Origin of the sequence: Flavobacterium marginilacus, assembly GCF_026870155.1 — a bacterium.
In the GTDB taxonomy this organism is placed as follows: domain Bacteria; phylum Bacteroidota; class Bacteroidia; order Flavobacteriales; family Flavobacteriaceae; genus Flavobacterium; species Flavobacterium marginilacus.
Genome location: NZ_CP113975.1, coordinates 865,072 through 922,742, shown reverse-complemented (window position 1 = coordinate 922,742; position 57,671 = coordinate 865,072). Strand labels below are relative to the sequence as shown.

Here is a 57,671-nt window from a genome sequence, read left to right as displayed (position 1 = left end):
TATTACCTCTTCTACTTTTGGCAAACCTATAGAATCTCCATATGTTGAAGAACTTGCTGCATAAACAAATCGTTTAACATTTGCATCTCTTGCGGCAACTAACATATTCAAAAAACCAGAAACATTAACATCATTTGTTGTTATCGGATCATTTATTGATCTTGGAACGGAGCCTAAAGCCGCCTGATGCAATACATAATCAGCCCCTTGCACTGCTTTATGGCATGTATCTAAATTCCGTATATCTCCTTCTATTAAAGAGAAGTTTTCATTATTAAGAAAAGCTGTCAAATTATATTGATGACCTGTAGCAAAATTATCTAAACAGACTACATTATATTTTTTGTCCAAAAAATATTCGCATAGATTAGACCCAATAAATCCTGCTCCTCCAGTAATTAGAATTGTTTTTCTACTATTTCCAGTCATCACATAATATTTTAATTGTAGGCTATTTCTTTTTCTTAATTACAATTTTCTCCATTAAACTTTTTTTCTTCTCAACTTCATGATATCCACTTGAATAGCTACTATTGCCGTAGCCGTAGCCATAGCCGTAACCATACCCTCCTCCATACTTAGCTTTATTTTCAAATCCATTCAAAATGATGCTCGTATTATGGAGTTCTCCACGGCTTATTCTATTATTCAGTAATGTTATCATCTCTTTTTTTGTGAAATTCTGCCTTACAATATACAAGGTAACATCACAATACTGTGTCAGCTCAAGTGAATCGGCCACCAAACCAATTGGAGGTGTATCAAGAATAATGTAATCATACTTGCTTTTAAGCTCGTCCATTAATTCTTTCATCCCATCATTCAAAATTAACTCAGACGGATTAGGAGGAATTGGCCCAGACAATATCACATCTAGAAATGGAACTGAAGTTGGATATATAATTTCACTCAAAGTTTTATCTTTAATTAAATAATTCACAACACCCACAGAATTATCTAAACTAAATTCATCAAACAGCTTTGGTTTTCTCAAATCCATCCCAACAATTACAGTCTTTTTTTCACTTAAAGCAAATACTGTTGCAATATTTATAGAACAAAAAGTTTTTCCTTCACCACTAATTGATGATGTAATCATGAGAGTTTTTGCTCCTTCTACATTATTTTTTTTGTACAAAAACTGAAGAGATGACCGAATGGCCCTAAAGGATTCCGATAATGGTGATTTTGGTTTGTCAAAAACAGCTAAATTATTTTTATCCGGATCAACCCCAACAATACCAATTAACGGAATAGATGTCAATTTACTTACATCCTCAGGATTATAAATAGTATTATTGACAAAAAAAAGAATTGTAATTACCAGTAACGGCAACAGTAATCCCATAAATAATGCCAAAATGTAATTCACTCCTGTTTTTGGACCTATTAGTCCTCCTCCAACATCTTTTGCAGGATCGATAAAATGAATGTCTGATAAATTCGCAGCTTTAACAATATCTGCTTCACTTCTTTTTTGTAAAAAAGTACTATAGATATTATCATTCAAATCATATTTTCTTTTTATCTTAATTAATTCCTGCTGATCATCCGGAAGACTCTTGATTTTACTTTCTGTCTCATTAATTTTACTTTCAACAATTGCCAGATCATACTGCAAAGAAGCTTTGGCTGTATTAATATTTTCTAATAAAACATTCTTAACAGCTTCCATTTGATTATCAAAATCCCTGAAAATTTTTTCACTTTTTACGGCATAAGCCATTTCCGATCTTTGAGTCGAAAGTGCTATCAATTTGGACACATTCACAGCAATATTAGGATCTTCAATTCCCGCCACCGAAGGAGCAGGAAGTTTTGAATAATCAACACTGTTTTTTAAATATGCTTTTAAAGAATTATAATATGTTATTTTTCTGTTTACAGCATCTTTCTCAACATCAAAATCAAGAATTTTATCAGAAAACTTAGCTCCGCCTCCACCTTCGATCTCAAAAATATTTTTATCTTTTCTAAAAGATTTTAGTTCATCACCAGTTTTTCTTAGCTGTGACTCCATTGCCACAAGCGTGCTGTCAATAAAATTAATAGTATTAGTTGCAAACAGATTTTTATTATCCAGCTGTCTTTTCATAAGCATCTTAACAGTAGAATTAAGATACTCAACCATTCTGGCTTTATTGGTTCCCTGCATTCCCAAGGTGATTATTGAACTACCCTTGTCATCTGCTCTAACATTCAGATTTCTGTAATTCGCAACAGTTCCATCAAAATCATTAAATCGAACAAAATATTCATTTCCTTTATACAGCCCTGGATTTTCATTTATCTGCAGTTTCCAATTTAAAAATGGCAAGGATACTTGTTCGCCAACTTTGTACTTTTTAATAAACTCTCCTTCAGCAACAGAAGTATTAGCATAACTATTATCCGAATAATGAATTATTGAAACTGAAGGTCCTTCAAAAAGTATTTTTATTTGATATTCATTTTCACTAATAAACTTTATTCCGATTAGAGTTCCTGCTAATTGCCCTTGCTTTTTATCAATATCTACATGAAATGGAACTGCACCATAAGCATCAAGAAGATTATACTTCCCTTGTACCAAATAGTCAATATAAAACTGTAATTTATCCACAACTAGCTCATTATGAGAACGAGACTGTAACGTGGTTAAAATAGTTTGAATCTGATCAGAAGCACCTCCCCAATTAAAAACTAAATTTGTGCTTGAGGTAAAAAGAGGATTGGTTTCTTCTTTTGCAGAGATTAAAGTTTCAATACTATAAATTTTTTCTTTACGTATATTAATCTGATAAGCAACCATTAAGGCTAAAACAACGGATACTAAAAACCATTTCCAATAACTTAGTATTTTAAGTAAAAAACCCTTAAAATCAAAACTTGGAACATTTTCAAAAACTGCAAAATCTTTAATATCTAACATATTTGGGGAATTGTTTTTATTTTTTAAGCAATAAATAAGTGGTAGAAACTAAAGACAAGAGCGTAATAATCGTTGTCAAAGATTGAATTCCCGTACTACCTGTTCCCCATGTTTTTTGCTTGAGCGGTTTTACATAAATATAGTCATTTGGCTGTAAAAAATAATAGGGCGAATTCATTACATTGATATTAGTCAAATCAAGGTCTTTCATTTCGGTACCATTGGGAGTCTGCCTAATAATCGTTACAGCTTTCCTGTCACCAGTTGTACTAATATCTCCAGCATTGGCGATAGCTTCCATTATATTTACTTTTTCCTGAAACAAAGTTTTAGTCCCTGTACTTCCTACCTCGCCATTTATTGTATAACGAAAACCTGCTAATTTTACTACCACAAAAATACTGGCATTATCTTTAAAATATTCGGCTAATAATTGTTTTTCAATACTAATACGCACTTCTTCCAAAGTAAATCCCATCACATTCATCTCTCCCAAAACAGGAATTCTAATATTACCATGATCATCTACTGTAAAACCGTCAAAATACAACCCTGACTCTGACTGATCTAACGCTGAACCATCTGCAGTTGGATTAAAAATAGTTACTAATTTAGGATCCGAAGCTTTGATACTAATCCTCAGCACATCATGAGTCTGCAGACGATATGGCTTAGACTCCACCATTGCAATCGCATTTTCATTTGAAGAATTGTCCTTTTTTTGAAGGTAGACCAAATCTTTTACTGGTATACATGATGTAAAAAATACACTGATAAATAAAAAAATATAGACTAAGTGCTTGTTCATTCGTATTTATTTAATAACAAATATAGTTTTTAGATTACTATTTAAAAAGGGACGATACTTAATAAACAGTTTAATTGATTTTCAATGATTTTTCAAATGGCACTCTTTGCAGTATACTTCTGCCAAGGGTAACTTCATCGGCGTATTCTAATTCGTCTCCAACAGCAATTCCTCTTGCAATTGTAGAAACTATTATCTCTAAATCAGCTATTTGTTTATAGATATAAAAATTGGTTGTATCCCCTTCCATTGTAGAACTTAGAGCAAAAATAATCTCTTTAATTTGCCCTAATTTAGCCTTTTCTACCAATGAACTGATAGTAAGCTGACTAGGTCCGACTCCATCTATTGGTGAAATTTTACCTCCTAAAACATGATAAATCCCTCTAAACTGTCCTGTGTTTTCGATGGCCATTACATCACGAATATCTTCTACCACACATATAATATGATGATTACGGCTTGAATTAGTACAAATTTCACAAACTTCTTTATCCGATATATTATGACAGCTTTTGCAATATTTAATTTCCTCACGCATTGTAACCAGCGCTTGAGCTAAAAAAACTGTTTGTTCTTTTGGCTGCTTTAAAATATGCAAAACCAATCGCAAAGCAGTTCTTTTACCAATTCCAGGCAATTGAGCCATTTCATTAACCGCTTTTTCTATTAATTTTGAAGAAAATTCCATGGGTACAAAAGTAAGCAATTTGACAAACCATCATTTAAAAATTAAACCTATTTTAAAGACAATAGCCAACTTTAAAACAAATAAATTTTTATTTTTTCGAAAAAAGCAGATCGTTTCAAAATATCACATCACTATAATTTATGCCATTTGATTTCTACTTTCAGATAGAAACAAATCCAATTAATATTTATTTAATGTCAGTAAAACTAATGTACAGGCTGCTTCAAATTTAATATTGTTTAATTCCAAAAGCTGATAAAACTCTGGGTTTTCAGTCCCTGGGTTAAACAACACGCGTTTAGGACTAGCCTCTACAATATAATTATAATAATCTTTTTGTCGTGAAGGATTTATATAAAGTGAAATAGTATCAATATTTTTGACCGGAATTGCTTTCGTATTTATTTTTACACCAGCAACTTCCCCTGCATTCTGCCCTACTGCAAGAACAGAATGTCCTTTAGCAACAAGCATATTAACTGCTTTAAAAGCGGCCCTTTCAGGCTTTGTAGTTGCTCCAATAATTAATGTTTTTTTATTTTTTATCATTGTAAATCTTTATGAAGTGCAAAAGTAAGCAAAAACAAGTAAGCACTAACTAAATAGTTGTTTTAAACCCGTATTCAGCATTAGAATTTTGAAGCTCTAAGGAACTGCAGCTAAAAACACTATCGATTTGAAATTTCATAATTAGCACCCCCTTTTACTGAAATAAACAATAATCTAACCCTTATTTAAACTTAATTATAGAGAAAATTGTAATTTTACAATCAAAAATCAATACTGAATGGATTTATTTATTTACCTATTTGTTGCTTTATTTTCTGTATTAAACCCTATTGGAACCGTTCCAATTTTTGTCGGCCTTACTCAAGACGATTCTAAACAGGAATGCTCAAGAATTTCACTATGGACTTCAATAAATGTATTTTTAATTCTTATAATTTCATTTTTTATAGGAAAATATGTTTTAAGCTTTTTTGGAATTAGTATTGATTCTCTAAGGATTGCAGGAGGATTAATTATCGTAAGCTCTGGATTTTCTTTGCTTTCGGGTAAATTCAATAAAAAGCGCGGTATCAATAAAAAGATAGAAACCGATGCTCAAAAAAGAAATGATATTGCATTGACACCGCTAGCAATTCCAATGCTTGCTGGTCCTGGGTCAATATCTCTATTAATTGCTTTTTATCAGGAACATCACAAAACGAACGAACTTATAATTGCCTCTCTAGCTATATTAGCAATCGCAATTGCTATTTTTATTATTTTAAGAAGCGCTCACTATTTAGCTCAAATACTTGGAGCTTCCGGAATTGTTGCCATTTCAAGAATTGTTGGTTTTATTGTTGTAGCTATCGGTATTCAATACATAGTCAGTGCACTAATCAATATCATTAAAAGTAATTTGATGTGATGGCACAAAAAATCCCAAATTCTAAAGTGCTGGAATTTGGGATTTAATTTTTTGAATTGTATTTATTATTCTCTCGGCAAAAAAATCTCAGCCATCATACAGCGTGCGCTTCCTCCGCCACAAGCTTCAATTGTATCTAAATTTGAACTCAAAATTGTAACATGCTCTTCTAACTGGACAACTTGTTTTTTGGTCAGACTCTGATGAGCCGAAGCGCTCATTACTAAATATCTTCTGTCATCAGCTCCTTTTACTTCGAGCATATTGCCTGCAAAATTATTCACTTGCTCTTCAGTAATCAGAATTATTTCTTTTTCATCCCCTTTCAAACTGTCAAGAACCATTTTTCGTTCTTTTTTATCATCAATAGAATCAGCGCAGATAACAGCAAATGTATCTCCTATGCACATCATGACATTAGTATGGTAAATCAGTTTTCGCTCGTTATTAACCGTTTGAAAAGCTTCAAAAATTACAGGTGTAAATTCAAAATCTTCACAAAATTCAATAAATAACTCTTCATCTGCTCTTGGAGAAAGAGCACAATATGCTTTGCCGTTTTCTCTATCTAATAATAAACTTCCTGTTCCTTCCAGAAAAAAACCATCTTCTTCTGCAGAAGTATAATCCATAATATTATTAATTATAAATCCTTTTTCTTCTAGAATATCCAGAATATCTTCACGGCGTTCCTGACGGCGGTTCTCAGCAAACATCGGATAAAGTGCTACGTCTCCATTCTCATGAAAAGAAATCCAATTATTTGGAAAAATACTGTCCGGAGTATCTGCATTTTCTACATCATCTACCACTGTTACGTCTACCCCAACTGAGCGAAGCTTGTCAACAAAAACATCAAATTCCTGTTGCGCTTTTGCATTTACTGTTGCCGGCAAAAGACCATCTAAAACTTTTTGATAATAATTATTCACTGCCGTTTGCTCGTTCATACGAAAAGCAACTGGCCGAATCATCAAAATGGAGTTTGTTGTTTGTGTCATATTCTTATTTTTTATAGTTTGAAAATGTATTGTCTAAAGTTAAACAATATAAGCTCAAAACACACTATTAATCTCTTATTAATGGCAGAGTAGAACACCTTAATAGTCCCTCTTGCTTTGCAATTTCAGCATATGGGATTTCTTCTACAATAAATCCATTTGCTCTTAGCCAATTATTTAATCTTGTAAAATTTTTCTCAGAAACAACCACATTCGTATCTATTGAAAACACATTAGAATTCATATTATACATCTCATCCCTCGTAATATGAAATAGATTTTCTTTACCAAAAAGATCAACCAAAAACATATAATCGGCCTCTTCTCTAAACCCCCTCTTATAAATAATGCCTTTGTCTTTCCCAACGGGCTGAAAACAGCAATCCAAATGCAGTGCATTATCTCTTGCTTCGATCTTTGATTTTACCAAATCAAATTCTTTTACAATTTTATTTGGAAACAATTCTTTTATAAAATCAACACCATGCATATTTGTCCTTGCAGTAATATAATTTGCATAATCACTTCCTTTATATGTTCCAACAAAAACATATTGGTTCCAAAGCATTACATCACCTCCTTCAATATGGACTTCTTCGGGCGGCCGAATTATTTTTTCTGGATTTATTTGATCAATCACATATTGAATAGCATCTAATTCTCTTTCGCGGTCAGGCAGAATATTGGATTTAACAAATATATCATCAATTACAAAACCAATATCTCTAGCAAATATTTGATTGTAGTTTTCAATCATTTTGGGACGTAAAACTGTAACCCCATATTTTTGAAAGACCGAATTAAAGGCTTCCGTTTCAATAATCATATCACTTTCGACTGGATAAGTATTAGCCAAAATATGTTCTAAAGATTTTGGATCATAGGCTTCATCTGCTTTTGGTGTTGGCCCATTGCTAATTGCAGATCCTAACACTACTGCCCTTAATCTCGAAGTTTCATTCTTAACATTTAATTTAAGCATTGTTATAAATTTTGCCAAAGATAAAAAAAAAGCTTCACTAGTAAAGTGAAGCTTTGATAATCTGTCTGAGAATTATTATTTCTTATATTCTCTTAAAGGATAACCCGTATAAACTTGTCTAGGTCTTCCGATTGGTTCTTTATTTTCTCTCATTTCTTTCCATTGAGCAATCCACCCTGGCAATCTACCAATTGCAAACAAAACAGTAAACATATCAGTTGGAATTCCTAAAGCTCTATAAATAATTCCAGAATAAAAATCAACATTCGGATATAAATTTCTTGATTTGAAATATTCATCTTCCAATGCCGCTGCTTCCAATTTTTTAGCGATTTCAAGAATAGGATCATTAACTCCTAAAGTTGAAAGTACTTCATCTGCAGCTTTCTTGATAATTTTTGCTCTTGGATCAAAGTTTTTATAAACTCTATGACCAAAACCCATCAATCTGAAAGAATCATTTTTATCTTTTGCTTTTGCTAAATACTTATCTGCATCGCCGCCATGTGCATGTATTTCTTCTAACATTTCAAGAACAGCTTGATTTGCTCCACCATGCAAAGGCCCCCATAATGCAGATACTCCCGCAGAAATTGAAGCAAAAAGACCAGCGTGAGAAGAACCAACCATTCTAACTGTAGAAGTTGAACAGTTTTGTTCATGATCAGCATGAAGAATAAATAATTTATCTAATGCATCAATAACAATTGGATTAGCAGTATATGGAGCAGTAGGAAGTTTAAACATCAAACTCATAAAATTCTCAACATATCCAATAGTATTATCATAATAATTTAAAGGATACCCCATACTTTTTCTATAAGTCCAAGTAGCAATAACTAAGAATTTAGCAATAGTTTTACAAACAGCATCATACATGTCTTTTTCATTGCTTGCATCAACAGATTTAGGATTAAAAGCTGTTAAAGCACTAGTCAAAGCAGACAATACTCCCATTGGGTGAGCAGTTCTTGGAAAACCATCAAGGATAATTTTCATTTCCTCACTTACCAGAGTGTGCTTTCTAATATCATTTTCAAATTGTTCTAATCTTTCTGCAGATGGTAAATCACCAAAAATTATTAAATAAGAAACTTCTAGAAAATGAGATTTTTCAGCCAACTCCTCGATTGAATATCCTCTGTAACGTAAAATACCAAGCTCTCCGTCCAAAAAAGTGATTTCACTTTTGCACGCTCCAGAATTTTTATATCCTGGATCAAGCGTAATCACACCAGACATATCACGTAATTTACTAATATCAACAGCTGCCTCATTTTCGCTCCCTATTATAACTGGAAGCTCAAACTTGTTACCATCGATTTCTAATATTGCTATTTTTGACATATTGTTTATGAAATAAAATTTAAATTATAATTTACCAAATCTAAGTAATTTCTAAGTAATTTAAAAACTTATTAAGTATTGAATTTGTTAAATATTCAATAAAAAAGCCATTCATCATAGACGAATGGCTCATTTATTACAAATTCATTACAATTACTTTATTTTAAAAGCTTTTTTCCCAGGAAAATATGCAGAAGTCCCTAATTCTTCTTCAATTCTTAATAATTGATTGTATTTAGCCATACGATCAGAACGTGAAGCAGATCCGGTTTTAATTTGACCACAATTTAATGCAACTGCTAAATCAGCAATTGTATTATCTTCAGTTTCACCTGAACGGTGAGACATAACTGAAGTATACCCAGCATTTTTAGCCATATTCACAGCAGCAATAGTCTCTGATAATGTTCCGATTTGGTTTACTTTAATCAAAATCGAATTAGCAATTCCTTTTTCAATTCCAGTAGATAAACGCTCAACATTAGTTACGAATAAATCATCACCAACTAATTGAGTTTTAGTCCCAATTTTTTCAGTTAATAATTTCCATCCGTCCCAGTCATTTTCATCCATACCGTCTTCGATAGAGATAATTGGATATTTAGCAACTAATTCAGCTAAATATTCCACCTGCTCGGCAGAAGTTCTAATTTTTCCAGTTGGCCCTTCAAATTTAGAATAATCATATTTTCCGTCCGAATAAAACTCAGATGAAGCGCAGTCCAAAGCCACCATTATTTCATCACCGAAAGAATATCCAGCCTTTTCAACAGCCAATTTAATAGTATCTAATGCATCTTCAGTTCCTCCTGCTAAATTTGGAGCAAATCCTCCTTCATCACCAACAGCAGTACTTAGACCTCTATCATGCAATACTTTTTTCAAATTATGAAAAATTTCAGTTCCCATTTGCATAGCATGAGTAAAAGAAGTTGCTTTTACCGGGAAAATCATAAATTCCTGAAATGCAATAGGCGCATCAGAGTGAGAGCCACCATTGATAATATTCATCATAGGAACAGGCAATGTGTTTGCAGAAACACCACCCACATATCTATATAAAGGCAAACCTAATTCATTAGCAGCAGCTTTTGCAACAGCAAGAGAAACTCCTAGAATAGCATTTGCACCTAAATTAGCTTTGTTTGGCGTACCATCCAAATCAATCATTGCTTGATCTATAAGGTTTTGCTCAAAAACTGAAATTCCAATTAACTCTTCAGCAATTTTAGTATTTACATTTTCAACGGCTTTTAAAACTCCTCTCCCAAGAAAAGATTTTCCTCCATCGCGCAATTCAACAGCTTCGAATTTTCCAGTTGATGCTCCTGAAGGAACAGCAGCTCTTCCTAAAACTCCGTTTTCTGTTACTACGTCTACTTCTACTGTAGGATTACCTCTTGAATCGAAAATTTGTCTTGCGTGAATTTTAACAATAATACTCATTATTCTTATTTTTTATGTTATTAATTTGTATTTTACTCAAAATTAAGTAAAAAAATTCATTAGTCTTCATTATTTAATCGTTAATATAATTTTATTTATTAACGATAACGTTTTAGATCTTATGCTGATTTGATATTTTCTATAAACTGGTCAAAAAGATAAGAAGAATCGTGCGGACCTGGGCTTGCTTCTGGGTGATACTGCACAGAGAAACAATTTTTATTTTTCATTCTCATACCTGCCACAGTCCCGTCATTTAAATGCAAATGTGTTATTTCTAAATCTGGATGCTGATCTAATTCTTCTTTATTCACAGCGAAACCATGATTTTGCGAAGTAATCTCCCCACGATCACTAATTATATTTTTTACAGGATGATTAATTCCTCTATGCCCATTGAACATTTTATAAGTAGAAACACCGTTTGCCAAAGCAATAACCTGATGCCCTAGACAAATACCAAACAGAGGTTTATTATTTTCAAGTATTTCCTTCGCTACTTGTATAGCGCTTTCCAAAGGATCTGGATCTCCAGGGCCATTAGACAAGAAAAAACCGTCTGGGTTAAAAGATGCCAATTCAGTGTAAGAAGCGTTATATGGGAAAACTTTAATATAACAGTCTCTTTTAGCTAAATTTCTAAGAATGTTTTCTTTTATTCCTAAATCTAAAGCTGCAATTTTATAGGTAGCATTCTCATCACCATAAAAATAAGGTTCTAATGTAGAAACTTTCGAAGCTAATTCTAAACCTTTCATGTCTGGAACTTCAGCTAGCATCGCTTTCAATTCTTCAATTGGAGTTTCATCTGTACAGATGACAGCGTTCATAGCCCCGTTTTCACGTATGTAACTCACTAACGCACGTGTATCAACATCTGAAATACAAATTAAATTCTGTTTAGCAAAATAATCTTCTAGACTTCCTGATGAGTCAATTCTAGAATAATTAAAACTAAAGTTTTTACAAACCAATCCAGCAATTTTTATACTGTTGGATTCAACTTCTTTATCATTTACTCCATAATTCCCAATGTGAGCATTTGTAGCAACCATCAATTGACCAAAATATGAAGGATCTGTAAAAATCTCTTGATATCCGGTCATACCAGTATTAAAACAAACTTCACCAAATGTTTTTCCAGGGATTCCAATCGATTTACCATGGAAGATAGTTCCGTCACTTAATAAAAGAATAGCGCTTTTTCGTGTTGTATATTTCATATCTAATTTAATATTGTGCAAATTTAAATTTTTAAAACAGTGGACGCAATGTTTTTTAGGAATAATTATATCTATTTGAAACCGTAAACATCAGAGTAACAAAAAGGCATTAAAATGTTTTAAAAAAGATCTCCAAATCAACTGTATTCTCTACTTCCTTTAACCTTTGATACAGAATGCTTATTTATTTTTCAAAAAAAAAGGATAAACTATAAATAGTTTATCCCTCTTTATTATTGAATTATTATTCTCATAATTATTCAGCTGCATCAGTTGTTGGTTCAGCTTCAGCAACTGGAGCTTCAGTAGCTTCCTCTGCTTTTTTAGCTTTCCCGCCACGACGGCTTTTTGCTTTTTTAACTTCTTTTTTACCTCCGTTGTAAAGTTCATTGAAATCAACTAATTCGATCATTGCCATATCAGCATTATCTCCTAAACGATTTCCAACTTTAATGATACGAGTGTATCCTCCTGGACGGTCACCTACTTTAGCTGCAACATCTCTGAATAAATCAGTTACTGCATATTTACTACGTAAGTAAGCAAAAACGATACGACGATTATGAGTAGTATCAGATTTTGATTTTGTTATAAGCGGCTCAACAAATTGTTTAAGCGCTTTAGCTTTAGCAACAGTAGTATTAATACGTTTGTGCTCAATAAGAGAACAAGCCATATTAGCCAACATAGAACTTCTATGTGCAGTCTGTCTGCTTAAGTGATTGAATTTTTTTCCGTGTCTCATGACCAATTTATTTTAACTTCATCTTGCTGCAATCCACTATGGAGAGCAAAATATGAAGTAAATTATTCTTTATCTAATTTGTATTTTGCCAAATCCATTCCGAAAGTTAAATTCTTAATTGCAACTAGTTCATCTAGCTCAGTTAAAGATTTTTTACCAAAATTACGGAACTTCATTAGGTCATTTTTATTGAACGATACTAAATCACCAAGTGTATCAACTTCAGCCGCTTTCAAACAATTTAATGCTCTAACAGAAAGATCCATGTCAACAAGCTTAGTTTTAAGCAATTGTCTCATGTGTAATGACTCTTCATCATAAGATTCTGTTTGTGCAATTTCGTCAGCCTCAAGTGTAATTCTTTCATCAGAAAACAACATGAAATGGTGAATTAAAACTTTTGCAGCTTCAGTAAGAGCATCTTTAGGATTAATTGAACCATCAGTTTTAATTTCAAAAACTAATTTTTCATAATCTGTTTTCTGCTCTACACGGAAGTTTTCAATAGCATACTTAACATTTTTTACCGGAGTAAAAATTGAGTCAGTAAATATAGTTCCTATTGCAGCATTCTGTTTTTTGTTTTCTTCAGCAGGAACATATCCTCTACCTTTTTCGATAGTTAAATCGAAATTCAGTTTAATTTTACTATCTAAATTACAGATAACAAGATCTGGATTCAAAACTTGGAAACCTGAAATAAATTTTTGAAAATCACCTGCTGTTAATTGATCTTTACCCGAAACAGATATAGTAACTGATTCATTATCGATATCTTCAATTTGACGTTTGAAACGCACTTGCTTAAGATTAAGGATAATTTCGGTAACGTCTTCAACAACTCCTGAAATAGTAGAAAACTCATGATCTACACCTTCAATGCGAACAGATGTAATTGCATAACCTTCTAATGCTGAAAGCAAAACTCTTCTAAGTGCATTACCAACAGTCAATCCATATCCAGGTTCTAAAGGTCTAAATTCAAATTTACCTTCAAAATCGGTTGAATCGATCATGATAACTTTATCGGGCTTCTGAAAATTAAATATTGCCATAAATTTCGACTAAGTCAATTATTATTTGTTGTACAACTCTACGATTAATTGTTCTTTAATGTTTTCTGGAATTTGAAGTCTTGCAGGTACAGAAACAAATGTTCCTTCTTTAAGATCTTGATTCCAAGTAATCCATTCATAAACATGACTTGAATTTGATAAAGAACGTTCGATAGCCTCTAATGATTTAGATTTTTCACGAACAGCAACTTTATCACCAGGCTTAAGGTGGTAAGAAGGAATATTAACAACTTCACCGTTAACTGTAATGTGTCTGTGAGAAACGATTTGACGAGCACCTCTTCTAGAAGGAGCAATACCCATTCTGAAAACTACGTTATCAAGTCTTGCTTCACATAATTGTAATAAAACCTCACCAGTAACCCCTTTAGTAGCTGATGCTTTTTCGAATAAATTTCTGAATTGTTTTTCTAAAATTCCATAAGAATATTTAGCTTTTTGCTTTTCCATTAACTGAACAGCATACTCAGATTTTTTTCCTCTTTTTTTAGCCATCCCGTGTTGCCCAGGAGGATAATTTCTTTTTTCGAAAGCTTTATCATCTCCGAAAATTGCTTCGCCGAATTTACGTGCGATTCTTGTGCTTGGACCAGTATATCTTGCCATTTTAAAAAAATTTAAGGTAGAGATTATGAATTCAGGTCTTATCCTTCGATAATCGTTATTCTACCTTTATTATACTATAAATTTATTTGAGTATTATACTCTACGTCTTTTTGGAGGACGACATCCGTTGTGAGGCATTGGAGTAACATCGATAATCTCTGTAACTTCAATTCCACCATTATGCAAAGAACGGATAGCAGACTCACGTCCATTTCCTGGTCCTTTTACATAAACTTTAACTTTTTTAAGTCCAGCCTCAAGAGCTACTTTACTACAATCTTCTGCCGCCATTTGAGCTGCGTATGGAGTATTCTTTTTAGAACCTCTAAAACCCATTTTACCAGCTGATGACCAAGAAATAACTTCACCTTTTTTGTTAGTCAAAGAAATGATGATGTTATTGAAGGTAGCAGAAATATGAGCCTCACCCGTTGATTCAACGATAACTTTACGTTTTTTTGCAGTTGCTTTAGCCATATTACTTATTATTTAGTTGCTTTTTTCTTGTTAGCAACAGTTTTTCTTTTACCTTTTCTTGTTCTAGAATTGTTTTTAGTTCTTTGTCCTCTCAAAGGAAGACCAGATCTATGACGAATTCCTCTATAACATCCAATATCCATTAAACGTTTGATGTTCAAAGAAATTTCAGAACGTAATTCTCCTTCAATTTTGAAAGATGAAACTGCTTCACGAATTGCTCCGATTTCATCATCATTCCATTCTTGAACTTTTTTATCTTGGCTAACTTGAGCTTTCTCTAAAATCTCAATAGCTCTACTTTTTCCTAATCCAAAGATATAGGTAAGTGCTATAACACCTCTTTTGTTTTTTGGGATATCTACCCCTGCTATTCTTGCCATAATTATCCTTGTCTTTGTTTAAATCTAGGATTCTTTTTGTTGATTACGTATAATCTGCCTTTTCTACGCACAATGATGCACTCGGCGCTTCTTTTTTTAACTGATGCTCTTACTTTCATTTTGAATATCTTTAATATCTATAAGTAATTCTTGCTTTTGACAAATCATAAGGGCTCATTTCTAGTTTTACTTTATCACCAGGTAATAACTTAATATAATGCATACGCATTTTTCCAGAAATATGAGCAATTACAATATGTCCATTTTCTAACTCTACACGGAACATCGCATTTGATAATGCTTCAATGATAGATCCGTCTTGTTCTATTGCTGATTGTTTTGCCATAAGTTAAGCTACCGCTTTTCTATTTTTACCACTTTTCATCAAACCATCATAATGCTTATTCAACAAGTATGAATTAATCTGTTGAATCGTATCAATTGCAACTCCAACCATAATAATTAATGAAGTCCCTCCAAAAAACATAGCCCAAGATTGCTGAACATCCATAAGACTTACAACAATTGCTGGGAACACAGCTATCAAAGCAAGAAATAAAGATCCTGGAAAAGTTATTAAAGACATCACTTTATCAAGATAATCAGAAGTCTCAACACCTGGTCTAATACCTGGTATAAAACCGCCGCTTCTCTTCAAATCATCAGACATCTTGTTAGTAGGAACTGTAATTGCAGTATAAAAGAAAGTGAAGACAACAATTAATGTTGCAAACAAGAAATTATACCAAAAACCGAACATATTACTAAAAGCACCAACAATAGATTGAGAAGCATCTGATTTAGACAAACCAGCAACAGCAGCAGGAATAAACATAATAGCTTGTGCAAATATAATTGGCATTACACCAGATGCATTAAGCTTTAAAGGAATCCATTGTCTGTTACCACCCATCATATCTTGTTCGAAATCACCAGATGTTGTACGACGAGCATACTGTACTGGAATTTTTCTAACTGCCATCACAAGCAGTACACAAGAAATAATTACAAGTAACCAAATAATGATTTCAACAACCAATAACATTGGCCCTCCATTATTATTAGTTACTCTTGTTGTAAATTCTTGGATAAAAGCTTGTGGTAACCTAGCTAAGATACCAACCATGATCAAAAGGGAAATACCGTTTCCGATACCTTTATCAGTAATTTTTTCTCCTAACCACATGGCAAAAATTGTACCCGTAACTAAGATAACTACTGAAGAAAATAAAAATTCAAATGAATTAAATCCTAAGATAAAAGCTGAACTAGGTAAAGTTCTGTAAAGATTGTAGATATAAGTTGGTCCTTGTACTAAGGTAATAACTATAGTTAACCAACGGGTAATTTGATTGATTTTCTTTCTACCGCTCTCTCCATCACTTTGTAGTTTTTGCAAATAAGGAATCGCAATTCCCATAAGTTGCACAACAATAGATGCAGAAATATAAGGCATAATCCCTAAAGCAAAAACTGACGCTTTAGAAAATGCACCTCCGGTAAACATGTCCAGAATAGATCCTAATCCATTTTTGGTTTGTCCCGCTAAACCAGTTAATTGAGTTGCGTCAATTCCCGGTAACGTAACGTGTGCACCAAAACGATAAACTAAAAGCAGACCTAAAGTAATTAAAATTCTATTCTTTAGTTCTTCTATTTTCCAAACATTACTTATTGATTCAATAAATTTCTTCATCTTAATTGCAGGAATTACATGATTACAGCCTCTCCACCAGCAGCTTCAATAGCAGCTTTTGCAGTAGCAGTAAATTTGTGAGCAGTTACTTTTAATTTTGCTTTCAATTCTCCTCTACCTAAAATCTTTACGATTTCATTTTTAGCAGCAAGACGATTAGCTACATAAACTGTCATATCAACAGTATCTGTAATTACTCCATTATCAACCAATAATTGAAGAGTATCAAGATTAACACCTTCGTATTCTTTACGGTTGATGTTAGTGAAACCAAACTTAGGCACACGTCTTTGAAGTGGCATCTGACCTCCTTCAAAACCAATCTTTTTAGAATAACCAGAACGAGATTTTGCTCCTTTGTGACCACGTGCAGCGGTACCACCTTTACCAGAACCTTCACCTCTACCTAATCTTTTATTTTGATTGTGTGTAGAACCCTCAGCAGGTTGTAAGTTACTTAAATTCATAACAGTATTTGTTATTTAGCTTCTTCTACAGAAACTAAGTGTTTAACTTTATTTATCATCCCAAGGATAGCAGGATTTGACTCATGCTCTACAACTTGTCCCATTTTACGTAGGCCTAAAGCTTCCAAACCTCTTTTTTGAGTAAGAGGGCAATTGATTTTGCTTCGAACTTGTTTTACTAATAATTTAGCCATAATTTCCTTGAATTAACCTTTAAAAACTTTTTCTAAAGAAACACCTCTTTGTTTTGCAACAGTATGAGCGCTTCTCATTTGTAATAAAGCATCAAAAGTTGCTTTCACTACGTTGTGAGGATTTGAAGATCCTTGTGACTTAGACAATACATCGTGAATTCCAACTGATTCAAGAACCGAACGAACAGCTCCACCAGCAATAACTCCTGTACCATGAGAAGCAGGAATTAAGAACACACGTGCACCACCAAATTTACCTTTTTGTTCGTGAGGAACTGATTGCCCGCTCAAAGGAATTTTCACTAGATTTTTCTTTGCATCTTCAACAGCTTTCGCAATTGCTTCCGAAACATCTTTAGATTTTCCTAATCCATGACCTACAACTCCATTTTCATCACCAACAACTACAATAGCAGAAAAACCAAAAGCTCTACCTCCTTTTGTAACCTTAGTAACACGATTAACACTCACCAAACGATCTTTTAATTCAAGACCACTTGGTTTTACTATCTCAATATTCTTGTATTTAGACATAATATATTAGAATTTAAGTCCAGCAGCTCTTGCGCCTTCTGCTAATGATTTAATACGACCGTGGTATAAATAACCTCCTCTATCGAAAGTTACCACATCAATACCAGCTTTTAAGGCTTTTTCAGCAACTAGTTTACCAACTGCAGTAGCTACTTCAATATTCGTACCTTTTCCTATTTCTTTTTCTCTTGAAGAAGCTGCTAACAAAGTAACTCCGTTTACATCATCAATAAGTTGAGCGTAAATTTCTTTGTTACTTCTAAAAACAGATAGTCTTGGATTAGCAGCAGTACCACTGATCGTTTTTCTAATTCTGAATCTAATACGTTGTCTTCTTTCAGGTTTTGTTAATGACATAATCTTATTTTTTAAGCTGATTTACCTGCTTTTCTTCTTAATACTTCACCTACAAATTTAACACCTTTTCCTTTATATGGCTCTGGTCTGCGGAAACCTCTGATTTTCGCAGCAACCTGTCCTAAAAGCTGTTTATCTAATGATGTTAATTTTACAATTGGATTTTTACCTTTTTCAGATATTGTCTCAAGAGATACCTCAGGAGCTATTTCTAAAATAATATTGTGTGAGAACCCAAGAGCTAAATCTAATTTTTGTCCTTGATTTGAAGCTCTATAACCTACTCCAACCAATTCTAACTCCTTAGTAAAACCTTCTGTTACCCCTATAACCATATTATTGATTAAAGCTCTATACAAACCGTGTTTCGCTCTTTGGTCTTTATGATCAGAAGATCTTTCTACTAAAACTTGATCTCCTTCAACTGTAACAGCTACGTCCGAAAACCCCTGTGATAGTTGACCTTTTTTTCCTTTTACTGTAATAATACTGCCAGCAACTTCAACAGTTACTCCAGCTGGTATTGTTACTGGGCTTTTACCTATTCTTGACATCTTATATAGTCTTTAAAATTAGTATACGTAACAAATTACTTCTCCACCAACATTTAACTGCTTAGCTTGTTTCCCAGTCATTAGACCTTTTGAAGTTGAAACAATAGCAATTCCCAATCCGTTAAGGATTCTTGGCAATTTAGAAGCGCCTGCATACTTACGTAAACCTGGCTTACTAATTCTTTGAATATCTTTGATAACCGGCTCTTTAGTATCTTTATCATACTTCAAAGCAATTTTGATAGAACCTTGAACAGTGTTCTCTTCAAACTTGTAACTTAAGATATAACCTTGATCAAATAAGATCTTTGTTATTTCTTTTTTAAGATTAGAAGCGGGAATTTCGACAACTTTGTGGTTTGCAGCCACAGCATTTCGAACTCGCGTCAAATAATCTGCAATTGGATCTGTATACATATGTATAAAATTGCGGTTTTGGTATTCTTACCGGACCATCCGGAAGAACCTGAAACCATTAAACTCATTAATTAATCAACAGATAGTTGTCAATTTACCGACAAAAATCCGGCAAACTTACAACTATCTGTTGAAATATCAAAATCGCAAATAATATTTATTACCAGCTTGCTTTTTTAACACCTGGAATTAGTCCATTATTAGCCATTTCACGGAAAGTTACACGTGAAATTCCGAATTGACGCATATACCCTCTAGGTCTTCCTGTTAATTTGCAACGATTGTGCAAACGAACTGGTGAAGCATTTTTCGGCAATTTCTGTAAAGCTTCGTAATCTCCAGCTTCCAATAAAGCTTTTCTTTTCTCAGCGTACTTTGCTACCGTTTTTTCTCTTTTCACCTCACGGGCTTTCATTGATTCTTTAGCCATATCTTAATTCTTTTTAAAAGGTAAACCTAGTTCAGCCAACAATGACTTTGCTTCTTTATCTGTTTTTGCAGTAGTAACAAAAGTAATGTCCATTCCAGATATTTTATTTACTTTGTCAATATCAATTTCAGGGAAAATGATTTGCTCTAAAACACCTAAATTGTAATTACCTCTACCATCAAAACCAGTTGCTTTAATACCACTGAAATCTCTAACACGCGGCAATGAAGAAGTGATAAGTCTATCTAAAAACTCATACATTCTTTCACCTCGCAAAGTAACTTTTGCTCCAATAGGCATCCCTTTTCTCAATTTGAAAGACGCAACGTCTTTCTTTGAAATAGTAGATACTGCTTTTTGTCCAGTAATCTTAGTTAACTCATCAACTGCATAGTCAATCAATTTTTTATCAGATACTGCTGCACCAACTCCTTTACTCAAAACGATTTTCTCCAATTTTGGAACCTGCATTACGTTTGTGTAACCGAATTCTTCTTTAAGAGCAGAGATAACTCTACTCTTATATTCTTCTTTTAGTCTAGGTATATATGCCATTACTATAGTACTTGATTAGATTTTTTTGAAAATCTTACTTTCTTATCTCCTTCAACTCTAATACCTACTCTTGTTGTTTCCTTAGTTTTAGGATCAATTAGAGAAATATTTGATATTTGAATAGAAGCTTCTTTTTTTACAATACCACCTTGAGGGTTTTTTGCACTTGGTTTCGTATGTTTAGAAACTAAGTTTACACCTTCAACAATTGCTTTGTTTTTCTCTTTGTACACGCGTAAAACTTTACCTTCAGCACCTTTATGGTCACCAGCAATAACTCTTACGATGTCTCCTGATTTTATTTTTAGCTTTATCATCTTAAAACGAATTAAAGCACTTCTGGTGCTAATGATACAATTTTCATGAATTGTTTTTCACGAAGTTCTCTTGCTACCGGACCAAAAACACGAGTTCCTCTCATTTCCCCTGCAGCATTCAAAAGAACACATGCATTATCATCGAAACGGATATAAGAACCATCAGCTCTTCTCACTTCTTTTTTGGTACGTACAACAACTGCAGTTGAAACAGCACCTTTTTTAACGTTTCCGTTTGGTGTTGCATCTTTAATTGATACTACAATCTTGTCTCCAACAGAGGCATACCTTCTTTTGGTACCTCCTAAAACACGGATAGTTAAAACTTCTTTAGCTCCTGTGTTATCTGCTACTTTTAGTCTTGATTCTTGTTGTACCATAATTATTTAGCTCTTTCTAGGATTTCAACTAATCTCCAACATTTTGTTTTACTTAAAGGACGCGTTTCGCTGATTCTTACAGTATCTCCAATGTTACAGTCGTTTGTTTCGTCATGTGCAACAAATTTCTTTGTTTTCAACACGAACTTACCGTATAATGGGTGTTTTACTTTAGTTACCTGAGCAACTACAATGGATTTATCCATTTTGTTTGAAGTAACAACCCCAATTCTTTCTTTTCTTAAATTTCTTTTTTCTTCCATCTTTCAGCAGAATACAATTATTGTAATTCTTTTTTAGTAAGCTCTGTAGCTAATCTTGCAACTGTTCTTCTAGCACTTCTAATTTGAAGCGGATTCTCAATTGGAGAGATAGCGTGAGCTAATTTTAGGTCAGCATGTGCTTTCTTAGCTTGGCTAAGTGCATTTTGCAACTCAGCTATAGAAAGATTTTTTATTTCTGATTGTTTCATAATATAATATAGATTATGCTTCGAAATCTCTAGCAACAACAAACTTAGTTTTTACTGGAAGCTTTTGAGCTGCAAGGCGCAAAGCCTCTTTTGCAACTGACAAAGGAACTCCTCCAACTTCAAACATAATTCTTCCGGGTTTAACAACGGCAGCCCAATATTCAACGGCACCTTTACCTTTACCCATACGTACCTCAAGAGGTTTCTTAGTGATAGGTTTGTCTGGAAATATTTTAATCCATAATTGTCCTTCTCTTTTCATGTAACGAGTAGCAGCAATACGAGCTGCTTCGATTTGACGAGAAGTTAAGAACATTCCATCTTCATGTACAGATTTAATACCAAACATTCCATTAGAAAGTTCGTGTCCTCTTTGGGAATTCCCTTTCATTTTACCTTTTTGTACCTTACGGTATTTTGTTCTTTTAGGCTGTAACATTTTTCTTTAGTTTAAAAATTTACTTTCTTTTACGAGCGTCTGATTTTCCACCTTTATTAAAAGGCTTTCTGTCTCCTCTTGGAGCATCTCCACCTTTAGCGCCAGCTTGTTTTTTGTCCATTCCGGCAAGCGGAGAAAGATCTCTCTTTCCGTAAACTTCACCTTTCATGATCCATACTTTGATACCCATTCTACCATAAGTAGTATGAGCTTCAGCCAAAGCATAATCAATATCAGCTCTGAAAGTTGATAGAGGAATTCTACCTTCTTTGAAACCCTCTGAACGAGCCATCTCAGCACCATTCAAACGACCAGAAATCAAAACTTTGATACCTTCAGCGTTCATACGCATAGAAGCAGCAATAGCCATTTTGATTGCACGTCTGTAAGAAATACGGCTTTCGATTTGACGACAGATGCTTGTAGCAACTAGATACGCGTCAAGTTCAGGTCTTTTAATTTCAAAGATGTTGATTTGAACCTCTTTGTCAGTAATTTTCTTAAGTTCTTCTTTCAACTTGTCTACCTCTTGTCCGCCTTTCCCGATAATGATACCTGGTCTTGCAGTAGTGATAGTAACGGTTACAAGTTTCAAAGTTCTCTCGATGATTACTTTTGATACACTAGCTTTTGATAAACGAGCATGGATATACTTTCTGATTTTTTGATCTTCGGCTAATTTATCACCGTAATCATTTCCACCATACCAGTTTGAGTCCCATCCTCTGATGATACCAAGTCTATTTCCAATTGGATTTGTCTTTTGTCCCATGCTGCTTAAGAATTGCTTTGTGTGTTATTGATAGCTCCTAACACGATTGTAACGTGGTTAGAACGTTTTCTTATTCTGTGTGCTCTACCTTGTGGCGCTGGACGAAGTCTTTTCAACATCATTCCACCGTCAACACGGATTTCTTTAACAAATAAACCAGCTTCTTCAAGACTAGCTTCGCTATTTTTCTGCTCCCAGTTATTGATTGCAGATAATAATAGTTTTTCTAATTTTCTTGAAGCTTCTTTAGAACTGAATCTTAATATGTTAAGTGCTCTTTCTACCTTCTGACCTCTTACCAAGTCCGCTACTAAGCGCATTTTTCTAGGTGAAGTAGGGCAGTTATTCAATTTCGCGAAAGCAATAGACTTATTAGCCTCTTTTCTCGCATCTGCTGTTTCTCTTTTACGAACTCCCATTGCTTCTTATTTTTTACCTTTATTTTTTGCTCCAGCATGACCTCTAAAAGATCTAGTTGGTGAAAATTCTCCTAATTTGTGACCTACCATGTTTTCTGTAACGTAAACTGGTACAAATTGACGACCGTTATGAACTGCGATAGTCTGTCCAACGAAGTCAGGAGTAATCATAGAAGCTCTAGACCATGTCTTAACAACTCCTTTATTTCCACCTGCAATGTTTTCTGCAACTTTCTTGTCTAACTTATAATGAACAAATGGTCCTTTTTTTAATGAACGTGCCATATCTTAATTATTTCTTTCTACGTTCTACGATATACTTATTACTCGGGTTTTTCGGAGAACGAGTTCTATAACCTTTAGCTGGTACTCCATTTCTTGAACGTGGATGACCTCCAGAAGAACGTCCTTCACCACCACCCATTGGGTGATCAACAGGGTTCATTGCAACAGGTCTTGTTCTAGGTCTTCTTCCTAACCATCTTGTTCTACCTGCTTTACCAGATACAACTAATTGGTGGTCTGAATTAGAAACCGCTCCAATTGTAGCTGAACAAGTCAACAAGATCAATCTTGTTTCACCTGAAGGCATTTTAATTGTAGCATATTTTCCATCTCTTGCCATTAATTGAGCAAATGTTCCAGCAGAACGAGCAATTACAGCTCCTTGACCTGGTCTCAATTCAATACAAGAAATAACAGTTCCTAAAGGAATTCTGCTTAAAGGCAATGTATTACCAATTTCTGGCTGAGATTCTGGTCCAGAAACAACTTTCTGACCTACTTTCAATCCATTTTGTGCAATAATGTATGTTTTCTCTCCATCAGCATAAGCTAATAAAGCGATAAATGCAGTACGATTTGGATCGTATTCAATAGATTTCACTGTAGCTGGAATTCCTTCTTTAGTACGTTTGAAATCAATAATACGATATCTCTGCTTGTGACCACCACCCGTATAACGCATGGTCATCTTTCCTTGACTATTTCTACCTCCAGAGTTTTTTATCGGCGCCATCAAAGAGCGTTCCGGCTTATCAGTTGTAATGGCGTCATAACCATTCACAACTCTAAATCGCTGACCTGCGGTAATAGGTTTTAATTTTCTTACTGACATTTTATCTTAGATATTGTTGTAAAAATCAATTGTTTCTCCTTCTTGTACTTGCACAATTGCTTTTTTAATTGCATTTGTCTTTCCACTGATTAAACCACTTTTAGTGTATTTGGTAGTTCTATCCGGTCTCACATTCATTGTATTAACACTCAAAACATTTACACCGTAAGCAGCTTCAACAGCTTTCTTAATTTGTACTTTGTTTGCTTTTCTGTCAACAACGAATCCGAAGCGGTTTAAAACTTCACTTTCTTTGGTTACTTTTTCCGTTACTATAGGTTTAATTATGATGCTCATATCCTATTTATTTACTTAAATTTTCTTCAATTACTTCCAAAGAACTCTCCAAAAGCACTAAATTATTAGCATTCAAAATAGCGTAAGTGCTTAATTCATTGGCACTTACAGCGTTTGATGCTTTTAAATTTCGTGACGACAAATATACATTTTTATTCGTATCACCCAACACAAACAAAGATTTTTTGTTTTCTAACTCTAAAGCTTTCAAAACATTAACAAAACTCTTAGTGTTTGGCGTTTCAAAATTGAAATCTTCAAGAACAATAATGTTTGATTCTTTTGCTTTAATTGAGAAAGCAGATTTTCTAGCCAAACGTTTCAAGCTTTTATTCAATTTAAATGAATAACTTCTTGGTCTTGGTCCAAAAACTGTTCCACCACCTTTAAACAAAGGATTCTTCACACTACCCGCACGAGCAGTACCCGTTCCCTTTTGTTTTTTTATTTTACGCGTACTTCCAGTCACTTCAGCTCTTTCTTTAGCTTTGTGTGTACCTTGTCTTTGATTAGCAAGATATTGCTTAACATCAAGATATACGGCGTGATTATTTGGCTCTATACCGAATACTGAATCAGAAAGCTGTACTTTTCTTCCAGTATCTTTTCCGTTGAAATCTAATACTTTTGCTTCCATTACTTCTGAATGATTACATAAGAGTTTTTGCTTCCTGGAATACATCCTTTAACAACAAGCAGATTCTTTTCAGCTACTACTTTTAAAACTCTAAGATTTTGAACTTTTACATTATCTCCTCCCATTCTTCCAGCCATACGCATTCCTTTGAATACTCTAGATGGATAAGAAGAAGCTCCTACAGAACCTGGCGCTCTTAAACGGTTGTGCTGACCATGAGTCGCTTGTCCAACACCACCAAATCCGTGACGTTTAACAACCCCTTGAAAACCTTTACCTTTAGACACACCCTGTACATCTACAAATTCTCCTTCTTCAAAAATTGAAACCTCAATAAGATCCCCTAATTTTTGTTCAGTTGCAAAATCTTGAAATTCAACGACTTTTTTCTTAGCAACAGTTCCAGCTTTTTTAAAGTGACCTACAGCCGCTTTTGTGGAATGTTTCTCGTTTTTGTCATCGAAACCAAGTTGCAACGCTTCGTACCCGTCAACACCTTTGGTTCTGACTTGGGTAACAACGCATGGTCCAGCTTCAATTACTGTACAAGGAATATTCTTCCCGTTTTCATCGAAAATACTAGTCATGCCGATTTTTCTACCAATTAACCCAGACATAAATATTAATTATTAATTATTAAATATAAATATAGAACGCAGCTTTTAAGCAAATCCTATTTTTAAAGTGGGTGCAAATGTATAACTTATTTACACACAAACCAAAAAATATTTTTTACCTAAAAACAGCGTTCCTTTTTACTCTTAAAGTACTTAAACTTTGATTTCAACTTCAACTCCGCTTGGTAATTCAAGCTTCATTAAAGCATCAATAGTTTTAGAAGAAGATGAATAAATATCAATTAATCTCTTATATGACATTACTTCAAATTGCTCTCTTGCTTTTTTGTTTACGTGCGGAGAACGCAATACTGTAAAAAGTTTTTTGTGTGTTGGTAATGGAATTGGACCAGTTACAACAGCACCAGTAGTTTTTACTGTTTTTACAATCTTCTCAGCAGACTTATCCACCAACATGTGATCGTAAGATTTTAGTTTTATTCTGATTTTTTGACTCATTTTCTTAAAATTAAGCGTTTCCTTTTGCTTTTTTGATTACTGCTTCTGAAATATTAGAAGGCGTTTCTGCATAGTGTGAAAATTCCATAGTAGATGTTGCTCTACCAGAAGACAATGTTCTTAATGTAGTAACATATCCAAACATTTCTGATAATGGAACATCAGCTTTAATAGTTTTTGCACCATTTCTGTCACCCATGTCATTCACCTGACCTCTACGACGGTTAATATCTCCTACGATATCCCCCATATTTTCTTCTGGCGTAATAACTTCCATTTTCATGATTGGCTCAAGAATTACAGCTCCAGCAGCTTTTGCTACTTCTCTATAACCCATTCTAGCTGCTAATTCAAAAGAAAGCGCATCAGAATCCACAGGGTGGAAAGATCCATCCAATAAAGTAACCTTTAAACTATCTACTTGGTAACCTGCTAAAGGACCAGTTTTCATAGCTTCACGGAAACCTTTCTCTACAGAAGGAATATATTCTTTTGGCACGTTACCACCTTTTACTGAATTAATAAACTGCAACCCAACAGGAACTTTACCATCAACTTCATCAGCAGGCTCTAGTACAAATACGATATCACCGAATTTACCACGACCTCCAGATTGTTTTTTATAAGTTTCTCTATGCTGAGCAGATTTAGTAAACGCTTCTTTGTACTCAACTTGAGGCTCACCTTGGTTCACTTCAACCTTGAATTCACGTTTCATACGATCAACCAAGATATCTAAGTGAAGCTCACCCATACCAGAGATAATAGTTTGTCCCGAAGCCTCATCAGTTCTAACTGTAAAAGTTGGATCCTCTTCAGCCAATTTAGCCAAAGCCATACCCATTTTATCAACGTCAGCTTTAGTTTTAGGCTCAATAGCAATACCAATTACCGGAGCAGGAAATTTCATAGACTCAAGAATGATTGGGTGTTTTTCATCACACAATGTATCTCCAGTCTTAATATCTTTAAATCCAACAGCAGCTCCAATATCTCCAGCCTCAATATATTCGATTGGATTTTGTTTGTTAGCGTGCATTTGGTAGATACGGGAAATTCTCTCTTTGTTACCAGAACGAGTATTCAACACATAAGAACCAGCATCAAGTCTTCCTGAATAAGCACGGAAGAAAGCCAAACGACCTACGAATGGGTCAGTAGCAATCTTAAATGCCAAAGCAGCGAAAGGCTCTTTTACATCTGGTTTACGCAAAATAGTAGTTTGATCTTCTTCAAGCAATTCAGCATCATCTGGGTGAATCCCAGTAATACCTTCTTTATCCATTGGAGATGGCAAGTATTTACATACTGCATCTAACATGAATTGAACCCCTTTGTTTTTGAAAGAAGAACCAGCAATCATAGGAATGATTGCCATATCCATAGTTGCAGCTCTCAATGCTTTATTGATTTCATCTTCTGTGATAGACTCTGGATCTTCCATGTATTTATCAAGCAAGTTTTCATCATAATCAGCAACCGCTTCGATAAGGATATCTCTGTATTCCTTCACTTCATTAACCATATCCGCAGGGATATCGATAATATCAAAAGTAGCTCCTTGTGTAGCATCATGCCATACAATCGCTTGATTTTTAACTAAATCAACGACACCTTTGAAATCATTTTCTTCACCAATTGGCAAAGTGATCGCAACAGCGTTTGATTTCAACATATCTCTAACTTGCTGACATACATTCAAAAAGTTAGAACCTTGTCTATCCATTTTATTAACAAACCCCATACGTGGTACACGATATTGATCAGCTAATCTCCAGTTAGTTTCAGATTGAGGCTCAACACCATCAACAGCACTAAATAAGAAAACCAAACCATCCAATACACGCAAAGAACGATTTACCTCTACGGTAAAATCAACGTGACCAGGAGTATCGATAATGTTAAAGTGATAAGGCAATGTTTCAGGTAAAACTTTACCTTGTTCAGTTGGAAAATTCCACTCACAAGTTGTAGCAGCAGAAGTAATAGTAATACCTCTTTCCTGCTCTTGTGCCATCCAGTCCATTGTTGCAGCACCATCGTGTACTTCACCAATTTTATGTGATTTTCCAGTATAGAATAATATACGCTCAGTTGTTGTTGTTTTACCAGCATCAATGTGAGCCGCAATTCCTATGTTTCTTGTATATTTAAGATCTCTAGCCATTTCTTTAAGAATTAAAATCTAAAGTGAGAGAAAGCTTTGTTAGCTTCTGCCATTTTGTGAGTATCCATTCTTTTCTTAACAGCTGCTCCTTCTTCTTTAGCCGCAGCTAAACACTCTGAAGCCAATCTCTGAGCCATAGATTTTTCGTTTCTTCTTCTTGCATAAAGAATTAACCATTTCATAGCCATAGAAATTTTTCTGTCTGGTCTGATCTGCATTGGAATTTGAAATGTAGCTCCACCAACTCTACGGCTACGTACTTCTACGTGAGGCATAACGTTTGTTAAAGCATCTTTCCAGATTTCTAATGAAGTTTTTTCGTCATTTTGCTTTTTAGTTTCAATGATATCAATTGCATCATAAAAAACTTTAAAAGCTGTTGATTTCTTACCATCCCACATTAAGTTATTTACAAAACGTGTTACCAATTGGTCATTAAACCTTGGATCTGGTAAAAGTGGTCTTTTCTTTGCCGCTCTTTTTCTCATGTCTTTTGTTTTTTTACGCAGTTACGATAAATCGCATCTTTACGTGAGTTGATTTACTTTTTAGTTTCTTTTGGACGTTTTGCACCATATTTTGAACGACGCTGCGTTCTTCCTGCTACACCTGATGTGTCAAGTGCACCACGAACAATGTGATACCTAACTCCTGGTAAATCTTTTACTCTTCCGCCTCGCACTAATACTATCGAGTGCTCCTGCAGATTATGTCCTTCACCTGGGATGTAAGCATTTACCTCATTTCCATTAGTCAAACGTACACGCGCTACTTTACGCATTGCAGAGTTTGGTTTTTTTGGAGTAGTTGTGTAAACACGCGTACAAACACCACGACGTTGTGGACAAGAATCTAAAGCAACCGATTTACTCTTCTTAGTGATCTGAGTTCTTCCTGTTCTTACTAATTGTTGAATAGTTGGCATAATTAAATACTAAAAATTACTTGTTTATAAAATTCCCGCTTTTTACGGGGTTGCAAATGTATAAATTAATTTCCACTATACAAACCATAATTGGTTTATTTTTGAAATAAGTAAGCATTTGGCTTTTAATAAAATACATCTCGATATAAAAAACAAAAAACTACTAAAAAACAGTCCTTCCAGTCATTTAAACCACAAACATTATGAATATTAAAACAAACAGCAGATATTTGCGTTACTTTCATGAAAAAAGAAATCAAATTGAAATCTAAAATTCTTATTCTGTTTTTTTTTCTTCTCTATTTGACTTCTCAAAGTCAGACTATCCAATTAAAAATAATCGGCAAAACTCCATTAGAAACCAATACAATTGATTCTATTAGCTACTCCCAAAAACAGCAAAACATAAAAACCACAATTGAAGAAATAAATATTCTCAGCAGAAAACTAAAAGATAATGGCTATATCAACAACCAAATACTTGAGAAAAACAGAGAAAATGACAGTGTTTTTTACGCTAAAATTTCACTTGGCAAAAGAATAAAAAACATACATATATATATAGGTAAAAAAAACGAACTGATCTTAGCTGATTTTTTCGAAACAAATCAAGATTCGATACTATTACCATATTCTCAAACAGAAGCGTTTTTAAAACAGATTCTACAAAATTTAGAAAAAAACGGCTATGCTTTCGCAAAAGTAAAACTCAACAACATTCTACAGAAAAGACAAGATCTTTATGCCGAATTATTTATTTCAACAGACATTAAAAGAAATTTAAACACAATAGAAATAAAATACTCCGATCAGAAGCAGAAAAAACTTTTTCCAAAAGGAGCTCAAAAACAAATCACAAAAAAATACAAAAACTCAATTTTCAATCAAGAAACAGTAAAACAAATAAATCATGATTTTGAAGAATTTGGATTTATAAATCAAATTAAATTTCCAGAAATACTATTCACACAAGACAGCACCAAAATATTTGTATACCTAGAAAAAAAGAAAGCAAATAATTTTGACGGCTATTTAGGATTCAATAACACCGAAAATAAAAAAATTCAATTTAACGGATATTTAGACCTAACCCTAGTCAATGCACTTAGAAACGGAGAAGAATTATCTATTTACTGGAAAAACGACGGAAATAACCAAAAGCTTTTTAATGCTAATCTGAATATCCCCTATTTATTCAACAGCCCAATAGCAATTAAAGCACAAATTAATATTTTTAAACAAGACAGCATTTTTCAAAACACAAAAACCGCTCTGCAATTAGGCTATTTTCTAAAATACAACAAACGTATATATCTTGGATTTGAATCTACAGAGTCCAGTGACATTCAAAACCTGAACAGCCAGAATTTATCCGATTACAAGAACACTTTCTATACCGCTTCTATAGAATTCAAAAAAAACAATTCAAAAAACAAACTATTCCCAATTAAATCCCTAGTTGACTTAACAATTGGAATCGGAAACAGGACTATAATAGAAAATCTGCCACAAAAACAAAATTTTGCTAATTTTAACATAATTAATGATTTTTATATTAATGAGAAAAATATTATAAATATAAAAAACCAAAATTATATTTTAAAAAGTCAAAATTATATCACAAATGAATTACATCGTTTTGGAGGAACAAACTCAATACGAGGATTCTCCGAAAACAGCCTGCAAGCAAACTTAATGATTGCTTTAATGACAGAATACAGATATTTAATTTCATCAAACTTATACTTCAATTCCATTCTAGACTACTGTTATTACGAGGATTCCACAATTTCTGCTACAAAAAAAAACAATGATAAACTTCTAGGTATAGGGTTTGGATTTGGTGCACAAACTCTAAATGGTTTATTGAAATTTGCCATAACAAACGGTAAGTCTAAAAACGAAGAAATAAAATTTTATAACACAAACATAACGATAAGTTATAATGTTAAATTTTAGTCTTAACAAAAAAAGAGTTTCAGATATTAGGAAACTTAACAAATTATTATGATTTTTGCCTCACTAATTCAAAATATTTAAAAATGAAACTAAAATTTAATGGATTCCTAGTGCTTCTTCTAGTACTAATGGCGCAAATCACATTTGCACAAGAAAGATCTGTTTCAGGAATTGTTACCGACAATGCAGGAATGCCTTTACCAGGGGTTAGTGTATTAGTAAAAGGAACAAAAAATGGAACTCAATCAGATTTTGATGGTAAGTACACTATCAAAGCAGCACCAATTGACGTATTGGTATTTAGCTATATAGGTATGAAATCCACAGAAAAATCTGCAAGTTCAACCTCACTTAACATTAAATTAACGAGTGATGCAACTGAACTAGAAAGTGTAGTTGTAGTAGGATACGGTACTCAAAAAAGAAAAGAGGTTACTGGATCTATAACTAGCGTAAAAGGTTCGGATTTAAAGAATTTGGTAACTGCCAGTTTTGAATCTCAATTAGCAGGTAGAGCAGCAGGTGTGCAAATTACTACTCCATCAGGAATATTAGGAGCAGCTCCAATTTTCAGAATTAGAGGTATTGCTTCTATAACTGGTGGTACTTATCCTTTGGTAATTGTTGACGGTATGCCTATAGTAACAGGTGATACTGGTGGTGTAGCACAAACAAATGGTTTGGGAGATATCAATCCAAACGATATAGAATCCTATGAGGTTTTAAAAGATGGTGCTTCTACAGCAATCTATGGATCTCGTGCTGCAAATGGTGTAATCTTGATTACAACAAAAAGTGGTAAAAAAGGGAATCTTAAAACCAGTTTCGATAGTTCAGTCGGTTTTTCTAATGCTGTAGAGACATACGATTTGTTACAAACTCCAGACTTTATAACTATTTCGAATGAAAAAGGAGCTCCAACTGTATGGGCTGCAGGGACTACTTACAATACAGATTGGCAAAAAGCGACAATGAGAAACAATGCGCAGCAAGTAACAAATAACCTATCCGTTAGTGGAGGTTCTGACAAAAGTAAATTCTATTTATCATTAGGCTCTACTGACCAGGAAGGACTTGCGAAAGCTAACGATATGAAACGTTATACCGCTAGAACAAATATTGATGCTAGTGTAACAAAATGGTTAAACATTGGAACCAATATAGGACTTACCAAAACAGACTATAATGGTTTGAATACTGGAGGTACAACAGGTAATGCTCTTTCTGGTAGTATTTACGCGGCTACAAAAATGTTACCTAATACACCTATCTACGACGAAGCTAATCCAACTGGATATAACCTAGATTTAGTAAACAATAGAGTTGGTCAATGGGATAATAAAATTGCAATTGCAAATAACCTACCAAATATTGTTTATATCATGGATAAAAACAAATATTCATCAAAAATAACTAGAATTTTAGCGAGTGCTTTTGCTAACGCAAAAATTACAAAAGATTTGAATTTTAAAGTTCAAGGAAGTATTGACAATTCAATCAATAAAGGGTTTCAATATCTTAATCCTTTAAATGGTGATGGTTTTTCAAACAAAGGTTATGTTTATAACGATGATACTGAATTTTTACGTTATAACGTCCAAAATATTTTAACGTATAACAAAACATTTGCTGAAAAACATACTATTGGTATAACAGCTGTATCTGAATATCAAAAAGAAAAGTACGAAACTTTCTGGGGTTCAGGAGCAACATTACTAGATGGGTTTTACAACGAAGGATTAATTACAAATTCATATACAACCAAAGATTCAGGTGGTTCTCAATACGAGAATGGTATTATATCTTACGTTGGCCGCCTTAACTATGACTATGGCAAAAAATATTTCTTTCAAGTTTCAATCCGTAGAGATGGAATTTCAAAATTAGCTGATGCAACAAGATGGAATAATTTCACCGGATTTTCTGGAGGATGGACTATCTCTAATGAAGATTTCATGGAGTCAATTCGTTCTGTAGTTTCTGATTTAAAAATTAGAGGTTCTTATTCTGAAGTTGGTAATACCGATATAGGAAACTATCCTTATAAAGGACTTGCTATAGCATCACCATACGGATCATTAAATGGATTTGGATATTCTCAATTTGGTAATGATCAGTTGCAATGGGAAAGAAGTAAAAAAACAGATTATGGTGCAGATTTAGGTTTATTTGATGATAAATTAAGATTCACTTTTGATTATTTCTCTAATGATGTAGATCAATTAATTTTAGCTGCTCCTCAAAGTCCTTCATTAGGTATTCCTGGTAATACAAGTACTCCATATGGAGTAATTAACAAGAATATAGGTGCACTATATAATAAAGGTTTAGAGTTTTCTGCAAGTTACAAAATGGTAAAAGGTAATTTCACTTGGGATATCACTGGTAACTTAACTCTTATTAAAAATAAAATCACTAAGTTAAATCAAGGACAAGACATCCTTTTTGACTACAACATCATTAGAGAAGGCGAACCATTAAAAGCGCTTTACGGTTACAGATATTATGGAGTAAATCCTGCAAATGGAAATCCCGTATATTACAAAGCGGATAACAGCTTAGTACAAGGAAATGCAAATACACAAACTTACACTGTTTTTGACCCCGCTAATCCAAGCGCAGCAGGTGCTTCAAGTACATTAGATTCTGCAAAAGACAAATCTGTTTTAGGAAACAGTTTGCCTACTTATTATGGTGGATTAAATAATACCTTTACTTACAAGGGGGTTGATTTTGGATTTATGTTTAGATTTAGTGGTGGAAATAAAATTTTCAATGCTACGCGTAGAGATCTAGTAACTCAAGATTTCTCTAATAATGGTACCGAGATTTTAGGAAGATGGCAAAGTGCAGCCAATCCTGGTGATGGCTGGACTCCGAGAATTGTTGGAGGATCTAATACATTTACAAATTTAACAGGTCACTTAAGCACACGTTTTCTTGAAGATGGTGACTTCATATCTTTAGACAATATCACTTTAGGATATACATTACCTAAGTCATTTACTCAAAAAATTAGTATTGATAGTTTCCGTATTTATGCTTTAGGGCAAGGATTGGCAATGTTTACTGACTACTCAGGAATTAATCCAGAAATGCAAAACACACAAGTTACTCAATATTCAGGTGTAGATTACATTGGAACACCAAGAGTAAAAACAATTTCAATAGGTGTCAATGTTAACTTTTAATACAAATTTAAGATGAAAAATATATTTAAAACGTTACTACTTCTTTCTGTAATTGTTTTGGGAATGAATTCCTGTTCAGAAGAAAAACTATTGGATTTAGACCCAATAAATAGTCCTTCAGAAGACTATCCATTTACAACTCCAGATTTAATTGCATCAGCAATGAATGGTGTATATAATGCTGCAGCCATAGGAACATACACTAGTGGTACTGCTAATGGTGGTAGAGGTTATATTTGGGGTGCCGCTTTCGTAGAACAAGGAGACTGTAGAGGAGAAGATGTAGTAAATACTGCAACTTTCTACCAACTTACTTATACAGCTACCTATGACGCCACTACAGCAAACAACGTTTATTATTGGGTAGATGGTTACCGTTTAATTAATCGTTGCAATTTGATGATCGAAGGTGTAAATGATGCCGTCGCTAAAGGAATTATTTCAGCTGCAGTTGGGAACGATTATATTGGTCAAGCTAAATTCTTACGCGCAATTACACATTTTGAACTTTTGAATTATTTTTCCAGATGTTATAACTATACAGCAACAGCAGAGCATTTGGGAATTCCTTACAGAGAAGTTGGAGTTAATACTCAAGGCGAAATTGATTCTGAAGTTCTTAAACCAAGAAACACAGTCGCTGAGTGCTACACTAAGATTTTAGCTGATTTAAATGACGCTGAAAATCTTATAACGACTACAGGAATTGCAAAAGCTTCAAAAAATGCAGCTATCGCATTCAAAACAAGAGTATATCTTCAAAAAAGAGACTGGGCAAATGTAATCACTGAAGGTAATAAACTGAACGGAAAAAGGACATTAACAGCTAATCCTGGAGATGCATTTGTTTTGGCAAACAATTTAAGCAATACAGAATCAATATTCTCCATACAACACTCAACTACTTCTAATCCAGGAACAAATGCTGCATTAGCTTCTATTTTTGGAGGAAGAAAATTAGTGGCTGTTAGTCCAATTATATGGAGAAATCCTAGTTGGTTAGTTGACGATAAAAGAAGAACTGCAATTGTAAATCCAAGTTCTGGTGTTATTGGAGCAACTGAAATGATAATCAACGTTAATGGTCGAATATATACTAACAAATATAAAGATCAAGTCAATTTTACAGATGCAACACCTGTTATTAGATATGCAGAAGTATTATTGAATATGGCAGAAGCGCAAGCTCGCACAGGAGACTTAGCTAATGCTTTGATCAACTTAAACACAGTTAGAAATAGAGCTCTTGCAACTCCTGCTACACAAGCTTATACAGCTGCTACTTTGAGTACAATACCATTAATGGTAAATGCCATTCTTACTGAAAGAAGAATTGAATTCTTGATGGAAGGAAGAAGATGGTCTGATATTCAACGTCTTGAAAAAGATGACATTGCTCCTTCTACAGGTATTCCTGCAAAATATGCAAATGCAGTTCCTGCTGTTGCTGACTATACGCTTGGAACACCTTACACAGGTCCTCGTACAGTTCTTGCAATTCCAGCTTCTGACTTTAGATTCTTATGGCCAATACCACAAGTTGAGTTAAATACAAACCCTACTTTGGCTAAGCAACAAAATCCAGGCTGGTAAAATTTCATAAATAGAAATGAAACAAACTGTTTTATTTAATTTCCCGATTACATAATGTAATCGGGATTTTTTTTGTTCAAAATTTATAAAAAAAATTATGAAGAATATTGACACTAGTAATACCAATTATAAATTCGTTATAGATCAATGAAAATCAAACTATATTCATACCATATCCAATTATTCCCCTTTAAATTGAACCACTTAAAAATATAGTTTATGCAATTTTGAATTTACCAAAGCTATTACAACAATAAAATATCAACAATAAAATCCTACCTAACAATAAACCTTGGGAGCAGGTATAAAGAAGCATAACTGAAATCGCTAATACAAAAAACTAAAAAACATTTAGCAAATTTCAACATAACAAATAATACCAATCACACATATTATATAGTCCAAATTTTATCTAAAAACACATAGCCATACCCGCAGATACTCATTACCTCATTTTTAGTTGTATTTTTCACTGCATCAGTAATAAAATTTTCGATATCCTCTAATGATTTGTAAAATTTATTAGAGAATTGTCGTTTGTATTTTGCCCACATTTTTTCAGCGGGATTAAGTTCTGGGCTATATGGTGGTAAAAAAACAAGAACAATGTTTTCAGGAATAATTAATTTTTTAGCTTTATGAAATCTTCCATTATCCAAGACCATTATTTTAAGTTCTTTGGGATTTTCTTTTGAGAAGTTGTTTAGAAATACTTGAAAATTATCCGCATTGCAGTGTGGAAGTATTAATTGAAAATGATCTCCTGTTATTGGAGAAAATGCTCCGGAAAGCCAAGTTGATCTGAATACTTGCTGAAAAGTACAAATTGGTTTCACATCAATAGCAGTAACTGATTTGCCATTGCTAGTGAATAATCCATAACGGGATTCATCTTGAAAATATAGATTTACAGATTTAAAATCCCCCACAGCATTCAGTGCTATTTCCTGGCAGATTCTTCCGAAGTCTTTTTAAAAGAGATTCCTTGGTTTTCATCTTTTTTAACGTGGCTTTTTCGGGCTATTTTTACGCTTGATTTAAAATTTCTAATGCAGTAATAAAGTAAGGTGTTATAATTGAAGGTTTTCCCCGTTTCTTTTTCAATCCAATCTTTCAATTCAACATAGCCTTGGAGCCCGTTTTGGGGATCGTTGAGTTTTGTTTCCAGCATATCGTGTTCAGCAGAATTGAAAACAGAGGGCTTGAAACCTTTTCTTTGATGTTTCATCAAACCCTCAATTCCTTCATTAATATACAATGTTCTCCATTTATGAACGCTGTTTGGATCGACCATAGCTAATTTAGCAGCCTCACGTTTGGAAATTCCTGTTTTTTCGTTTTGTTTTAAAATCAACAAAACTCTCAAACGCTGACCAATAAATGGAGTAGAATGTTTGAGCAAATTTTTAATTTCTTTTTCCGTTTCCTTGATAGTCAAAATTTTTGAATGTGCCATAGTATCACTTTTACAATATAATCCAAATTTAATATAAAAAAAACAATTATAAAAATTGGTTGGTATTATATTTTTGTTCGGTATAACTATTTTTTTAACAAGAAAATAAAATCAAAATTAATTTCACAAAGCAAGATTTATTTACCCTCTGAATTATTAATATTTAGAAGCATAAATACAATTCGTTTCTTTCAGAAAATAGTTTACTGGCCAATTTTTCGACTTCGATAATTATAGAAAAACGTTAATTAATTCTTCGCAATCTACAACTAAACCCAACTCTAAACCACTGAAATTAAAGTTTTTTAATAATAAAAACCAAATATTTAAATTAACACATAAAAATAATAACGAAAGAAATCAAAAAAATATAACACAAACATAACTATAAGTTATAATGTTAAATTTTAACCTTAACAAAAAAAAAGAGTTTTAGATATTAGGATAGTTAACAAATTATTATGATTTTTACAGTACTAATTCAAAATATTTAAAAATGAAACTAAAGTTCAATGGATTCTTAGTACTTCTTATAGTACTAGTGGCGCAAGTAACTTTTGCGCAAGAAAGATCTGTTTCAGGAATTGTTTCCGACAATGCAGGTATGCCTTTACCAGGTGTGAGTGTATTAGTAAAAGGAACAAAAAATGGAACTCAATCAGATTTTGATGGAAAGTATTCTATCAAAGCAACACCAAGCGATGTATTGGTATTTAGCTATGTTGGCATGAGATCTTCAGAAAAATCTGCAAGTTCAACTTCACTTAATGTAAAACTTTCTAGCGATGCGACAGAACTAGAAAGCGTAGTAGTTACGGCCTTAGGTATTAAAAAAGAGAAAAAAGCATTGGGATATGCTACTTCACAAGTTAAAGGTGACGAATTACAAAAATCTCAAGAACCTAACATTATTGAAGGTCTTGCTGGAAAAGCTGCAGGAATCCAAGTAACTGGTTCTGCAGGAACACCTGGCGCTTCGAGTAGAATCATTATTAGAGGCCAAAAATCTATTAGTTTATCCAGCCAACCGCTAATCGTTTTAGACGGGCAAATAATAGATAACTCGATAAACAATAATGCCGGTTCTGGAACAAACATTGGTGGTGTTGATGACTCTAACAGAGCTGTCGATATTAATCCTGATGATATTGAAAGCGTATCTATCTTAAAAGGTGGGGCAGCAGCAGCGATTTATGGCGAAAATGCTAGAAATGGTGTAATCATTTACACTAGTAAAAAAGGGAGAAAAAAATCTGGCATAGGTGTTGAATTAACAAGTTCAATGTCAGTCGATCAAGTAAGCATGTTGCCAAAAATTCAACTTGAATATGCAGCAGGTACGAATGGAACTACCTACATACCACCAGCTACATATGGTTCTGACGGATTCCCTACAAGTAATGGAACTAATCAAAGTTGGGGACCAAAAATTTCAAGCGTTCCTGGACTTAAAGCTTACGATAATCCAAAGAATTTCTTTCAAGATGGAATTACAACGACAACCAATATTGGCTTATCTGGTGGTAATGAAAACGGAACTTTTAGAATTGGTTTCGGCCACATAGACCAAACTGGTATTGTTCCAAATACTTCTCTAAAAAGATCGAATGTTAGTATTAATGCACAATATAACATAACAGATAAATTAAAAGCTGGAGCTGACATTAAATACTCTAACACAGGAGGAGTTAGGGCACAGAAAGGAAGCAACGTTGCAGGGATAATGCTGTCATTATTCAGAACACCTGCGAGTTATGACCTTAGAGACTACGAAACTCCACAAGGAACTAACAAAAACTATTTTGCGGCTTATGACAACCCATATTACACTGTCAATAATAACGAATATACAGACGAGACAAACCGCGAAATAATTAGCGGACATATTACATATAATCAAAGTAAAGCCTTTAATGCATTACTAAGAGCAGGTGTAGACACATACACTACTCATGCACAACAAAACTATTCTTATAGTAGTAATGGTAACTCAACTGCAGACGGAACTGGTCAAGTAATATTAGATACTTATAACGCAAGCCTTTATAACATAGATTTAATTTTCAATGGTGATTTTCATTTCTTAGATGATAAGTTATCTTTAAGCTATAATGCTGGAGCATCTATCAACTCGAAGTTCTCAAATGACATGTATACTGTCGGATCTACAATGCTTTTACCAAATCTTTACAATCTAAGTAACTTTTCAACTTTTTCACCTTCAAACTATGATACACAACAAATAAAAAGAGGTGTATACGGACAAGTTGAACTTGGTTTATATGATCAATTATATTTAACACTTACAGGAAGAAACGACTGGACTAGCACATTACCTGCAAACAACAGATCATACTTTTATCCTGCAGTAAGTGCATCATGGTTAATGAATAAAACACTAAACTTGCCTGAGTGGGTAAATTTAGCTAAATTAAGAGGAGCATATGCAAGTACTTATGCTTCACCAAATCCTTACAACGTACAAACTGTTTTTACTACGCCTTATTATTATGATACATTTGGCCCACAATTATATGCCCCTTATGGAGGTGTTGGAGCATTTGGTTATTCAACTACACTTAATAATCCAGACTTAAAACCAGAACATAACGAAGAATTTGAAGTAGGTCTAGAATTAGAAATGTTTAGAAGATTACGTTTAAACTTAAGTGCATACCAATCTACTAATTACGACTTATTAATCTTAGCACCAATAGCTACATCTTCAGGATTCAATTACTCTTTCACTAATGGTCCAACTGTACAAAACAGAGGATTAGAAATTGAATTAGGATACGACATCTTAAAAGATTCAGCATTTAAATGGGACATTAATGTAAACTGGAGTAAAAACGTAAATAAAGTAACAGAAGTTGCTGACAATCTAAATTACTCAAGTATGGGAAGTGATTTCTTCTCAGGAAATGTAACTCCATCAATCATAAAAGGCCAACCTTTAGGAGTTATGTACGGAACAGCATGGGAAAGAGACGGTTCTGGTAACTTAGTTATTGGTTCAAATGGTATACCATTAGTTCAATCTGCTTCCCAAATCATAGGTAATCCAACTCCAGATTGGATGTCAGGAATAAGAAATAATTTTAGCTACAAAAATATATCTTTAAGCTTCCTTCTTGATGTAAGAAAAGGTGGGGATATTTGGAATGGGACACATGCAAGGCTTAATAGACTTGGAATTACAGAAGAATCTGCTGAAGACAGAACTGCAACTTATGTTATTCCAGGAGTGACTGAAACAGGAACACCAAATACAGTAGCAATAAGCAATAAAGTTTATTACAACAGCTACTTAGGTGACTCAGGAGCAGCTAACGAGCAACAAGTTGAAAAAGACGTTAACTGGGTAAGAATGAGAGATATCAGTTTAGCTTATAATTTTGGGAAATTTCTTTCGAAAAGCACCCCGTTTGTTAGAGATGCCTCGTTAACACTTTCAGCAAGAAACTTATTTATAATTACGAATTACAACGGAGTGGATCCTGAAAACTCTTTTGCTGGATCAGGTTCAAACACAAGTGGATTTGATTATTTTAATAATCCAGGTTCAAAAAGCTACGCTTTAACATTAAAACTTAATTTTTAATATTATGAAAAAAATAATTTATTTATCTATAATATTAGGAGCGATATCTCTAAATTCATGCACACATGAATTAGAAACCTTTAACGATAATCCTAATAGACCTACCGCATTAACTACTCCAACCACACTACTCACAGGTGCCGAAGTTGGAACAATTAATAACTCAGTAGGCAATTTAACAAGAGGCTTTTCAATATTTACTCAACATACTAATGGTAATGCATTTCAATCTGCCGAAGCTGGAGCTTATATTCTAACAGAATTAGATAATGAAGGCGATTGGGGTAACATCTACCAAGCTGGTATTAATGCTAACACAATTGTAAAGGATTATGAAACTGCAAATCCTTACTATGGTGGTATAGCAAGAATAATATTAGCTCTTAACATGGGCTATGCAACTGATGCATGGGGTGACATTCCTTTTTCAGAGGCATTTGGAGGTCTTGATGGTAACGTTTCGCCTAAATACGACACTCAAAAAGATGTAATTGAACGAATTCAATCTTATCTTGACATAGCTATAGCAGACTTATCTAAACCAGCAAGTGCTAATGCTACTATACCAGGAGTTGATGATATTTTTTATGGAGGTAATACTGCAAAGTGGACTAAACTTGCCTACGCAATCAAAGCAAGATATGCTATGAGATTAACTATAAAAGAAGGAAGTGCTGTAGCAGCGCAAAAAGCACTGACTTATTTACAAAAATCGTTCACAACAAAAACTGATAACTTAGTAGCTACTTTTGATGGTGGTAATAATCAAAGCTCATGGTTTGCTTTTAATAATCAAAGGTCAGGCTATATCGGAATGGGTAAATATTTCATTGATTTATTAAATACTACATCAGATCCTCGTTTACCGTTTTATGCGACTAAAGCTAGTAATAACACTTATACTGGAGCTGCTCCAGAATCGCCAGATGCTGACGGTACAACATCTCAATTTGGAAATTATATTGTTGGAGGACCGGATACCCCATTAAATATTTTTACTTTAAGTGAAATAAAATTTATTGAGGCAGAAGCACAATTTAGATTAGGAAATACTGTAGCAGCCCAAACTGCTTTACAAGCGGCAATAAGTGCTTCTTTAGTAGATGTTACTGGTTCAGACAATCCTGCATTCGCTACAAGCGCATCAGCTACAGTTACATTGCAAAACATTATTACACAAAAATACATTGCTTTGTTCACTAGTACTGAACCATATAATGATTGGAGAAGAACAGGATTTCCTGTTTTAACACCAAATCAAATCAGTGCATCTAAAAAGATTCCTGTAAGATTAATAACTCCAAAATCAGAGAGAACGTTAAATACTAATGCAACTGTTGTATCAAGTTTTTATACTCCTGTTTGGTGGGCTAGTGGAAATTAAGCCCTGTTCAATAATTAATACCAAAACCGTTTTGTTAACTCAGAACGGTTTTTTTTTATACAAACCTTTTACATACCTTTGCGCCATGGAAAAAGAACATCAAATTTTTGGAATCAGAGCAATAATTGAAGCCATTCAAGCGGGTGCAACAGTTGATAAAGTATATATTCAGAAGGAAGCAAGCGGCGAACTTATGAAAGACTTAATGAAAGTGATGAAGCGCAGCAATATCAATTTCTCTTATGTTCCCGTAGAAAAGTTAAACCGATTAACTCCTAATAATCATCAAGGTGCTGTAGCTAGCATCTCTCCTATTTCGTTTTTTGATTTAGAAACCCTGATAGATACTGTTGTTGAAAATGGCAAAAAACCCTTGTTCTTAATTTTAGATCAAATTTCGGATGCGCGTAATTTTGGAGCCATAATCAGGACTGCTGAGTGTACTGGGGTAAACGGAATTATTGTTCAAAAAGCGGGTTCGGCTCCAGTAAACGGTGACACTGTAAAAACTTCGGCAGGTGCGGTATTTAATATTCCGATTTGTAAAGTAGAACATATTAAAGATGCTATTTTTCTATTGCAGGCAAGCGGTATAAAAACTGTTGCCGCTACCGAAAAAACAGACCAAAATATTTATGATATTTCTTTGAATGAACCTCTAGCAATCATTATGGGATCAGAAGACCGAGGGGTAAATCCTTCAGTGCTTAAAATTGTAGATGAGAAAGCAAAACTTCCTATGTTTGGCTCTATAGGATCATTGAATGTTTCTGTTGCTTGCGGTGCTTTTTTATATGAAACTGTAAGACAGAGAAGCTAATAATTTTAGATTGCAGAATTTAGATTTTAGATTGAAATTTAAAATCTAAATTTTTCACTATTTAGATAAAACGAAATGAATCAAGACTCTGGTTTTGATTCATTTTTTTTATTGATAGATTCTGAATCTTCTATATAATCGTAGACAACATTTGAGTTTGACAGAAAAAAAGGATTGATTTCTACTAACTCGTCTTCTACTATTTCAGGTTTTGGCAAATTGACAAAATTACCATTCTCATCAAACCGCTGCATAAATTTATCTTCGGAGGAGTCATAATCCGGCCTTTCCCAATCGTATTTTATCACTTTTTTAAATTCTGTCTTTTTATGGAAAAAAGTAAGTATAAAACCGGCAATCAGTCCAGATAAATGACCTTCCCAAGAAATGGTTTCGTCAATTTTTGGAAAAACATACCAAACCATTCCGCCATATAAAACTACAACTGTGAGAGACAAGGCAACCAATCTATAATATTGGGTCTGCAGACCTTTGAAAAAAATAAACGAAACCAAAACATAGATCAAACTGCTGGCGCCAATATGATAATTTTCTCTTCCGATAAGCCAAGTCAAAGTTCCGGAAAGCAGAATTCCGTAAACCATAATTCCTACTGCTTCTTTGCTGTAAAAAAAGAAAAGTGCTGCCAGAAGCGCTAATAATGGTATTGAATTATTATAAAGATGTTCAATATTCGAATGGATGAATGGACTAAAAATTATGCCCTGCATTCCTGAAAAAGTTCTCGGCAAAATTCCATTATCGTCAAAATCGAATCCAAAACGAATTTCCAGCCAATAAACAAACCATAAGAACAGCACAAAAAAAAGCGGTACTCCTAAAACTGCATTGCTGAATTTAAAATGATTTTCTTCCATTATTCTGAACACTTATTAAGCTAATTAAAACTATTTAAAACGAATCAAAAATGAGTCCAAAAGCAATTTAGTGTTATTTTGTCATATAAAATAAATGCTTTTACGAAAACAAATCTCTTAGCCCAGATCGAAATGGAAAGCCCGCAGTCCTGCTGACTTAAATTTTTTGGGTTTACAAAGCGACAGCAAGAAGCTCTTGCAAACACTTAAAAATTTTGTCAGCGGGACGAGGACTTGTAATGCGGAGCTGGAATAGCTCCAAAAAATATAAAAATTGCTTAATTTTACAGCATGGAAGCACCATTAGCAGAACGTATACGCCCACAAAAACTTGAAGACTACATCAGCCAGTCCCATTTGGTAGGTCCCAATGGCTCGCTGACACAACAGATTGCAAAGGGAATCATTCCATCCTTGATATTTTGGGGCCCTCCTGGAACTGGAAAAACAACTTTGGCACAAATCATTGCTCAAGAGTCTAACCGTCCATTTTATATATTGAGCGCCATTAATTCAGGGGTTAAGGATATTCGGGACGTCATTGAAAAAGCAAAACAAAGCGGTGGTTTATTCACTGCTAAAAATCCTATTTTGTTTATTGATGAGATTCATCGTTTTAGTAAATCACAGCAAGACTCTTTATTGGCTGCGGTTGAAAAAGGATGGATTACATTAATAGGTGCAACGACCGAAAACCCAAGTTTTGAGGTTATTCCCGCTTTATTATCCCGTTGTCAAGTCTATATTCTGAACGCATTTACAAAAGCTGACTTAGAGCATTTATTGCAAAGAGCAATGAAAACGGATACTTATTTAGCCTCAAAAAACATACAACTGCAAGAAACAGAAGCTTTATTACGTCTTTCTGGCGGTGACGGGCGCAAACTATTAAATATTTTTGAACTGGTCGTAAACGCCTCCGCCGAAGACGAAATTACGATCACCAATGACCGCGTTTTTGAATTAGTTCAGCAAAATACTGTTTTGTATGACAAAAGCGGCGAACAGCATTATGACATAGTTTCGGCTTTTATAAAATCGATCCGCGGAAGCGATCCTAACGGAGCTGTATATTGGCTGGCACGGATGATTGAAGGTGGTGAAGACGTTAAATTCATAGCCCGAAGAATGCTGATTTTATCCAGTGAAGATATTGGCAATGCCAATCCAACCGCTTTTATTATGGCCAATAATGCTTTTCAGGCTGTATCAACTATTGGTTATCCAGAAAGCCGGATTATTCTCAGCCAATGCGCTATTTATCTAGCTACTTCGCCTAAAAGCAATGCTTCTTATTTAGCGATTGGCACAGCACAGCAATTAGTAAAACAAACTGGAGATTTACCAGTACCAATCCATTTACGCAATGCTCCTACCAAATTAATGAAAGAATTGGGATATGGTGAGGATTATAAATATTCGCACGATTATGCCAACAATTTTGCGGAACAGGAATTCCTGCCAGAAGCATTGAGTAACACACCAATTTATGTTCCGGGACAGAATTCCAGAGAAAACACAACCCGTGAATTCCTGAAAAACCGCTGGAAAGATAAATATGGATATTAATTAAGACTACAAAATTATCAGATATATAATTAGTACAAACAAAAAACCTCGGACAGAGCCACCGAGGTTTTATATTATTAGGAAAATTTTCTTTACTCCTGAAATTAAAACTTCACTTTAATTTTTTCAGACATTAAAGTATCTTTCTCATAATATTCAAAGTACCATTGGTTATCTTTTAGAACCAATGTTCCTTGTATATCCCCTTTAGATGCCATATATATAGATGGATTAGTTGTTTTAAAAGCTTTCAGAACGACTTTTGGCGTACTGTCTACTAATTGATATCCATTTTTTATTGGCTGTGCAAATAATACTGAGCCGTCTGGTTCGGTACTGCTGTTAGGAACATTTACTGCCACCGCTGCTGCTGCAGTAACTCCAGCAGGTGCTGCTTGTACTCCCTGCGGAACTGCAGCCATTCCTGTATATCCATTATTAACAGCCGGCGTGCCATCATATTTATAATGCAATGCATATACAGACTCAAAAGCCATATTCAATGCTTCAGCATAAGCTACATCATATTCTTTCTCTTTACTTTTCCCAACTTCAGATTTATAAATCTCTTTGCCGCTGCAATCCTTAAAAACTACATAAAGCTTCGTTACTAAAAATCCATTATCTCTTATTACATCTACATTCAATAAGCTACATCTGTCATTGTACCCGCCCGGAAAATTTTCATTAGCATAAAAAGCTTCGAAACCAGCTTTTTTTAAATTAACCTTAGTTAATGTAGCAAGGCGGTACTGATTTTCAGATTTAAGGAAATCATATTTCAAAGGAATAATCACTCCTGTATAATCATTGATTGATTGTGAAAATCCAAAGCTTGAAACAAGCAGTAATAGGTATAAAAATTTTGACTTCATGACTTATAAATATTTTTTTAGTTCTAATAAATGGGTTATTTGTTTAATATCTTGTTCAACTTTAATTTTTTTATCATTAAAAAAAATAGCTTCCAATCCAGCATTTAAAGCTCCCTGTACATCAGCCTCGAGACAGTCACCAATCATAACACTGTTTTCTTTATTGGCTTGAGCCTGATTAAGAGCATACTCAAAAATAAACGGATTGGGTTTCTTAACACCTGCCATTTCTGAATTGGTAATGGTTTTGAAAAAACCTGCAATATTCGAATTATTTATTTTTTTATACTGCACATCTGCAAAGCCATTGGTAATGATATGCAATTTATACTTTTTTTCTAAATATTCCAGTACTTCTATCGTTCCGTCAAACAAGCGGTTATTTTCGGGCAGTAACTGAATATAATCATTTGCCATGCTTTCTATCTGTGCGTCGGAAACAAAATATTCCAAAGCATCAAAAGTATGTTTAAGCCGATTATACCTTAACTCTGCGTGCGTAATTTTATCATACTGATATAATTTCCAGCAGGCCTGGTTAATGGGAATATATTTTTCTATAAAAGCGGTAATTTCGATTGCTGGATGCTGTTTTGTTAAAATAGCTTCAAAAGCCAGTTCTGAATTGGCATCAAAATCCCAAAGCGTATGATCCAAATCAAAGAATATATCGGTTATTTTAGAAGATAACATGTATTTGCAATTATTTTAAAATGTTTGTCAAAAAAAACAGCCTGTTCATTATTTTTAATTTAATCAAAATCAACACAATGCAGATTAACCTAAAAACTAAAATCATTTTTAATTACAGGCGAATGTCCTTTCAAAATACAGACTTTATTTCTTTTATAAAATTACCCTCGAAAAGAGGCGTTCCAAAGGTACAGGAAAAACATTTCAAACAATATTGACTTCAATAATATTTAACGTTTCTCCAAAAATACATTTACCTTCATTACAAAGCCCATGAAGATTTACAAAAATTAAAATATTCCTTCATCAACAAAACTATAATAGCCGTTTTCGGTAATGATTAAATGATCGAGAACCGAAATATCTAATTGCTGGCCGGCAGTTTTAATTTTTTTTGTTATTAAGATATCAGCATCACTGGCCCGTAATTTTCCAGAGGGATGATTGTGTACCAAAATTATAGAAGTTGCATTTTGCTCAAAAGCAGTTTTAAAAACAATCCGAATATCAACCATCGTTCCAGTCATTCCGCCTTTGCTCAACTGCTTTTTAAAAAGTATTTTATTAGAATTATTCAAAAAAAGAACCCAGAATTCTTCGTGTGACAGCTCCCCTATTATCGGATGCATCACATCAAAAACTGCCTTGCTTGAAGTTACTTTTGTCAGCTCTACTGCATCTTCGCTTCTCCGCCGCCTGCCCAATTCCATAGCCGAAATTATCGAAATCGCTTTGGCTTCGCCGATGCCTTTAAAATTCATTAATTGTGAAATAGATAGTTTTCCTAAAGTATTTAGATTATGATCGACACTGGCCAAAATCCTTTTGCTCAAATCTACCGCCGATTCGTTTCGATTCCCAGAACCAATAAGAATTGCGATTAATTCGGCATCGCTCAGAACGCTTTTGCCTTTGAGCATTAATTTTTCGCGGGGCTTGTCATCTTCAGCCCAATGTGTTATTGGAATGCTGTTTTGTTCCATTTGGCAATGATTAAATTTCAATATTCCAAATGTAATCAAAATCTTATTTAAACATAAGACAATCGATAGTATTTATGCATAACAATGTCATTTCGTAGGAATCTTTATAAAACTGCCTTGAGATTCCTACCGAATGACAAACATTACCGCACGGCATACACTTTTAAAAGTTTCTGACACGAATTACACTAATTTGCACGAATTATGATTGCTGTTTAATTACACAAAATATTCGAAACTGTAAAAGTTGTAAAATTTGATTTTAATTTTGATAAGAATTAGTGTTAATTGGTGAAATTCGTGTTTATCTTTTTTTAATTGCGAATGCCGTGACATTACCGCTGATTTTATTACGCAATCAATCCTTTTACTTCATCAAAATTCAAACCTCCATAATTTCCGGAACTCATCAATAATAAGGCTGCATTTTCAAGATTCAGATTAAACAGATATTCTTTGAAAGCTGCCGGATTGGTGTAAATAATCAGATCTTCTCTATTGAAAGCTTTGGCAATCTGCTCATAGGTTACTTCTTCCAGCTGCTTGATTTTCACTGCATCAGGAGAGTAAAACACCACGGCAACATCAGCATATTCCAGTGCACCTTCATATTCTTTAAGGAACTCGGCATTCAGACTGCTGTAAGTATGCAGTTCTAAACATGCCACAACGGTACGGTTTGGATATTGTTCTTTTACGGCTTTTGTCGTTGCTGCAACTTTACTTGGGGAATGGGCAAAATCTTTATAAGCTACTTTGGTTTTGCTTTCAGCGATTTTTTCCAAACGCTTCGATGCTCCTTTGAAACTCGCAATCGCTTCATAAAAATCAGCTTCATCAACACCCATATTCTGGCAGATCCATTTGGCTCCAGCCAAATTATTTAGATTATGCGCACCAAAAACTTCTATAGGCATTGGTCCTTCTGGAGTTTCTAACAATGTTACCCCGTCTTTAACTTCGTATTTTGGTGTTGTATAAGGAATTTTACGGATTGGGTTTGTGGCTTTCTCCGCAACACGTTTCACCTCAGAATCATTTTCATTGTAAACTAAAATTCCGCCGTTTGTGATTTTGTCGATAAAAATTTCAAACTGTTCTACATAAAAATCATAAGTTGGAAACACATTGATATGATCCCAGGCAATTCCCGAAATCAAGGCAATATTCGGCTGATACAAATGAAATTTAGGTCTACGGTCAATTGGCGAAGACAGATATTCATCTCCTTCAAGAACCATAAAATCATTCTCCTCGGTAAGATGTACCATCGTATCAAAACCTTCCAATTGTGCTCCTACCATATAATCCACTTCTATATTGTGATAATGCATTACGTGCAGAATCATCGAAGTGATCGTTGTTTTTCCGTGAGAACCGCCAATGACCACACGGGTTTTATTTTTGGACTGTTCGTATAAAAATTCAGGATACGAATAAATTTTAAGTCCCAATTCCTGTGCTTTTAAAAGCTCGGGATTATCTGCTTTGGCGTGCATTCCAAGGATTATAGCATCAATATCGGCAGTAATTTTCTCGGGAAACCAGCCCAGCTCAGCAGGCAGAATTCCTTTTTTTTCCAAACGTGATTTTGAAGGTTCAAAAATAGCGTCGTCACTTCCCGTAACCTGATATCCTTTGTTGTGTAATGCCAATGCCAAGTTGTGCATTGCGCTTCCGCCTATGGCTATGAAATGTGTTTTCATTTAGTGTTCTTTATGTTTTTTTTATCAAATAATCGATAACTCTATTTTTTCTTATTTCTATATTCCTCCCAAACCGTATTGGCTTTATCAGGCTGTTTCATTTTATTCTTATAAAAATCGGCCAATGCCTGATAGCAAACCTTTGAACCTCCTATCAAAATAGCTCTTTTGTATTGCTTTTCGGCTTCAGTATACCTTTTAAAATATTCTTCGATATGTCCGCGGGACAAATACCCGTCAACTGGCGAGAGTTCTCTTAATTCGGATGAATATTTAATAGCTTTGGACTCACTTCCTCCAACTATTCCGGGCAATTGCAGATTCAATTCAATCAGCGCCCAGCGCGCTTCGATATGTTTCGGATTCAATTCGATCGCTTTTTCAAATGAAGTCCTTACTTCTCCGACCATTCCCAAAGCTTTTAATTTACTGACTTCTGCAGTCTTCATTGCCAAAGCACCGCCATATTTAAAGTAATAATCAGCCTCCTTAGAATTTGTAACTTTAAGTTTTTTATAATAAGAAATCGCCTTGTCCCAAGACTTATGGTATGCGGCGATGTCACCTAAATATTCTATTGTTTTAAGATTGTTCGGATTACTTTTTAGGAAGTTTTCAAAAATGGGCTGTGCTTGATCGTATTTTTTTTCAATGAATAATTTTTCCCCTTTTTCAAAAGATTGGGACAATAGCAGCAATGGAAATAACAAAAGGACACTCAGCAGTAATTTCATCCTCCAAAAATAAAGAATTTCTAAAAGAATAGAAGTCTTTTAACCAAAAATTAGAAATTGAATCCAATCATTTTTTAGTCTAAATTTTAGACATAAAAAAAGTGCAAAAGCAAAAACTTTTACACTTTTTTATCTTGACTAATTGTAAAGAACTTTTATTCTGCAGGCTCCAATTGAGTGCTTATAGCAATTCTGTTCCATGCATTTATGGTCACAACAGCCATAATAATCTGGGCAATAGTATTTTTATCAAAAAACTGTTCGGCATTTTTATATGTTTCGTCAGATAGACCGTGATTGTGAATCAAGGTGATTTCTTCGGTAATTGCCAAGATTACTTTTTCTTCCTCAGTAAACAGATTCGTTTCACGCCAGGCATTCAGTAAAAAAATACGCTGCGCAGTTTCGCCATATTTTAGTGCATCTTTTGTATGCATATCAATACAAAACGCACAGCCATTGATTTGGGAAGCTCTTATTTTTATTAATTCCTTTTGCGTTTTAGACAATTGGCTTGATGCCAAATATCCTTCCAAAGCGTACATCGCTTTATAGGCCTGCGGTTCAATTTCGCTGATATCTATTCTCTTTTCCATTTTTTTGTTTGTTTTAAATTAACAGGACAAAATTCGGAAACAGATAATGAAAAAAACTTAAACCAGTTTAAGAACGCTTTTTGTTTCTGATTTCGCTCAAATATTCGGGGGTAAAACCTAAAAAAGAAGCAATTAAATATTGCGGAATCCGCTGTACAAATTCAGGATAAGAATTTAGTAAATGATGGTAAAACTCTTCTTTGGAAAAATCATATAAATATTTCAGTCTCACCTGCGTGGCCGCATAAGCACGCTGATAGACAAATCTAAAATAACGTTCCATTTTGGGAAATGCAGCCAATAACTTTTCCTGCGATTCGCTGTCAATCACTAATATTTCTGAATTTTCTACCGCCTGAATGTAAAAATCAGTTGCCAGGCCCCGCTCGTAAGCAAAATTGTCGGTCATCCACCAATTTTCAATTGCAAATTCGGTAGTGAGTTCAATCCCTTTGTCATTGACAAAAAACTTCCTCAGACAGCCGTTCAATACAAAATAATGCAATTTACAGATCTGTCCCTGCTCCAGTAAATTTTCTTTTTTCTTAACCTTTTTCACTTGAAAAAAAGATGAAATTTCAAAGAACTCTTCCTCGTTTATTTCAATGAATTTCTGCAGATGCTTTTTAAATATTTCAGACATGATTTTTTTCAAATGATTAATACAATCTCATATTCTCTATCTCTTTATAAATCGTTCAATCCCTTTCCTTTTAGAATTTGGGGAATGCATTTCTCTACTCTTGATTCACGGGTTTTGGATTGTTTTGGAGCCGAAAAATGCAGTAAATAAGCCTTTTGCCTTCCTGGTGTAAGAGCCTCAAAAGCAGTTTTTAATTCAGCTGATTCGTCGAGTTTTATTTTAAATTCTTCGGCCACAAGGAACTCTTCAGTTGTTTTGAATTTTACTTCCAAACCCGCTTTTTCGACTTCGATGGCTTCGTAAATATAGGCCTTGAGAATAGCCTGCTGTTCAATAATCTGCTCGACATTAGTAAACCGAATCTGGCGCGCCGATTGTACATTTTTGGACTGCTGGACTAAAATATTAGCAGCATCATTTAGCAGTACTCCCTTGAAAAATAAAAAAGCACAGTATTCCTTAAACTCGTGGATTAATACAATATTATTTCCTTGAAAAGTATAGCAGGGACTGCCCCATTTCAGTTCTTCGGTAAGCTGGCAGTCCAGAGCAATAACTCGCAACTGTTCCAATTCTCGTTGCCATTTTTGGGAATCAGCAAAATAAAAATCAGCTTTTGAATTCATAATATTCATTTATTGATTACTGAAAAAAGCTTTTGTCAGATAGAAAATTTCAACTTTCTACTTAGGAAACAAAAACTAAGAATCTCAAAGATATTGAAAAATAATCATTTGGTTTTACCCTAAAAAAACAGTAATTTGTACGAAAATTATTTACTGATATTCGATTATGAAAAATATTTATTTAGTACTTCTTTTTGTATCAACTTCTTTATTTGCCCAGCAATATGAAAAAGACTGGAACAAGGTTGTCAAAAATGAAAATGAAGGCAAAATAAAAACTGCCAATGAAATTGTTGATAAAATTCATAAAAAAGCATATCAGGGAAAAAACGAAGTACAGCTTTTAAAATGCTTTTTTTATGAATCAAGATACCTACAAAAACTAGAGGAAAGTGCAAAAACAAAAATTATAAAAAAACTAAAAATAGAAATCAAAAACGCATCAATTCCATCAAAAGCTATTTATAATTTGATTTACGCAAAGTGTTTGAATGAATATTATAACCAAAATAGGTATTATTTAAAAACTAGAACGCAAGTCGATTCCTTAACTGATGATTTTCTAATATGGAGCCAGAACGATTTTGAAAAACAAATTCAAATTACTTATGACAAAACTTTAGAAAATGATGCGATTTTAAAGAAAACCCCTTTGACTGATTACGAACCAATTTTTGACTTTTCTACTTTAGAAAATTTCAAAAAAGAAAGCCTTTTCAATTTTTTATTAAAAGAATATATCACTTTCTACAAGTCAAAAATAAATCAATGGGAAATTAGAACTAATGATTTCACTAATTTTAAAGATGCTTTCTTTGGCAATTCTGATGGTTTTACAACATTGAATTTGGATTTTATAAAAAATGAACCTCTAAAAAAAATCCTTGAACTATACCAAAAACAAGAATCAAATGCTCCAACAGTGGACAATCAATTGGAGCGCATTCTATTTTGCGAAACCTATATTTTGAAATCCAAGGAAGATTTGATAAGAATACTAAATTCTTTACAAAAAAAAGCCAAGGACGAAATCCTTTTACAAAAAATACAGTTTGAAAAAGCTAAAATTTATTCTAGTCTAGCCTCAAAAGAAATCCATCCTGATTATAACATTAAAGCAATTTCGATTCTAGACAGCATTATTAATATAAAAAATCGTTCGAATTCCTACAAATTAGCTTTCCAAAAAAAACAGGAACTCAATTCTAAAACTCTAGCTGTCCAACTTCAAAAATTCAGTTACAATAACGAAAATACCCGTGCACTAATTAATTATGCAAATGTTCATAAACTACAAATTTCATTCTACAAAATCAGTAAAGAAATGAGCAAAGCTTTTGCTTTTCCTCAAAATCGAAATAAAGATGACTTTACTGCATTTAGCATCATCAAAAAAAACAAGCCTGTTAAAACTATTGATGTTCAACTCCTAAATAAAAAAGATTATTTTTCATACAGTACTGAGGTACTCTTGCCTCAATTGGAAACAGGAAACTATTTCGTCTTTTTTGAAAGCGATTCCTATGCCGATGCTAAGGCTTTTGCTTATGAAACAATTACGATTTCCAATCTAGCGGTTTTGGCTTGGCAAAAAGAAAACGACGAATACTATCAAGTGTTGGACAGAAAAACAGGAAAACCAATAGAAAATGTAAGTGTGCAAACACCAACATTTTCGATTAAAACAGACAAAAACGGTATTGCCATTTATAACAATGAAAAAACTAAAAACGAAGATTATAGATCCGAAAATTTAGAATTAATGCACGAAGGTGATTCAATTCTATTTTACAGAAACTACATAAGAAAGAACACAAACTATACTGAAAAAGACAAAAGAAATACCAACAATAAAGTTCAATTTTATTTGGACAGAGCAATTTATCGCCCGGGACAAAACGTATTTTACAAAGGAATTGCGATTCAGAAAAATATACTTAATGAAACAAAAGTTATAGCCAACACCTCTTTTAAAATCATTGTCAAAAACAGGAACCAAGAAATCAAATCTTTCGTGGTCACGACCAATGAATTCGGTTCTTTTTCAGGAGAATTTGATTTGCCTAAAAATGGATTGACCGGTTATTTCAGCATTGAAGCCCATAAACCCGATGACTACAAAAAAGACATTATTTATGATAAAAACAAAGAAGAACATCCATTTTGGAGTTATGGTGATTTAAATCATTCTCAAATTTCATTTAGGGTCGAAGAATACAAACGTCCAAAATTTGAAATCATTTTTGATTCCCAAAAAGAAATCTTTCAAGTTAACCAAACCATAAAAGTCAAAGGAATTGCAAAGGCATTTGCCGGAAGCAACATCTCGGACTCAAAAGTGAGTTATTCGATAACACGACAAACCGATTATCCTAACAATTTTTATAATAAGTATGAAAATGAAACTATAGCCACTGGCGAAACAAAAACAGACGGTCTAGGCAAATTCAACATTGAATTTGTGGCAACTCCAAATGCAAATGTAATAAAAGAACAATTTCCCGTTTTCTATTACCGCATCGTAGTCAAGATTACAGATGTCAACGGCGAAACCCATTCTGCTGAATCTATAACAAAAGTTGGATATTATGATTTAGTCCTTAGCGCAAAAGTTCCTAAACGAATTGAAACTGATGGCAATAATCAAATTAGTGTAAATAGCACCAACATCAATGGTAATTTTTTGCCTACCAAAGGCGAAATTAAAATCTATTTTGTCCGCGCCTTTTCAAACAAATTCAAAAAAAGAGTTTTCCCAAAACCCGAAATCGAAACTATTAGTAATGACGATTTCGAGCGATTATTCCCTTTCGAAGAAAATGAAAAACCTTTAACAGAAAAAGACTTTGGGTCTTTGGTTTTCTCCAAAAAAATAGACACCGAAAAAGATAAAAAACTAATTCTTGATTTTATCACTGATTATCAATCTGGGAATTACAAGGTTGTCTTTTCTGCTAAGGACACTTTCGATAATCTTATTGAAAATTCCGCAGATTTTCAAATCATCCAAAGCAAAGACAAATTCAATCCGAGTCAACTGTTAACCATTAAACAAGTAAACACAAATGCCCTGAAAGATGGCTTTGCCTTGATAAAAATCACATCGGCAATTCCTGAATTGTATCTTTCGGTAACTGGAAATTATCAAAGGAAACTGTTTTTTGAGGAAAACCATCTTTTACAAAATGGCGAATTATTAGTCAAAGTTCCAATTAAAACAGAATTTGAAAAATCCATAAAAATTGGTATTCAGTGTTTGTTTGATAATCAAAATTTCAATAGTGACATCGATATTGATTTATCCAAAGACGAATTAAATTTGGAATTTTTAGTCAAAAGTTTCAGAAATAAAATAGAACCAGGAAGTAATGAAAATTGGAGTTTTCAGCTGAAAGCCAAAAACACCGCAAAAGAAGCCGAAATTCTCGCTTCGATGTATGATAGTTCCTTGGATCAATTTGCAAAACAAGACTGGGATAATTTAAATGCTAACTATTACAATTATGGCTATTACAATTATATCAATTTTAAAACAAACTTGGGATTTGAAACGGCCAATTCTTTTTTAAGAAATTTGAATCAAAATTCATATCCCCTAAATGTTCAAAATGAAGCAACTTCATTAATGTGGTTTGGTTTTGATATTAATTCAGCCTACAATCCATCACTATACCTAGAGTACCTAAAACAATTAGAAAAAAAAGAAAAAAAACCTTTGAATTCAAAAATGATTTCGGGGATTGTATCTGATAAAGAAGGCCCTCTGTCAGGTGTAACTGTATTTGCAAAAGGAAAACAAGTAAGCGCAACAACTGATTTGGACGGATATTATGAAATAACAGCTAATATTGGAGAAGTACTTACATTTATCCACGTTGGTTATGCCACAAAAGAAGTGAAAATTACATCAAAAACAATCACGACACAATTAAAAGCATCTAGCGATAACTTATATGAAGCTGTTGTTGTCGATTATGGCATCCAAAAAAAAACATACTTAACCGGTGTGACTTCAAGAGAGGTAATCGAAGAGGACAACAGCGTACATAGTTTAGCGGGAATACAAGATGACTACAAGGATAGATTTACCAACATTCTAATTAAAGGAGCTAATTCAACTCCTGGAAAAGAACCTTTATATGTAATTGATGGCGAAATTGCCGATAATATCAAAAACCTCAAATCTTCAGAAGTTATTTCAATTGATGTCCTAAAAGACGAAGATATTAAAAAAATTTATGGAGAAAAAGGAGCAAACGGCGTCATAATTATCACAACCAAAAAAGCACTAGAAGCCTTAACCCAAGTAAAAGCCAGAAAAAATCTCTCGGAAACCGCTTTCTTTTATCCTAACTTAAAAACAGACTCCAAAGGAAACGTGAGCTTTAATTTCACCTCTCCCGAAGCTTTGACAGCTTGGAAACTCCGTTTATTGGCGCACAACAAAGATGCGGTTTCCGGCTATCTCGAAAAAACAACCATTACTCAAAAAGATTTAATGGTAACGCCAAACTTTCCAAGGTTCTTCAGAGAAAAAGACAGCATCGTAATCACGACAAAAGTGTCGAATGTTACCAATGAAGCCAAAACCGGAATCGCAGTTCTCCAACTTTTTGACACCACAACGATGCAGGCCATCGATGCCAAAATGAACAATACCAATACCGTAAAAAACTTCACAATTCCTGCTTATGGCAATACAACAGTGAGCTGGAAAATCTATATTCCTGAAGGATTGCAGGGTGTTCAATACAAAGTTTTGGCAAAAGCCGGCAATTTTTCGGATGGGGAAGAAAACATTCTGCCTGTCTTGACCAATAATATGCTAGTGACCGAAAGCATACCGATTTGGGTCCGCGGAAATTCGAAGAAAGAATACACGTTTGAGAATTTAAAAAACAATAATTCAAGTACTTTAAAAAATCATCAGTTTACACTGGAATACACTTCAAATCCAACTTGGCTTGCAATTCAGTCCCTGCCTTATCTGATGGAATACGAACACGAATGCGCCGAACAGATTTTT

At 33.8% G+C, this 57,671-nt stretch carries 62 protein-coding genes (2 of these 62 only partly in view); 9 read left to right on the top strand and 53 right to left on the bottom strand.

What is annotated here, in order from left to right:
• From OZP07_RS03980 to OZP07_RS03960, 5 genes are all read right to left on the bottom strand, one after another.
• Positions 1-429 carry the beginning of an SDR family oxidoreductase gene (locus OZP07_RS03980; RefSeq protein ID WP_194639963.1) on the bottom strand. The gene continues 567 nt to the left of window position 1, outside the view, so 429 of the gene's 996 nt are visible here — the first part of the coding sequence; the start codon lies at positions 427-429; the stop codon falls past the left edge of the window.
• A 22-nt stretch (positions 430-451) separates the two neighbouring features.
• Positions 452-2,911, bottom strand: a complete 2,460-nt coding sequence (locus tag OZP07_RS03975) for a polysaccharide biosynthesis tyrosine autokinase (RefSeq protein WP_281637358.1) — start codon at positions 2,909-2,911, stop codon at positions 452-454.
• Between the two features lie 16 nt (positions 2,912-2,927).
• On the bottom strand, positions 2,928-3,719 hold the full coding sequence (locus OZP07_RS03970; protein ID WP_194639958.1) for a polysaccharide biosynthesis/export family protein: 792 nt from the start codon (positions 3,717-3,719) through the stop codon (positions 2,928-2,930).
• Positions 3,720-3,789: 70 nt separating this feature from the next.
• A complete protein-coding gene (gene recR, locus OZP07_RS03965; protein ID WP_281637357.1) occupies positions 3,790-4,410 on the bottom strand; it encodes a recombination mediator RecR in 621 nt (206 codons plus the stop codon).
• Between the two features lie 180 nt (positions 4,411-4,590).
• Positions 4,591-4,956 carry a CoA-binding protein gene (locus tag OZP07_RS03960; protein WP_194640172.1) on the bottom strand — a complete coding sequence of 122 codons (366 nt, stop codon included), beginning with the start codon at positions 4,954-4,956 and terminating at the stop codon, positions 4,591-4,593.
• A gap of 241 nt (positions 4,957-5,197) precedes the next feature.
• Between OZP07_RS03960 and OZP07_RS03955 the strand changes: the two genes are divergently transcribed.
• Positions 5,198-5,827: a MarC family NAAT transporter gene (locus OZP07_RS03955; RefSeq protein WP_194639954.1), complete on the top strand. Its 630-nt coding sequence runs from the start codon at positions 5,198-5,200 to the stop codon at positions 5,825-5,827.
• A gap of 65 nt (positions 5,828-5,892) precedes the next feature.
• On the opposite strand, the gene ctlX is transcribed toward OZP07_RS03955, so the two are convergent.
• The 37 genes from ctlX to rpsL form a co-directional block, all read right to left on the bottom strand.
• Positions 5,893-6,828 carry a citrulline utilization hydrolase CtlX gene (gene ctlX, locus OZP07_RS03950; protein ID WP_281637356.1) on the bottom strand — a complete coding sequence of 312 codons (936 nt, stop codon included), beginning with the start codon at positions 6,826-6,828 and terminating at the stop codon, positions 5,893-5,895.
• Positions 6,829-6,895: 67 nt separating this feature from the next.
• The gene (locus OZP07_RS03945) at positions 6,896-7,810 is read right to left on the bottom strand and encodes a dimethylarginine dimethylaminohydrolase family protein (protein ID WP_281637355.1); all 915 of its coding nucleotides are present in this window, start codon (positions 7,808-7,810) and stop codon (positions 6,896-6,898) included.
• A 75-nt stretch (positions 7,811-7,885) separates the two neighbouring features.
• Positions 7,886-9,157, bottom strand: a complete 1,272-nt coding sequence (locus OZP07_RS03940; RefSeq protein WP_194639948.1) for a citrate synthase — start codon at positions 9,155-9,157, stop codon at positions 7,886-7,888.
• A gap of 153 nt (positions 9,158-9,310) precedes the next feature.
• Positions 9,311-10,603 carry a phosphopyruvate hydratase gene (gene eno / locus OZP07_RS03935; RefSeq protein WP_194639937.1) on the bottom strand — a complete coding sequence of 431 codons (1,293 nt, stop codon included), beginning with the start codon at positions 10,601-10,603 and terminating at the stop codon, positions 9,311-9,313.
• A 119-nt stretch (positions 10,604-10,722) separates the two neighbouring features.
• Positions 10,723-11,826, bottom strand: a complete 1,104-nt coding sequence (carA, locus tag OZP07_RS03930; RefSeq protein WP_281637354.1) for a glutamine-hydrolyzing carbamoyl-phosphate synthase small subunit — start codon at positions 11,824-11,826, stop codon at positions 10,723-10,725.
• A gap of 256 nt (positions 11,827-12,082) precedes the next feature.
• Positions 12,083-12,571: a 50S ribosomal protein L17 gene (rplQ, locus tag OZP07_RS03925; protein ID WP_194639926.1), complete on the bottom strand. Its 489-nt coding sequence runs from the start codon at positions 12,569-12,571 to the stop codon at positions 12,083-12,085.
• A gap of 62 nt (positions 12,572-12,633) precedes the next feature.
• Positions 12,634-13,626: a DNA-directed RNA polymerase subunit alpha gene (locus tag OZP07_RS03920; RefSeq protein WP_115813685.1), complete on the bottom strand. Its 993-nt coding sequence runs from the start codon at positions 13,624-13,626 to the stop codon at positions 12,634-12,636.
• 21 nt (positions 13,627-13,647) lie between these two features.
• Positions 13,648-14,253: a 30S ribosomal protein S4 gene (gene rpsD / locus OZP07_RS03915; protein ID WP_115813684.1), complete on the bottom strand. Its 606-nt coding sequence runs from the start codon at positions 14,251-14,253 to the stop codon at positions 13,648-13,650.
• A 93-nt stretch (positions 14,254-14,346) separates the two neighbouring features.
• The gene (gene rpsK, locus OZP07_RS03910; RefSeq protein WP_024981527.1) at positions 14,347-14,730 is read right to left on the bottom strand and encodes a 30S ribosomal protein S11; all 384 of its coding nucleotides are present in this window, start codon (positions 14,728-14,730) and stop codon (positions 14,347-14,349) included.
• Positions 14,731-14,738: 8 nt separating this feature from the next.
• Positions 14,739-15,113 carry a 30S ribosomal protein S13 gene (rpsM, locus tag OZP07_RS03905; protein WP_035637331.1) on the bottom strand — a complete coding sequence of 125 codons (375 nt, stop codon included), beginning with the start codon at positions 15,111-15,113 and terminating at the stop codon, positions 14,739-14,741.
• A gap of 2 nt (positions 15,114-15,115) precedes the next feature.
• Entirely contained in the window at positions 15,116-15,232 is a 117-nt protein-coding gene (gene ykgO, locus OZP07_RS03900) for a type B 50S ribosomal protein L36 (protein WP_002987490.1), read from the bottom strand.
• 11 nt (positions 15,233-15,243) lie between these two features.
• On the bottom strand, positions 15,244-15,459 hold the full coding sequence (gene infA, locus OZP07_RS03895) for a translation initiation factor IF-1 (RefSeq protein ID WP_007136545.1): 216 nt from the start codon (positions 15,457-15,459) through the stop codon (positions 15,244-15,246).
• 3 nt (positions 15,460-15,462) lie between these two features.
• Entirely contained in the window at positions 15,463-16,809 is a 1,347-nt protein-coding gene (gene secY / locus OZP07_RS03890; RefSeq protein WP_100843396.1) for a preprotein translocase subunit SecY, read from the bottom strand.
• 14 nt (positions 16,810-16,823) lie between these two features.
• Positions 16,824-17,276 (bottom strand): 50S ribosomal protein L15, encoded by a 453-nt coding sequence (gene rplO, locus OZP07_RS03885; RefSeq protein WP_194639924.1) that lies wholly within the window; start codon positions 17,274-17,276, stop codon positions 16,824-16,826.
• An 11-nt stretch (positions 17,277-17,287) separates the two neighbouring features.
• Complete coding sequence (rpmD, locus tag OZP07_RS03880; RefSeq protein WP_035637325.1) at positions 17,288-17,470, bottom strand: 50S ribosomal protein L30; 183 nt, start codon at positions 17,468-17,470, stop codon at positions 17,288-17,290.
• A gap of 12 nt (positions 17,471-17,482) precedes the next feature.
• Positions 17,483-18,007 (bottom strand): 30S ribosomal protein S5, encoded by a 525-nt coding sequence (gene rpsE / locus OZP07_RS03875; protein WP_194640171.1) that lies wholly within the window; start codon positions 18,005-18,007, stop codon positions 17,483-17,485.
• A gap of 3 nt (positions 18,008-18,010) precedes the next feature.
• Complete coding sequence (gene rplR / locus OZP07_RS03870; RefSeq protein WP_194639922.1) at positions 18,011-18,361, bottom strand: 50S ribosomal protein L18; 351 nt, start codon at positions 18,359-18,361, stop codon at positions 18,011-18,013.
• An 11-nt stretch (positions 18,362-18,372) separates the two neighbouring features.
• Entirely contained in the window at positions 18,373-18,915 is a 543-nt protein-coding gene (rplF, locus tag OZP07_RS03865; protein WP_194639921.1) for a 50S ribosomal protein L6, read from the bottom strand.
• Between the two features lie 18 nt (positions 18,916-18,933).
• The gene (gene rpsH / locus OZP07_RS03860) at positions 18,934-19,332 is read right to left on the bottom strand and encodes a 30S ribosomal protein S8 (RefSeq protein ID WP_194639919.1); all 399 of its coding nucleotides are present in this window, start codon (positions 19,330-19,332) and stop codon (positions 18,934-18,936) included.
• A 160-nt stretch (positions 19,333-19,492) separates the two neighbouring features.
• On the bottom strand, positions 19,493-19,762 hold the full coding sequence (gene rpsN, locus OZP07_RS03855; RefSeq protein WP_194639917.1) for a 30S ribosomal protein S14: 270 nt from the start codon (positions 19,760-19,762) through the stop codon (positions 19,493-19,495).
• Between the two features lie 3 nt (positions 19,763-19,765).
• Complete coding sequence (gene rplE, locus OZP07_RS03850; protein WP_194639908.1) at positions 19,766-20,317, bottom strand: 50S ribosomal protein L5; 552 nt, start codon at positions 20,315-20,317, stop codon at positions 19,766-19,768.
• Between the two features lie 2 nt (positions 20,318-20,319).
• A complete protein-coding gene (gene rplX / locus OZP07_RS03845; protein ID WP_103804342.1) occupies positions 20,320-20,634 on the bottom strand; it encodes a 50S ribosomal protein L24 in 315 nt (104 codons plus the stop codon).
• 11 nt (positions 20,635-20,645) lie between these two features.
• Positions 20,646-21,014, bottom strand: coding sequence for a 50S ribosomal protein L14 (rplN, locus tag OZP07_RS03840; protein WP_007803649.1), 369 nt, complete (start codon positions 21,012-21,014; stop codon positions 20,646-20,648).
• A 2-nt stretch (positions 21,015-21,016) separates the two neighbouring features.
• A complete protein-coding gene (rpsQ, locus tag OZP07_RS03835; RefSeq protein WP_194639906.1) occupies positions 21,017-21,277 on the bottom strand; it encodes a 30S ribosomal protein S17 in 261 nt (86 codons plus the stop codon).
• A gap of 17 nt (positions 21,278-21,294) precedes the next feature.
• A complete protein-coding gene (rpmC, locus tag OZP07_RS03830) occupies positions 21,295-21,486 on the bottom strand; it encodes a 50S ribosomal protein L29 (RefSeq protein WP_194639904.1) in 192 nt (63 codons plus the stop codon).
• Between the two features lie 13 nt (positions 21,487-21,499).
• Positions 21,500-21,925 carry a 50S ribosomal protein L16 gene (gene rplP, locus OZP07_RS03825; protein WP_017495016.1) on the bottom strand — a complete coding sequence of 142 codons (426 nt, stop codon included), beginning with the start codon at positions 21,923-21,925 and terminating at the stop codon, positions 21,500-21,502.
• A gap of 19 nt (positions 21,926-21,944) precedes the next feature.
• On the bottom strand, positions 21,945-22,697 hold the full coding sequence (rpsC, locus tag OZP07_RS03820; RefSeq protein ID WP_194639902.1) for a 30S ribosomal protein S3: 753 nt from the start codon (positions 22,695-22,697) through the stop codon (positions 21,945-21,947).
• A 5-nt stretch (positions 22,698-22,702) separates the two neighbouring features.
• Complete coding sequence (rplV, locus tag OZP07_RS03815) at positions 22,703-23,116, bottom strand: 50S ribosomal protein L22 (RefSeq protein ID WP_024981512.1); 414 nt, start codon at positions 23,114-23,116, stop codon at positions 22,703-22,705.
• 6 nt (positions 23,117-23,122) lie between these two features.
• A complete protein-coding gene (rpsS, locus tag OZP07_RS03810; RefSeq protein WP_035637298.1) occupies positions 23,123-23,401 on the bottom strand; it encodes a 30S ribosomal protein S19 in 279 nt (92 codons plus the stop codon).
• Positions 23,402-23,408: 7 nt separating this feature from the next.
• Complete coding sequence (rplB, locus tag OZP07_RS03805) at positions 23,409-24,233, bottom strand: 50S ribosomal protein L2 (RefSeq protein WP_281637353.1); 825 nt, start codon at positions 24,231-24,233, stop codon at positions 23,409-23,411.
• 6 nt (positions 24,234-24,239) lie between these two features.
• Entirely contained in the window at positions 24,240-24,530 is a 291-nt protein-coding gene (rplW, locus tag OZP07_RS03800; RefSeq protein ID WP_077377770.1) for a 50S ribosomal protein L23, read from the bottom strand.
• A 7-nt stretch (positions 24,531-24,537) separates the two neighbouring features.
• Positions 24,538-25,167, bottom strand: coding sequence for a 50S ribosomal protein L4 (gene rplD / locus OZP07_RS03795; protein ID WP_194639898.1), 630 nt, complete (start codon positions 25,165-25,167; stop codon positions 24,538-24,540).
• On the bottom strand, positions 25,167-25,784 hold the full coding sequence (rplC, locus tag OZP07_RS03790; RefSeq protein ID WP_194639896.1) for a 50S ribosomal protein L3: 618 nt from the start codon (positions 25,782-25,784) through the stop codon (positions 25,167-25,169). The genes rplD and rplC overlap by 1 nt, the downstream gene beginning before the upstream one ends.
• Positions 25,785-25,937: 153 nt before the next feature.
• The gene (gene rpsJ / locus OZP07_RS03785) at positions 25,938-26,243 is read right to left on the bottom strand and encodes a 30S ribosomal protein S10 (protein WP_007803605.1); all 306 of its coding nucleotides are present in this window, start codon (positions 26,241-26,243) and stop codon (positions 25,938-25,940) included.
• 10 nt (positions 26,244-26,253) lie between these two features.
• A complete protein-coding gene (fusA, locus tag OZP07_RS03780; RefSeq protein WP_194639894.1) occupies positions 26,254-28,410 on the bottom strand; it encodes an elongation factor G in 2,157 nt (718 codons plus the stop codon).
• Positions 28,411-28,421: 11 nt separating this feature from the next.
• A complete protein-coding gene (rpsG, locus tag OZP07_RS03775; protein WP_012022493.1) occupies positions 28,422-28,898 on the bottom strand; it encodes a 30S ribosomal protein S7 in 477 nt (158 codons plus the stop codon).
• 53 nt (positions 28,899-28,951) lie between these two features.
• Complete coding sequence (rpsL, locus tag OZP07_RS03770; protein WP_281637352.1) at positions 28,952-29,335, bottom strand: 30S ribosomal protein S12; 384 nt, start codon at positions 29,333-29,335, stop codon at positions 28,952-28,954.
• Between the two features lie 261 nt (positions 29,336-29,596).
• Between rpsL and OZP07_RS03765 the strand changes: the two genes are divergently transcribed.
• The 3 genes from OZP07_RS03765 to OZP07_RS03755 all read left to right on the top strand — a co-directional run bounded on the left by OZP07_RS03765 (position 29,597) and on the right by OZP07_RS03755 (position 36,078).
• Positions 29,597-31,294, top strand: a complete 1,698-nt coding sequence (locus OZP07_RS03765; RefSeq protein ID WP_281637351.1) for a BamA/TamA family outer membrane protein — start codon at positions 29,597-29,599, stop codon at positions 31,292-31,294.
• A 128-nt stretch (positions 31,295-31,422) separates the two neighbouring features.
• Complete coding sequence (locus OZP07_RS03760) at positions 31,423-34,485, top strand: SusC/RagA family TonB-linked outer membrane protein (protein ID WP_281637350.1); 3,063 nt, start codon at positions 31,423-31,425, stop codon at positions 34,483-34,485.
• A 12-nt stretch (positions 34,486-34,497) separates the two neighbouring features.
• Positions 34,498-36,078, top strand: coding sequence for a RagB/SusD family nutrient uptake outer membrane protein (locus OZP07_RS03755; RefSeq protein WP_281637349.1), 1,581 nt, complete (start codon positions 34,498-34,500; stop codon positions 36,076-36,078).
• 392 nt (positions 36,079-36,470) lie between these two features.
• On the opposite strand, the gene OZP07_RS03750 is transcribed toward OZP07_RS03755, so the two are convergent.
• Positions 36,471-37,007: an IS630 family transposase gene (locus tag OZP07_RS03750; RefSeq protein ID WP_281637348.1), complete on the bottom strand. Its 537-nt coding sequence runs from the start codon at positions 37,005-37,007 to the stop codon at positions 36,471-36,473.
• An 11-nt stretch (positions 37,008-37,018) separates the two neighbouring features.
• Positions 37,019-37,534, bottom strand: a complete 516-nt coding sequence (locus tag OZP07_RS03745) for a helix-turn-helix domain-containing protein (protein ID WP_281635709.1) — start codon at positions 37,532-37,534, stop codon at positions 37,019-37,021.
• Between the two features lie 496 nt (positions 37,535-38,030).
• Between OZP07_RS03745 and OZP07_RS03740 the strand changes: the two genes are divergently transcribed.
• The 3 genes from OZP07_RS03740 to rlmB all read left to right on the top strand — a co-directional run bounded on the left by OZP07_RS03740 (position 38,031) and on the right by rlmB (position 43,342).
• Positions 38,031-41,138, top strand: coding sequence for a SusC/RagA family TonB-linked outer membrane protein (locus OZP07_RS03740; protein WP_281637347.1), 3,108 nt, complete (start codon positions 38,031-38,033; stop codon positions 41,136-41,138).
• A gap of 4 nt (positions 41,139-41,142) precedes the next feature.
• Positions 41,143-42,522 carry a SusD/RagB family nutrient-binding outer membrane lipoprotein gene (locus tag OZP07_RS03735; protein WP_281637346.1) on the top strand — a complete coding sequence of 460 codons (1,380 nt, stop codon included), beginning with the start codon at positions 41,143-41,145 and terminating at the stop codon, positions 42,520-42,522.
• Between the two features lie 85 nt (positions 42,523-42,607).
• The gene (rlmB, locus tag OZP07_RS03730) at positions 42,608-43,342 is read left to right on the top strand and encodes a 23S rRNA (guanosine(2251)-2'-O)-methyltransferase RlmB (protein ID WP_281637345.1); all 735 of its coding nucleotides are present in this window, start codon (positions 42,608-42,610) and stop codon (positions 43,340-43,342) included.
• A gap of 80 nt (positions 43,343-43,422) precedes the next feature.
• Here rlmB and OZP07_RS03725 read toward each other — a convergent pair whose 3' ends face one another.
• Positions 43,423-44,220: a rhomboid family intramembrane serine protease gene (locus OZP07_RS03725; protein ID WP_281637344.1), complete on the bottom strand. Its 798-nt coding sequence runs from the start codon at positions 44,218-44,220 to the stop codon at positions 43,423-43,425.
• A gap of 291 nt (positions 44,221-44,511) precedes the next feature.
• Here OZP07_RS03725 and OZP07_RS03720 point away from each other — a divergent pair, with 291 nt between their 5' ends.
• On the top strand, positions 44,512-45,789 hold the full coding sequence (locus OZP07_RS03720; protein WP_281637343.1) for a replication-associated recombination protein A: 1,278 nt from the start codon (positions 44,512-44,514) through the stop codon (positions 45,787-45,789).
• 104 nt (positions 45,790-45,893) lie between these two features.
• Here the strand turns inward: OZP07_RS03720 and OZP07_RS03715 are convergent, their stop codons facing one another.
• The 8 genes from OZP07_RS03715 to OZP07_RS03680 all read right to left on the bottom strand — a co-directional run bounded on the left by OZP07_RS03715 (position 45,894) and on the right by OZP07_RS03680 (position 52,645).
• Positions 45,894-46,664, bottom strand: coding sequence for a hypothetical protein (locus OZP07_RS03715; RefSeq protein ID WP_281637342.1), 771 nt, complete (start codon positions 46,662-46,664; stop codon positions 45,894-45,896).
• A gap of 3 nt (positions 46,665-46,667) precedes the next feature.
• Positions 46,668-47,357 carry a YjjG family noncanonical pyrimidine nucleotidase gene (locus OZP07_RS03710; protein ID WP_281637341.1) on the bottom strand — a complete coding sequence of 230 codons (690 nt, stop codon included), beginning with the start codon at positions 47,355-47,357 and terminating at the stop codon, positions 46,668-46,670.
• Positions 47,358-47,647: 290 nt separating this feature from the next.
• Positions 47,648-48,340, bottom strand: coding sequence for a RadC family protein (radC, locus tag OZP07_RS03705; RefSeq protein ID WP_281637340.1), 693 nt, complete (start codon positions 48,338-48,340; stop codon positions 47,648-47,650).
• 350 nt (positions 48,341-48,690) lie between these two features.
• The gene (locus OZP07_RS03700) at positions 48,691-50,046 is read right to left on the bottom strand and encodes a UDP-N-acetylmuramate--L-alanine ligase (protein ID WP_281637339.1); all 1,356 of its coding nucleotides are present in this window, start codon (positions 50,044-50,046) and stop codon (positions 48,691-48,693) included.
• A 41-nt stretch (positions 50,047-50,087) separates the two neighbouring features.
• A complete protein-coding gene (locus OZP07_RS03695) occupies positions 50,088-50,780 on the bottom strand; it encodes a tetratricopeptide repeat protein (protein ID WP_281637338.1) in 693 nt (230 codons plus the stop codon).
• Between the two features lie 155 nt (positions 50,781-50,935).
• Entirely contained in the window at positions 50,936-51,376 is a 441-nt protein-coding gene (locus tag OZP07_RS03690) for a carboxymuconolactone decarboxylase family protein (RefSeq protein WP_194639861.1), read from the bottom strand.
• A gap of 67 nt (positions 51,377-51,443) precedes the next feature.
• Positions 51,444-52,019 (bottom strand): Crp/Fnr family transcriptional regulator, encoded by a 576-nt coding sequence (locus OZP07_RS03685; protein WP_281637337.1) that lies wholly within the window; start codon positions 52,017-52,019, stop codon positions 51,444-51,446.
• A 44-nt stretch (positions 52,020-52,063) separates the two neighbouring features.
• Complete coding sequence (locus OZP07_RS03680; RefSeq protein ID WP_281637336.1) at positions 52,064-52,645, bottom strand: YdeI/OmpD-associated family protein; 582 nt, start codon at positions 52,643-52,645, stop codon at positions 52,064-52,066.
• 166 nt (positions 52,646-52,811) lie between these two features.
• Between OZP07_RS03680 and OZP07_RS03675 the strand changes: the two genes are divergently transcribed.
• Positions 52,812-57,671, top strand: the 5' portion of a protein-coding gene (locus tag OZP07_RS03675) for an alpha-2-macroglobulin family protein (RefSeq protein WP_281637335.1). It continues 1,629 nt past the right edge of the window; 4,860 of the gene's 6,489 nt are visible here — the first part of the coding sequence; its start codon is at positions 52,812-52,814; its stop codon lies beyond the right edge, outside the window.

Coding starts and splice junctions, on each gene's coding strand:
- rplN (WP_007803649.1), bottom strand. CDS start 21,014: ATGGTACAACAAGAATCAAGACTAAAAGTAGCAGATAACACAGGAGCT.
- rpsJ (WP_007803605.1), bottom strand. CDS start 26,243: ATGAGTCAAAAAATCAGAATAAAACTAAAATCTTACGATCACATGTTG.
- rpsQ (WP_194639906.1), bottom strand. CDS start 21,277: ATGGAAGAAAAAAGAAATTTAAGAAAAGAAAGAATTGGGGTTGTTACT.
- fusA (WP_194639894.1), bottom strand. CDS start 28,410: ATGGCTAGAGATCTTAAATATACAAGAAACATAGGAATTGCGGCTCAC.
- rpsK (WP_024981527.1), bottom strand. CDS start 14,730: ATGGCTAAAGCAACTGCAAAAAAACGTAAAGTTATCGTTGAATCAACG.
- ykgO (WP_002987490.1), bottom strand. CDS start 15,232: ATGAAAGTAAGAGCATCAGTTAAAAAAAGAAGCGCCGAGTGCATCATT.
- carA (WP_281637354.1), bottom strand. CDS start 11,826: ATGAAATATACAACACGAAAAAGCGCTATTCTTTTATTAAGTGACGGA.
- OZP07_RS03970 (WP_194639958.1), bottom strand. CDS start 3,719: ATGAACAAGCACTTAGTCTATATTTTTTTATTTATCAGTGTATTTTTT.
- OZP07_RS03680 (WP_281637336.1), bottom strand. CDS start 52,645: ATGAATTCAAAAGCTGATTTTTATTTTGCTGATTCCCAAAAATGGCAA.
- rpsL (WP_281637352.1), bottom strand. CDS start 29,335: ATGCCAACTATTCAACAATTAGTAAGAACAGGAAGAACTCAGATCACT.
- rplW (WP_077377770.1), bottom strand. CDS start 24,530: ATGAGCATCATAATTAAACCTATAGTAACGGAAAAAGTAACCAAAGAA.
- rplE (WP_194639908.1), bottom strand. CDS start 20,317: ATGGCATATATACCTAGACTAAAAGAAGAATATAAGAGTAGAGTTATC.
- rplP (WP_017495016.1), bottom strand. CDS start 21,925: ATGTTACAGCCTAAAAGAACAAAATACCGTAAGGTACAAAAAGGTAAA.
- OZP07_RS03710 (WP_281637341.1), bottom strand. CDS start 47,357: ATGTTATCTTCTAAAATAACCGATATATTCTTTGATTTGGATCATACG.
- rpmD (WP_035637325.1), bottom strand. CDS start 17,470: ATGGCTAAATTATTAGTAAAACAAGTTCGAAGCAAAATCAATTGCCCT.
- OZP07_RS03725 (WP_281637344.1), bottom strand. CDS start 44,220: ATGGAAGAAAATCATTTTAAATTCAGCAATGCAGTTTTAGGAGTACCG.
- OZP07_RS03715 (WP_281637342.1), bottom strand. CDS start 46,664: ATGAAGTCAAAATTTTTATACCTATTACTGCTTGTTTCAAGCTTTGGA.
- rplF (WP_194639921.1), bottom strand. CDS start 18,915: ATGTCAAGAATAGGTAAAAGCCCAGTAACAATACCAGCTGGAGTAACT.
- OZP07_RS03690 (WP_194639861.1), bottom strand. CDS start 51,376: ATGGAAAAGAGAATAGATATCAGCGAAATTGAACCGCAGGCCTATAAA.
- OZP07_RS03940 (WP_194639948.1), bottom strand. CDS start 9,157: ATGTCAAAAATAGCAATATTAGAAATCGATGGTAACAAGTTTGAGCTT.
- OZP07_RS03700 (WP_281637339.1), bottom strand. CDS start 50,046: ATGAAAACACATTTCATAGCCATAGGCGGAAGCGCAATGCACAACTTG.
- radC (WP_281637340.1), bottom strand. CDS start 48,340: ATGGAACAAAACAGCATTCCAATAACACATTGGGCTGAAGATGACAAG.
- rplO (WP_194639924.1), bottom strand. CDS start 17,276: ATGAATTTAAGTAACTTACAACCTGCTGAGGGTTCTACACACAATCAA.
- OZP07_RS03695 (WP_281637338.1), bottom strand. CDS start 50,780: ATGAAATTACTGCTGAGTGTCCTTTTGTTATTTCCATTGCTGCTATTG.
- rplC (WP_194639896.1), bottom strand. CDS start 25,784: ATGTCTGGGTTAATTGGTAGAAAAATCGGCATGACTAGTATTTTCGAT.
- OZP07_RS03760 (WP_281637350.1), top strand. CDS start 31,423: ATGGCGCAAATCACATTTGCACAAGAAAGATCTGTTTCAGGAATTGTT.
- OZP07_RS03755 (WP_281637349.1), top strand. CDS start 34,498: ATGAAAAATATATTTAAAACGTTACTACTTCTTTCTGTAATTGTTTTG.
- OZP07_RS03720 (WP_281637343.1), top strand. CDS start 44,512: ATGGAAGCACCATTAGCAGAACGTATACGCCCACAAAAACTTGAAGAC.
- infA (WP_007136545.1), bottom strand. CDS start 15,459: ATGGCAAAACAATCAGCAATAGAACAAGACGGATCTATCATTGAAGCA.
- rplV (WP_024981512.1), bottom strand. CDS start 23,116: ATGGGAGTTCGTAAAAGAGAAACAGCAGATGCGAGAAAAGAGGCTAAT.
- OZP07_RS03975 (WP_281637358.1), bottom strand. CDS start 2,911: ATGTTAGATATTAAAGATTTTGCAGTTTTTGAAAATGTTCCAAGTTTT.
- OZP07_RS03745 (WP_281635709.1), bottom strand. CDS start 37,534: ATGGCACATTCAAAAATTTTGACTATCAAGGAAACGGAAAAAGAAATT.
- OZP07_RS03740 (WP_281637347.1), top strand. CDS start 38,031: ATGAAACTAAAGTTCAATGGATTCTTAGTACTTCTTATAGTACTAGTG.
- OZP07_RS03685 (WP_281637337.1), bottom strand. CDS start 52,019: ATGTCTGAAATATTTAAAAAGCATCTGCAGAAATTCATTGAAATAAAC.
- OZP07_RS03955 (WP_194639954.1), top strand. CDS start 5,198: ATGGATTTATTTATTTACCTATTTGTTGCTTTATTTTCTGTATTAAAC.
- OZP07_RS03945 (WP_281637355.1), bottom strand. CDS start 7,810: ATGCTTAAATTAAATGTTAAGAATGAAACTTCGAGATTAAGGGCAGTA.
- rplX (WP_103804342.1), bottom strand. CDS start 20,634: ATGATAAAGCTAAAAATAAAATCAGGAGACATCGTAAGAGTTATTGCT.
- ctlX (WP_281637356.1), bottom strand. CDS start 6,828: ATGACACAAACAACAAACTCCATTTTGATGATTCGGCCAGTTGCTTTT.
- rpsD (WP_115813684.1), bottom strand. CDS start 14,253: ATGGCAAGATATACTGGTCCAAGCACAAGAATCGCACGTAAATTCGGC.
- rpsN (WP_194639917.1), bottom strand. CDS start 19,762: ATGGCTAAAGAATCAATGAAAGCCCGTGAGGTGAAAAGAGAAAAAACG.
- rlmB (WP_281637345.1), top strand. CDS start 42,608: ATGGAAAAAGAACATCAAATTTTTGGAATCAGAGCAATAATTGAAGCC.
- rpsM (WP_035637331.1), bottom strand. CDS start 15,113: ATGGCAAGAATAGCAGGGGTAGATATCCCAAAAAACAAAAGAGGTGTT.
- rplB (WP_281637353.1), bottom strand. CDS start 24,233: ATGTCAGTAAGAAAATTAAAACCTATTACCGCAGGTCAGCGATTTAGA.
- rpsC (WP_194639902.1), bottom strand. CDS start 22,697: ATGGGACAAAAGACAAATCCAATTGGAAATAGACTTGGTATCATCAGA.
- rplR (WP_194639922.1), bottom strand. CDS start 18,361: ATGTCATTAACAAAACCTGAAAGAAGACAACGTATTAGATTCAGAATT.
- rpsS (WP_035637298.1), bottom strand. CDS start 23,401: ATGGCACGTTCATTAAAAAAAGGACCATTTGTTCATTATAAGTTAGAC.
- rpsG (WP_012022493.1), bottom strand. CDS start 28,898: ATGAGAAAAAGAGCGGCAAAGAAAAGACCACTTTTACCAGATCCAAGG.
- rpmC (WP_194639904.1), bottom strand. CDS start 21,486: ATGAAACAATCAGAAATAAAAAATCTTTCTATAGCTGAGTTGCAAAAT.
- secY (WP_100843396.1), bottom strand. CDS start 16,809: ATGAAGAAATTTATTGAATCAATAAGTAATGTTTGGAAAATAGAAGAA.
- recR (WP_281637357.1), bottom strand. CDS start 4,410: ATGGAATTTTCTTCAAAATTAATAGAAAAAGCGGTTAATGAAATGGCT.
- rplQ (WP_194639926.1), bottom strand. CDS start 12,571: ATGAGACACGGAAAAAAATTCAATCACTTAAGCAGACAGACTGCACAT.
- OZP07_RS03920 (WP_115813685.1), bottom strand. CDS start 13,626: ATGGCAATATTTAATTTTCAGAAGCCCGATAAAGTTATCATGATCGAT.
- rplD (WP_194639898.1), bottom strand. CDS start 25,167: ATGGAAGCAAAAGTATTAGATTTCAACGGAAAAGATACTGGAAGAAAA.
- rpsH (WP_194639919.1), bottom strand. CDS start 19,332: ATGTATACAGATCCAATTGCAGATTATTTGACGCGAGTTCGAAATGCT.
- eno (WP_194639937.1), bottom strand. CDS start 10,603: ATGAGTATTATTGTTAAAATTCACGCAAGACAAATTTTCGATTCAAGA.
- OZP07_RS03735 (WP_281637346.1), top strand. CDS start 41,143: ATGAAAAAAATAATTTATTTATCTATAATATTAGGAGCGATATCTCTA.